This window comes from Nocardioides sp. WJ219, from assembly GCF_058559815.1.
Genome location: NZ_JBZUJV010000003.1, coordinates 1 through 57,671 on the forward strand (window position 1 = coordinate 1; position 57,671 = coordinate 57,671).

A 57,671-nucleotide genomic window follows, 5' to 3' on the forward strand; every position below is an offset into this window, starting at 1 on the left:
CCGGTGGCCGAGGACGACGCGGCGAGCACGCCGTTCGACACCCCGGTGACGTTGCCGGCGGTGACCGATGACGCGGCGGGGGCGCCCTCGGCGCCGTTGGTGCCGTCGGCGACGGTGTTCACGAGCGGGCAGGCGGCTGCGGGTGGCAAGACGTTGGTCACCGCTCAGGGCACCTGGCAGGTCAACGGTGACGGCACGGTGACGTTCACCCCGGTGGCGGGCTACGTCGGTACGACGCCGGCGGTGGAGTACCGGATCGTCGATGACAACGGCACGACCGACACGGCGTTGCTGACGGTGACGGTGCGTCCGGGTCCGTCGGCGACGCCGGATGAGGACGAGACGCCGCAGGACGTCGAGGTGACGGTGGACCCGTTGACCAACGACACCCCGGGTCTGCTGGCCGACGGTACGGCGGGCAGCTGGGACGAGACCTCGGTGCGGTTCCTGGCCGCGGGCAACCCGGGCACGGTCTCCGACGGCGGCCGGACGTTGACGGTGCCGGGCGAGGGCTTCTACACCGTCGACCCGGTCTCCGGTGAGGTCACCTTCGATCCCGAGCCGCAGTTCACCGACGTCGCGACGCCGGTGACCTACACGGTCACCGACGCCAACGGCAACGACGTGTCCTCGACGATCACGATCACGGTGGCGCCGATCAGCCCGGTGGCCAACGACGACACCGCGAGCACGCCGTTCGAGACCCCGGTGACGCTGCCGGCGGTGACCGACGACGATGCCGGTGACCCGACGGCGCCGCTGGTGCCGTCGGCGACGGTGTTCACCAGTGGGCAGGCCACCAACGGCGGCAAGACCCTGGCCACCACTGAGGGCACCTGGCAGATCAACACCGACGGCACGGTCACCTTCACCCCGGCCCCCGGCTACACCGGCATGACGGCCCCCGTCGGGTACCGGATCGCCGACGACAACGGCACCACCGACACCGCGTTCCTCAGCGTGCGCGTCGCCGCGGGCCCGCTCGCCGAGCCGAACGTGGACGAGACGCCGCAGGACGTCGACATCACCGTCGACGTCGTCGACGACGACACCCCGGGAGACGGCGAGACCTTCGACCTCACGTCGGTCGTCTTCCCCGCAGGACCCAACCCCGGCACGGTGTCCGACGGCGGCAAGACGCTGACGGTGCCCGGGCAGGGCGTCTACACGATCGACCCGGTCACCGGTGAGATCACCTTCGACCCCGAGCCGCAGTTCACCACCCAGGCCACCTCGGTGACCTACACGGTCACCGACACGGCGGGCAACGACGCGACCTCGACCGTGACGATCACGGTGACGCCGGTCAGCCCGGTGGCCGAGGACGACGCGGCGAGCACGCCGTTCGACACCCCGGTGACGTTGCCGGCGGTGACCGATGACGCGGCGGGGGCGCCCTCGGCGCCGTTGGTGCCGTCGGCGACGGTGTTCACGAGCGGGCAGGCGGCTGCGGGTGGCAAGACGTTGGTCACCGCTCAGGGCACCTGGCAGGTCAACGGTGACGGCACGGTGACGTTCACCCCGGTGGCGGGCTACGTCGGTACGACGCCGGCGGTGGAGTACCGGATCGTCGATGACAACGGCACGACCGACACGGCGTTGCTGACGGTGACGGTGCGTCCGGGTCCGTCGGCGACGCCGGATGAGGACGAGACGCCGCAGGACGTCGAGGTGACGGTGGACCCGTTGACCAACGACACCCCGGGTCTGCTGGCCGACGGTACGGCGGGCAGCTGGGACGAGACCTCGGTGCGGTTCCTGGCCGCGGGCAACCCGGGCACGGTCTCCGACGGCGGCCGGACGTTGACGGTGCCGGGCGAGGGCTTCTACACCGTCGACCCGGTCTCCGGTGAGGTCACCTTCGATCCCGAGCCGCAGTTCACCGACGTCGCGACGCCGGTGACCTACACGGTCACCGACGCCAACGGCAACGACGTGTCCTCGACGATCACGATCACGGTGGCGCCGATCAGCCCGGTGGCCAACGACGACACCGCGAGCACGCCGTTCGAGACCCCGGTGACGCTGCCGGCGGTGACCGACGACGATGCCGGTGACCCGACGGCGCCGCTGGTGCCGTCGGCGACGGTGTTCACCAGTGGGCAGGCCACCAACGGCGGCAAGACCCTGGCCACCACTGAGGGCACCTGGCAGATCAACACCGACGGCACGGTCACCTTCACCCCGGCCCCCGGCTACACCGGGACCACGGCTCCCGTGACCTACGAGATCACCGACGACAACGGCACCACCGACACGGCCACCCTGGTCGTCACGGTGCGGCCCGGCCCGCAGGCCGAGCCCGACGACGGCGAGACCCCGCAGAACACCGACGTCACCGTGCCGCTGCTGCCCAACGACACCCCCGGCCCGCTGGCCGACGGGACGCCCGGCAGCTTCGACCCTGCGACCGTCGTGTTCACCTCGCCCGACGCCACCGCCGGCGGCAAGACGCTGACGGTGCCCGGGCAGGGCACCTACACGATCGACCCGGTCACCGGCGCCGTCACCTTCGACCCCGAGCCGCGGTTCACCGGCCCGGCGACCCCGGTCGACTACGAGGTCACCGACAGCAACGGCAACACCACGGGCTCGACGCTGACGATCACGGTCACGCCGATCGACCCCGACGCCGTCGACGACCGGGGGACCACGCCGTACGAGACTCCCGTGACCGTCGACGTGCTCGGCAACGACACCCCCGGCGACCCGTCGGTGCCGCTCGACCCGACCACCCTGCGACTCGTCGACCCGGCGACCGGCGACCCGGTCACCGAGGTCGTGGTGCCCGGCGAGGGCACCTGGAAGGTCGTCGCCGGCGGCAAGGTCCGGTTCGTGCCCGAGGACGGCTTCGTCGGTCGGGCGACCCCGCTCGACTACGTCGTGGCCGATGCCAACGGCACCGAGGTCACCGCGACGGTCAAGGTCACCGTCGGACCTCCGGGCGAGGCCCTGCCCGACAAGGCGGTCACCACCCCGGGCGACCCGGTCACCGTGCCGGTGCTCGACGACGACGTCGCCGCCCCGGGCGAGGAGCTGGTGCCGGGCTCCGTCTGCCTGGTGCCGGGATCGGCGTCCGGCAAGGTCCGTCCCGGGAGCGAGGCCAGGGCGCGGTGCGTGAAGGAGCACACCCGCCCCGGCGTCGGCACCTGGGTCGTCAACGACGACGGCACGATCACCTTCACCCCGGTGCTGGGCTACACCGGCACCGCGTCGATCGACTACACCGTGCGCGACACGGGCGGCAACACCTACCGCTCGACGCTCGACATCAAGGTCGAGGGCGACGACCCGGTCGTGACGGACCCCGCCGACGAGGACCCCGACGACAACGCCGGCGGCCTCCCCGACACCGGCGGCCCCGCACGGGTGTGGCTGCCGGTGGCCCTCGGGCTGCTGCTGGTCGGGGCCGTGCTCACCGGCGTCGGTCGCCGCCGTCGTCCCGTCGCCGGCCGGTCGTGACCCGAGCGTGAGCCCGCGTGCGCTCGTCGCCGTCGCCGTCCTCCTGGGGACGGCGACGGCGGCCTGCTCCGCGGACGACCGCGACGGCGGACCCACCCCCGCCCCCTCCTCGCCGAGCACGTCCGCCGTCGCTGACCCCGGCGGCACCGAGGCGCCCGTGCTCGGTCCTGGCGACCTGCCCGAGCCGCCCGCGCTCGACCGCTCGGCGGCGGCCGTCGACGACGTCGTCATCGAGCGGTGCACGCGGCCCCGCGCCGGCGGTCGCCACCTCGTCCGCGGCCACGTCGACAGCTCCACGGCCGAGCGGGCCTGGGACTACGTCGTCACCGCGTCCTGGCTCACCGAGTCGGGCTCGATCGTCGCGCGCAAGGTGGTCACCATCGACGACGTACGACCAGGTCGGCAGCAGGCCTGGCAGGCCCGGGTCGACCTGCCCGAGGGCAGCTACTCCTGCACCGCGACCGCACGCCGCGGCCTGCTCGAGCGCGGCTGACGGCGAGACCAGACCCATGACCCCGTCGCCCATCGCCTGCGAGCGGCCGGGCACGTCCCGTCCCCCCGCCCCACCGTCACAGCCGCTGCCCCCCGGCACGCGTGCTGCCGCCCCGCCCGCGTGCTCCCACGCAACAGGGCGCATGGGAGAGCAGGAACCAGCACATGCGTGATCACCGACAGCTGCTCAGGACCGGCCTCCCCGCTGCCCTGGCCGCGACCTTGGTCCTCAGCGTCCTGACCTTCTCGGCCCACGCCGACGACCTCGCGCCTGCGCCGACCTCCGACGCTCCCACGTCCGAGAGCGTCTCCGACCCGGTCGTCCCCGACGGGGCAGCGCCTGCAGACGAGCCGGCGCCCGAGACCGAGACCGAGACCGAGACGGGGCCGGCGGCCCCCACGACACCCGGCGAGCGCGGTCCGACGAGGTCCGGCTCCGTTGCCCGCGCCGATGCCACGGGGTGCAGCTACGCGACGAGCGGGGACTTCGCCGACTCCATCTGCTGGCTCGACATGGCGGGCTACAGCGACGCGACGGCGCGCACCGACGCCGGCCAGCAGATGACCGCGACCCTGCCCGGCGGTTACACGATCTCCTACACGATCACCACCCGCCCGGTCCCCGGACGGGCGGACGTCGCGGTCGAGACCCGCGCCACCCCGATCGAGACCCGCTTCGCCTTCGGCACCGAGGGCTACGCCGGGATCGAGGGCAGGCCGTCCCTCTACAGCCTCAGCCGGGCCGCCGCTGGGCTCGACGTCACCCTCAGCGACATCACGGTGCGGGACGCGGCCGGGGCGGCCCTCTCGTCCTACTCCTTCGTCGCCACCGATACCGAGGACAACGTCGCGGCGGCGGCGGAGTCGCTGCGCTGGACCTCCGACAAGCCGCTCAGCCTGCTCGACGTCCTGTACGACCAGGGCGCGAAGGGCTGCAAGCCCGCCTCGATGACCGGGCTCGGCACCACCACCGTCTCCTGTGTCGGATCGGGCACCGCGAGCACGCAGGGAGCCAAGTCCACCTCCGTCCTGGTCTCGGCCGATGCGCCGACGACCTTCTCGCTCCGCTGGCTGACCAACGCCCGCTCAGGCATCGCCTTCGGCATCCAGACCTCGTCGATCGAGGTGGTCAAGCGCGTCGAGGGCCGTACCCGGCCCGTCGACTCGTTCGACGTCTCGGTGACCTCGCCGTCCGGAGCGGTCCTCGGCAGCGCCAGCACCGGCAGCACCGACTCGGCCACGACAGGCCCGGTCGTCGTGGCCTCGAGCAACGCCGGCGCGTCGTTCACCCTCGCGGAGCAGCCGACGCCGGGGTCCGGTGCCTCCCTGGCCGACTACGACAACACCTGGTCCTGCCTGCGCAACGGCGTCCCCGACCCGTCCGTGCCCGGCGACGATCGCGCCTCGGTGACGATCGCGCCCGGCGTCAGCGACCAGATCCGGTGCACGGTCACCAACCGTGCCCTCCTCGACCTCGGCGACGCGCCGGCGTCGTACGGGACGACGGTGGCCGGGAACGGCGCCCGCCACGCCACGCCCGGCCGCAACCCCGCCACCCACGTGGCGAGCCCGATGCTCGGTGCCCGGGTCGACGTCGAGCCCGACGGACCCGCGTCCGCCACCGCCGACGGTGACGACGTCGCCGGCGTCGACGACGAGGACGGCGTCACCTTCAGCGCCGACGTCTCCGTGCCGGGTCGCCTGGAGACGGTCTTCGTGACGGTCGCCGGGAGCGGGTTCCTCAACGGCTGGATCGACTTCGACCGCGACGGGGTGTTCGAGCCGACGGAGCAGGTCCTCGCCGACACCGCGGTGACCAACGGCGTCAACCGGCTCACCTACAGCGTGCCCACCGGGGCGGCGTTCGTGCCCGGCAGCAGCCACGCCCGGTTCCGGCTGACGAGCGCCGCCGGCCAGGCCACGACACCGTCGGGCGCCGCTCCGGACGGCGAGGTCGAGGACCACGCCCGCGAGCTGTTCGACGCCCGCGGTGCGGCCCTCGACCAGTGCCCGCCGGGCTCGGTCCCGGAGCCGGTGACGACGATCCAGAACCCGTCCTTCGAGTCCCGGACCGGCGAGTTCCAGAACAGCTCGGCCAACAGCATCAACTTCGCCCGCAGCTGGTACGACGCGCACCCGACCGGCGGGCAGTACCACGTCTTCGCACCGACCTTCGACTCCGGACCGGTCCAGGGGACGATGCCGTTCCGGTCCGGCGCCGACGGCTACGGGTTCCTCGGCGGCCACACCTCCAGGGGCTTCGGCAACAACCCCGACGCCGGCGAGGGTGCCACCAACACCCTGGTCTCGGCCCTCGACCCCGGCACCCGCTACGTCGGCTTCTTCTCGATGGGCGCAGGCGGGTACTCCCGACTCGGCTCCGGCTACCTGCAGCTGCTCGGGGTCGGCGACCGCAACGTCGGTTCCATCGCCGGCGGCACCGCAGTCGCACCCACCCCCGACAACACCGAGGCCCTGGCCGTCACCCCCACCGTGGCGCCCGCGGCCGCCGGCACGCGGGCGCAGTGGCGGATCGCGACCTTCGCGTTCACCCCGGCCCGCTCCTGGCCCTACCTCCGGGTCGAGGCCCGCAACGCCGCCCCGGCCGGCAACGGCGCCACCGCGACCCAGGCCTGGATGAGCTTCGACGACTTCCAGCTCTTCGCCTGCGCCCCGGTGCCCCGTGACTCCGGCGACGCCCCGGAGTCCTTCGGCACGAGCCTGGCCGGCGACGGTCCGCGGCACCGCATCGCCGACCACGACGCGGACGCCGACACGTCCTCGCTGATGCTCGGCAGTCGCGTGGACGACGAGGCCGACGGCCTGCCGAGCGCCGCCGCCGACGGCGACGACACCGCGGGGGTCGACGACGAGGACGCGCTGCCGTCGGTGGTGGTCACCCCCGGCGCGTCGACCGCCTCGGTCGACGTGCCGCTGCGCAACGCCACGGGCAGTGCGGCCACCCTCCTCGGCTGGATCGACACCAACGCCAACGGCACGTTCCAGGCAGCCGAGGCGGCCAGTGTCGCGGTGCCCGCGGGCGCGACGAGTGCCACGCTCGGCTGGACCGGGCTCCCGCCGGCCGCCGACGGTGCCCGCCCGGTGGTCCGGCTGCGGCTCACCACGGCCGCCCTCGCCGACACGGCCGCCACCACCGTCGACGAACGCGCGCAGGGCCCCGCCCCCGACGGCGAGGTCGAGGACTCGCTCGCCACGGTGGCCGTGGCGCCGCCGACCTCCTGCACCGACCCGTTCCTCGAGGACTTCGGCACCGGCACCGGCTACGGTCCGCCGCTGCCGGCCGGCCAGACGACGTACCTCTACGAGGGCTCGGCCGCCGTGAACGACGGCGACTACGGCCTGCTCGCCCAGCTGCCGGGGGCTGCCGGCAGCTGGTGGCACACCACCCAGGACCACACCCCGGGCGACACCAACGGCCGGATGATGGTCATCAACGCGGCGTTCGAGCCGGGCCGGTTCTTCGCCAAGACCTTCACCGGACTGGCTCCGGGCACCCGCTACGACTTCTCCGCGTGGATCCTGAACGCGCTCAACCGGACGACGGGGATCCTGCCCAACGTCACCTTCCGGGTCGTCGACCCCGAGACCGGCGCCGCGCTCTCCGAGGTGTCGACCGGCGGCCTCCCGTCGACCACCATCCCGCAGTGGAAGAAGTTCAGCCTCGCATTCACCGCGACGCGACCGACCGTGCGGCTCGAGCTGGCGAACAACGCGCCGGGTGGCAGCGGCAACGACCTCGCCATCGACGACATCGCCCTCGGGGCGGTCTGCGACTTCGGTGACGCACCCGACACCTACGGCACCGTGCTCGCGTCCGACGGGCCGGTCCACGGGCGGGGCGCGGCGCGTCTCGGTGCGACGGTCGACTACGAGGGCGACGGCCGACCCTCGGTCGCGGCCGACGGCGACGACACCACCGGCGCGCCGGACGACGAGGACGGCGTCGCGGTCAACCCGGCGCTCGGCTACCCCAGCGCCACGATCCGCACCGGCATCGACCCGGTCACCCTGCAGCCGGTCGGCAACACGGTCCGGGTCGACGCGTCTGCCGCCGGGTTCGCCAGTGTGTGGGTCGACTGGAACCAGGACGGCGACTTCGCCGACCCGGGGGAGCGGGTGGCCGACGCGCGCCCGGTCACCACCGGCAGCAACGACCTCACCTTCCCCGGCGCCGCCAACCCTCCGGGCATCCGGACCTACCTCCGGGTCCGCTACGCCACCGACGCCGCGGCGCTGCACACCCCGACCGGTCCCGCGGTGGACGGCGAGGTCGAGGACCACCGGGTGCTGGTGGAGCGCCTGGTCACGCCGGCTGCGTGCAGCGCGGTCACCGAGCCGTACTACGCGATGACCTTCCAGGACTTCGGGCCCGTCACCGGCGGCACCGACACCGCGCCCGCGCAACGGCTCTACCGCGACGTGACCGTCGTCCGCGGTCGTCCGGTCGACATGCGCCTCGAGGTGACCGGCGGACGGGTGACCCTCGGCGGCCTGGCGATCGGCACGACCGACGACGCCGGCTGGAACCTGCCGGGCGGCGGCGGCACGCTGCGCTACTCGTTCTTCGAGGCCGGGACGTCCACGCCGATCGCGGTCAACGGCGTGTGGACGTTCAGCGACCTGGACACGGGCGAGCGCGCGGCCATCCGACCGGCCTACCTCACCGGTCACGCCGTCACGCCGGGCAGCCGGGTGACGGTCACCCAGGACGCGTCGTACGTGCGGTTCGCCGGCACCGTGTCCGGCAACTTCGAGCCGACCCAGCGCTTCCAGGTCTGGTTCCGCGACCAGACCGCCCCGGAGATCGCCTGGAACGGCTTCGCCAACTCGGGCTTCGGGGTGGACGGCGACGGCGACGTCGCCGTCGAGTCGTCGTGCGACGACTACGGCGACGCCCCCGACAGCTACGCGACCACGCTCGCCGCCGGCGGCCCGCGCCACACCGTGACCCCCGACCTGCGCCTCGGCGCCTCCTCGGAGTTCGACGGCGACGGCCAGCCGACGCCGGCGGCCGACGGTGACGACACCAACCGCACCGACGACGAGGACGGCGTCGCGCCGCTCACCCTCACCACCGGTGTGGCCGCCGCTGCGAGCGTGACCGTCACCAACGCCACCGCCAGCGCCGCCACCCTCGCCGGGTGGGTCGACCTCGACCGGTCGGGCACGTTCGACGCCGACGAGCGGGTCACCGTCCCGGTCCCCGCCGGCGCCGCCGGTCAGACGTTCGACCTCACCTTCGGCAGGGTCACCACCACCCAGCCGACCGTGGCGCGCTTCCGGCTCTACCCCGGCACGGTCGCCGCACCGTCGCCCGACGGCGCCGCTGCCGGCGGGGAGGTCGAGGACCACCACGCCCCGGTCCGCACCCCCCGGCTCGCCGTGGCCAAGACGTCGACCGCGACCGTCGCCACCCGGGTCGGCGACACCGTGTCCTACACGGTCACCCTGACCAACACCGGCACCGGCGACTTCACCGCCGACAACCCCGCCCGCCTGGTCGACGACCTGACCGGCGTCCTCGACGACGCGGAGTACGGCGGCGACGCCTCCGTCACGGTCGACGGGGCGCCCGCCGGCGCGGCGGCGTACGACGAGCCGCGGATCACCTGGAGCGGCCCGCTCCCGGCCGGCGCCGCGGCCGTGCTCACCTACACCGTGGAGGTCTCCGGCGGCGGCGACGGCGTCGTGCGCAACACGGCCTTCGCGCCGCCCCAGGGCGGCACCGGCACGACACCCCCGTGCGACGCCGACGCCGGTGTGCCCTGTGACACCGAGACGTTCCGGCTGCCGCGGTTGCAGGTCTCGAAGACCGCCGACCGCACCCAGCTCCCGGCGGTCGGTCAGGCCCTCACCTACACGGTGACCGTGACCAACGCCGGCCCCGGCGACTACACCGTCGCCCGCCCCGCCACCTTCGTCGACGACCTCTCCGCGGTCCTGGACGACACCCAGGCGCCCACCGCCGTCACCGCCACCCGTGGGCAGGCGGCGTTCACCGCACCGGAGCTCCGGTGGAGCGGGGCGCTGGCCGCCGGCCAGTCGGCGACCGTCACCTACCGGCTGGCCTACACCGGCCTGGGCGACCGCCAGCTCGACAACCGTGTGTGCGTGCCGACGACCGAGGCCCTCGACCCCACCGACGCCTGCCGCACCGTCGCCGTCCCCGGCTCGGGCCTGCGCCACGCCAAGGACGTCGACCCCGCGTCGGGGACGCCGGTCGAGGTCGACCAGGTGCTCACCTACACCCTGACCTTCGAGAACGTCGGCGGCGTCACGGCCGACGTCGACACCAGCGACGACCTCGCCGACGTCCTCGACGACGCCGTGCTCGAGGGCCCCGTCGAGGCGGACGACGGCCTCACCGCGACCGTCGTCGGTGACCGCCTCGAGATCAGCGGCCAGGTGCCGGCCGGTGCGTCGCGGACGGTCACCTACCGCGTCCGGGTGCGCGAGTGGGCGGCCCAGGGCGACCACGAGCTGACCAACGTCCTGGCCTGCGCCCCTGGCGAGCCGGCCGGCTGCGCACCCGAGACGACCCGCAACCCGGTGCGCCACCTCGACCTCACCAAGACCTCCGACGCCTCCGTCGACGCCGGTCCCGGCGACGAGGTGACCTACACCGTCACCGCCCGCAACGACGGGACCGGCGACTGGACGGCACTCGACCCGGCCCGCCTGGTCGACGACCTCGGCGGCGTCCTGGACGACGCGACCTTCGACGGCACGGCCACCGCGTCGTCGGGCACCACGTCGTACGCCGCCCCGCGGCTGCGGTGGTCCGGCGCGCTGGCTGCCGGCGACGAGGTCACCCTCACCTACACCGTGCGCCTGACCGGTGGGGGCGACGGCCACGTCGACAACGTCGTCTGGCAACCCGGACCGGGCACCCCCGGGCCCACGCCAGACTGCGCGACGGCGGTCGTGCCGTGCGACTCGGTGTCCACCGACCTGCCCAAGCTCACGCTGCGCAAGGTCTCCGACCGGGCGCAGCTGCCGGCGGCGGGCAACAAGATCACCTACACCGTGACCGTCAGCAACGTGGGCCCCGGCGACCACACCGCCGGCCACCCGGCGACGTTCAGCGACGACCTCGCCGACGTCCTCGACGACGCGTCCTTCGACGCCGGGTCGATCACCACGACCACCGGCACGGCCGTCCTCACCAGCACGACGCTCGACTGGAGCGGCGTGCTCGCGTCCGGTGAGTCCGCCACCGTCACCTACACCCTGACCTACGAGGACAACGCGACCGGCGACCACGTCGTCGACAACCGGGCCTGCGTCCCGGCCGCCGAGGCGCTCGACCCGGCCGACGCGTGCCGTGTCGTGCGCACGCCCGGCGCGGGCCTGCGTCAGGCCAAGCAGGTCGACCCGCGCAACGGGACGGCGGTCCGGGAGGGTCAGGTCCTCACCTACACGCTGACCTTCGAGAACGTCGGGCCCGCCGACGCGGACGTCGACACGGTCGACGACCTCGCCGACGTCGTCGACGACGCCGACCTCGACCTCGGCTCCGTCACCGCCGACCCCGGCCTGACGGTCGTCCCCGACGCCGGGGGCGAGCGGCTCGCGGTCACGGGCACCGTCCCGACGGGCGCCACGCTCACGGTGCGCTACCAGGTGCGGGTGCGGACGTTCGCCCAGCAGGGCGACCACCTGGTCACCAACGCGCTGGCCTGCCAGCCGGGTGACCCGGACCCGTGCGACCCGACGGTCACCACCAACCCGGTCCGCCACCTGAGCCTGACCAAGACCTCCAGCGCGACCGCCGACGCCGCGCCCGGTGACACCGTCACCTACACGCTCCGGCTGACCAACGACGGCACCGGCGACTACACGGGCGCCGCACCCGCCGCCCTGGTCGACGACCTCACGGCGGTCCTCGACGACGCCGCCTTTGCCGGCGTCGCCCGGGCGAGCCAGGGCCCCGCCCCCACCTACGAGCGGCCGCGGATCCGGTGGAGCGGCCCACTCGCCGCCGGCGAGACCGTCCGGATCACCTACGAGGTCGTGCTCCGCGGCGGGGGCGACGGCAGGGTCACCAACGTCGCGTGGGCCCCGGTCGACCCCGGGACGCCCGGCCCCACCCCCGACTGCGCCGCGACCACCGACCCGTGCGCGACGGTCGACGACGAGCTCGGCAAGCTGGCCGTGGCCAAGTCGGCCGACCGGACCGAGGTCACCGCCACCGGCCAGGTGGTCACCTACACCGTCGCGGTCGACAACGTCGGACCCGGCGACTTCACCGCGGCACACCCGGCGACGCTCCTCGACGACCTGTCCGGCGTGCTCGACGACGCCGACCTCGTCCCCGGTTCGGTCACCGGGGGCGCGACGGTGAGCGGCGACACCCTCGGCTGGAGCGGACCTCTGGCCGCGGGTGACACCGCCACCATCACCTACGCCGTGCGCTACCTCGCCTCCGGCGACCGCGAGCTCGACAACACGGCGTGCGTGCCCGCGGACGACGCGCTCGACCCCGGTGCCGCCTGCGACGCGGTGACCCTCGCCGGCTCCGACCTGACGCACGCCAAGACGGTCGCCCCGTCCTCGGGGACGGCGGTCGGGGTCGGTGACCAGGTCGGCTACACCTTGACGTTCACCAACACCGGCACCGCGCCGGCCCGGGTCGAGACCTCCGACGACCTCGCCGACGTGCTCGACGACGCCACGCTCGTCGCTCCGCCGGTCGCCGAGACCGGCCTGACCGCGACGGTGGACGGCACGACGCTCCGGGTCGAGGGCGCCGTCCCGGCCGGCGGGACGCTCACCGTGACCTACCGGGTCGCGGTGCGGGCGCTGGCACAGCAGGGCGACCACGTGCTGACCAACGCCCTGGCCTGCGAGCCGGGCGACGCCGACCCCTGCGAGCCCGAGGTCACCACCAACCCGGTGCGGCACCTGACGCTGAGCAAGGCTTCGAACGCCACGCCCGAGACGCGCGTGGGCGACGACGTCACCTACACCGTCACCCTGGTCAACGACGGCGGCCTGGCGTTCACCTCGGGCGACCCCGCCCGGATCGCCGACGACCTGAGCGGCGTCCTCGACGACGCGGAGCTCGACCTCACCTCGGTCACCGCCAGCCGAGGGCCTGACCCCGTCCTCACCACCCCGCTGCTCACCTGGAGCGGTCCGTTGGGCGTCGGCGAGACGGTGACGGTCCGCTACACCGTCACCGTGACGGGCAGCGGCGACGGCGTCGTCCGCAACGTCGCGTGGTCGCCCGACGGGGTCCCCGGCTCAGCCCCCGACTGCGCCGGCACCACCGACCCGTGCGCCACCACCGAGGTGCGGCTGCCACGCACGACGATCACCAAGACGGCGAGCCGCACGACCCTGCCGCGGCGGGGGGAGACGGTCACCTACACCGTCACCGTCGCCAACCCGGGGCCCGGCGACTGGACCGCGACGGCACCGGCGACCTTCGTCGACGACCTCGGCGACGTGCTCGACGACGCGACGCTCGTGCCCGGCTCCGTCGCCGCCACCCGCGGGCGGGCCCGGCTCGCCGCGGAGACCCTGACGTGGGACGGCGCCCTCGCCGCGGGCCAGGACGCCGTGGTCACCTACACCGTGCGCTACACCGGCGACGGCGACCGGGACGTCGACAACGCCGCGTGCGTCCCGGCGGCCGACGTCGCCCCGGGCACCACGGCGTGTGCCGCGGTGAGCGTGCCCGGCTCCGGCCTGAGCCAGACCAAGACCGTCGACCCGGCCACGGGCAGTCCCGTCTCACCGGGCCAGGTGCTGACGTACACGCTGGCGTTCACCAACGTCGGCGGCGTCCCGGCCGAGGTCGGGACCAGCGACGACCTCAGCGGGCTCCTCGACGACGCCGTGCTGGAGGGTGCCCCCGAGGCCGACCCCGGTCTCGTGGTGACGCGGGCCGGCGACCGTCTCGACGTGACCGGCACCGTGCCCGTCGGTGCGACCTCACAGGTGGTTTACCGGGTGCGGGTGAGGCCGATCGGGGAGCAGGGCGACCACGTCCTGGAGAACGCGCTGGCCTGTCAGCCCGGCGACCCGGTCGACTGCGAGCCGTCGAGGACGACCAACCCGGTGCGCCACCTCAGCGTCACCAAGGCCGCCGTCACCGATCCCACCCCCGACACCGGCGACCGGATCACCTACGAGGTCACCGTCACCAACGACGGGGCCGTCGACTACCCGGCCGCGACACCCGCCGGCTTCGTCGACGACCTCGACGACGTCCTCGACGACGCCGTCCTCGACGGTGCACCCGTCGTGACCAGTGGGGCCGCCTCCGTCTCGGGGACGCTGCTCACCTGGAGCGGCGCGCTGGCCCCGGGCGCCTCGGCGACCGTCACCTACCACGTCGTGGTCACCAACCTCGGCGACCACCGTCTCGTCAACGCCGCGGGCGTCCCCGGTTGCACCGACGACGACTGCGCCGACGGCGTCACCACGCTGCTGCCGCACGTCGTGCCCCGCAAGCTGGTCGACCCGCCGAGCGGCACCCCGGTGCAGCCCGGTGACGTCCTCACCTACATCTTGGTCTGGGCCAACGACGGGCCGGCGGCGGGCCGCATCGACGGCGGCGACGACCTGTCCGACGTCCTCGACGACGCCGACCTGACCCGCGCGCCGACCAGCACCGACCCGGCGGTCTCCGCCGTCGTCACCGGCGACCGGCTCCGGGTGACCGGGCCCGTCGGTCCCGGCGGCCGGGTCAGCGTCAGCTACCAGGTGACGGTCCGCGCAGCGGACGGTGGCAACAGGTCACTGACCAACCGGCTCACCCCCGACGTCCCCCAGGTCACCTGCGAACCGGCCGGCCCCTGCGTGCCGGTCGCGCCGCCGCAGACCGCCAACGCGGTCGGGGACCTCGACGACTGGAAGTCCGCCGACCCGCCGTCGGGCTCGCCGGTCGCGCCCTTCAGCCGGGTCACCTACACCCTGCACTTCGCGAACGACGGCACGGGACCCGTCGTGGTCGACCGTCTCGACGACCTCACCGGCGTCCTCGACGACGCCGAGCTGGTCGGGCCGCCGCGCTCGAGCAGCCCCGACCTCACGGTCATCGACCCGGGCGCCACCGGCACGCTGCGGGTGGGCGGCACGCTGGCGCCGGGTGCGGACGCCACGGTCCGCTACGTCGTCCGCCTGCTCGCCCCCGGGAGCGGCGACGGCGTGCTCGGCAACCACCTCCTCGAGCCGGGGCAGACGTCGCCCAGCCGGTGCCGCCCGGCCGACCCGCTCCGACCCGACTGCACGGCCAACCCGGTCTCGCGGGTCGACCTGGACAAGACGGCCGACCCGGGTGACGGTGCCACGGTCAGCCCCGGTGACGTCGTCACCTACACGGTGACGCTGCGCAACCGCACGCGCGCCGCCGCCGCGGCTCCCGCTCCCGTCGACGCCGTCGACCGGATGGCCGACGTCCTCGACGACGCCGACCTCGTCTCGGGTCCGACGTCCGACAGCCCGCGGGTCCGGGCGCGGCGGGCCGGGGACCTGCTCCGCTTCTCGGGCACGCTGCGACCCCGCGAGGTCGTCCACGTCACCTACGCGGTGCGGGTGCACGGCGACGGCGACGGCGACGTGACCAACACGGTCGGCCTGGTCGGCGCGGCCGGCGCCTCTGGTGCCGGCTGCGTGCCCGGGACCGACCAGTGCACGCAGCACGCCGTCACCGACCCCCCGGCCCCCGATCCGGACGACGACGCCCAGGACGGCGTCGTGCTGCCCGGTACGGGCACCCGCGTCGCGTGGTGGGTCCCGCTGCTCGGCGGCGGCCTGCTCCTGGCCGGCCTGCTGCTCCTGCTTCTCCGCCGCCGTCGCGTGGACGGTCGGTAGGTCCCGCGGTCGGCTCGTCCTGGTCCTGGTCCTGGTCCTGGTCCCGGCCTGTGCGGCCCGACCCACCCTCGACGAGGGAGCGGTGGGGTCAGGGCAGGATGGACAGGGACCGGGCGTGCGCCAGGACGGCCTTGCCGTCCAGGCTCCGATGGACGAGGTCGTGGGCGACGTCGCTCAGCTTGCGACCTCGGTCCCTGGCGTAGCGGCGCAGCACCGTGAAGGCGTCGCCCATCTCGAGGTCACCCGTGTGCGCCAGGACGCCCTTGGCCTGCTCGATCACGATGCGGCTGCTCAGGGCGTGCTGGAGCTGGGCGCTGACGGTCGCCTGGTCGGCGGCGGCTGCCTCGTTGACGATGGCCACCCCGGCGACGTGCACCAGGGCCTGGGCCAGCGCCAGGTCGGCGTCGTCGAGGCGACCGGCGCTGGTGCCGAACAACCCGAACGCTCCGATGGTCTGCTCGCGCAGCTTCATCGGCAGGGCGTGCACGGACACGAACCCGGCCTTGCGTGCAGCCCCGGAGAACCCGGGCCAGCTGGTCGAGGCCGCGAGGTCGGGGACCACGATCGTCTTCCCGTCCCGATGGGCGTCGAGGCACGGCCCCTCGTTGCGCTGGATCTGGAAGGTCTCCAGGTCGTGGGTCCGTTCGGAGGACGACGCCGCCAGGTGCAGGACGCCGTCGCCGTCGGCCAGCAGCAGGCCGGCGGAGGCGATGTCGAGCAGGTCGGCGCACTGGGCGGTGAGCGTGGTGAGCATCTCGATGATGTCGTAGCCACCGGCCAGCTCGTTCGAGAGGTTGACGAAGGCCCCGATGATGTCGTGTTCCCTGGTCCTGTTCACGTGCCTGTCCCTCCGGTCCAGCGCTGGTCGTCTCGCTCGAGGTCGAGGCGTCGTTCGACGATGCTCCACGCCACCTGGCTGGCGGTCTGGCCCGTGGCGACGGCGTGCGCGCGAAGACGCACGAGGGCCTCCGCTGCGTCGACGTCGAGCTGCGCGATCAACATGCCGGTGGCCTGGTAGACCTCGATCCGGTCGATCTCGGCCAGCCGCCCCCACGCGTCCTCGCCGTCGGTCATGAGCCTGCTGTCGAGGTCACCCGCCTTGTTGCGGTCGACGGCCAGGGCGTCCAGCAGCGTCAGGGACGCGAGCCTGGCAGCCATCGCCGCCCCGGCGAGTTCCTCCTCGCCCAGGGGCCCGGGTCCCCACCGGAAGAGGTCGAGTGCGCCCACGCACACCGAGGTGACCATCATCGGCATCGCGAAGACGCCTCGGACGCCGTCGCCGAGCGCCGCGTCGGTGAAGCCCGGCCACCGTGACTCCTGGGGGGAGTCGAGATCGGGTGCCAGGACCGCCTTACGGGTGGCCACGGCGTCGAGGCACGGGCCCACGCCGTAGGTGAACTGGTACTCGTCGATGCGCCGGCTGATCTCGTTGCTCGACCCGAAAGTCCCTCGCGAAGAACCCTCGTGGACGATCGACACGGCTGCGCCGTCGACCTCGAACAGCTCCACGCACGCCAGGCACAGCTCGTTGGCGGCGTCGATCCCGGGTTCGACGCCCGCGACCGCGGCGTTCAGCTCAGCGCGCATGACTGCCAGGGATGGCGTCATCTGTCCCCTGCCCTCGTTCGGTCGGTCGGTCGTGGCGAGTTCTGCCCGGTACCCACCTGGAGCCCCGACCCGCGGTCGATCGGGCTGGCACTCACGACTCGTCGGTGGTCGGGCGGTCTGGCGCCGTCCTCGGAAGGCCCCGTCATGTTCGTCGCACAGCACCCATCATCGATCCGTTCGATCCACGCCGGATCCGCGAACGAGTGGTGAGCGGGCAGCCGCTCCGCTAGCCCGCGCCTGCCACAGCGGCCTTGGCCTCGCTGAGGCTCTGGCCGGTCTCGGCGCGCTGGAGCCGGATGGCCTCGGCCATGTTGCCGCCGCGGGCGGCCTCGCGCACGGCCTCGGAGACCCCGGAGCCCGCGTTCGCCATCGGGGGGATGACGGTGTGGATGTCACCCTGGCCGGTCAGCTGCCGGTACATGTGGTCGACTTTCGCCTCGAGCCCGGCGATGCGGTCCAGCGTGTACTTGTCGGTCGTCATGGCGTCACCCTAATCCCGTTCGCGCGCCGGTCATCGGCGCATCAATCCGGCCTCGTAGGCGCGGATGGTGAGCTGTACCCGGTCGCGGGCGTCCAGCTTGGTCAGCAGGCTCCCGACGTGGGTCTTGGTCGTGGACAGCGAGATGTGGTGGGCCACCGAGATCTCGGCGTTGGTCAGACCTTGGGCGACGGCCAGCAACAGCTCGAGCTCGCGTGGGGTGAGCTGGTCGATGCGTTGCCGGCTCTCCTGGTCGACGGGCGCCTGCTGGCTGAAGTGGTCGATCAACCGCCGGGTGACCCGGGGCGAGAGCAGGGCGTCGCCTGCTGCGACCACCTTGACCGCGTGGAGGAGGTCGGCCGCGCGCACGTCCTTCTGCAGGAACCCGCTGGCGCCGGCACGCAGGGCGGCGTGGACGTGCTGGTCGGTGTCGAAGGTGGTCAGGATCAACACCTTGACGTCGGTGGTGACCGGGTCGCTGGTCAGGCGGGACGTCGCGGCCACCCCGTCGAGCCCGGGCATCCCGATGTCCATCAGCACGACGTCGGGTCGGGCCGTGCGGGCGACCTCGAGCGCGGCCAGCCCGTCCTCGGCCTCACCCACGACCTCCAGGTCGGCGTCGGAGGCCATCAGGGCGACGATGCCGCTGCGCACCAACGCCTGGTCCTCGGCCACGGCGACCCGGATGGGTCGCTCGGCGGTGGTCACCGCTCGCCCTCCGTCAGGTCGGCGCCGTAGGGGATGGAAGCACTGACGGTGAAGCCGCCGCCGGCTGACGGGCCGGCCGTGAGCCGCCCGCCGAGGAGTCCCGTGCGCTCGGCCATCCCGGTGAGGCCGTGACCGCCGGAGGCGGGCGCATGACCTCGCCCGTCGTCCTCGACGAGAACTGTGAGCTCGGTGTCGCCGTACTCGAGCCGCACGTCGGCGGCCGTCGCCTGCGCGTGCTTGAGCGTGTTGGTGAGGGCCTCCTGGACGACGCGGTAGGCGCAGAGCCCCTCGGTGGTCGACAGCTCCCGGGCCACGCCGACGGTGGTGCTGGAGACCCTGAGGCCAGCTCCCCGGTAGGTCTCGAGGAGGGGGTCGAGGTCGGCCAACCCGCGAGCCGGCTGGTTGGCCTCCTCGGTCGAGCCCCCCGACGGTGAGTCGTCGCGCAGCAGCGTCAGCATCTGCCGCAGGTCCTGCATGGAGGAGCGGCTCACGTCGCTGATCGTCAGGAGCGCCTGGCGCGCTGCCTCCGGGTCGTCGGCCGCCAGGTGGGCGCCCACGGTCGCCTGGACCGAGACGATGCCGGCCGAGTGGGCCAGTACGTCGTGCACGTCACGGGCGATCCGCAGGCGCTCGTCGATCACGGCGAGGCGGTGCCGGTCGCGCTCGGCGGCGGCCAGCTCCCGCTCGGCCGTGGCCCGCTGCTCCGCCTCCGAGACCAGCGCGTGCAGGGTCGTACGTCGCCCACGGACCAGTCGGCCGAGCCCCCACGCCCCGATGAAGATCACGACCGTCTGCGCCAGGGCGTCCAGGCCGAGGTCGGCCGGGTCGGTGGTCGACAGGAAGGCCAGGAAGACGGCCGTGATCCCCAGGCCCATCGCGGCCTCGCGCCGCGGCCGGTAGCTGGCGACGACGTAGAGCAAGCCGGTGATGACGAAGGGGAACAGGTCGATCTGGTGGTCGCGAGCGGTCAGCACGGTCGTCACGGCGCCGACGGCGCCGAGTGCCACCAGTGGTGCTCGCCGCCACCAGGCGACCGCGGCACACCCTGCCGCGGTCAGGGCGTACGCCGTCGCGTCCGCGGTGCGGTAACCCTCCCGGGCGGGAGCCTCGGCCAGGAGCCAGAGGCCCACGACGGCTACGGCGAGCGCCAGGCACCAGTCCCACACCTGCGGGGGCCGCGCCCACTGCGTGGGCTCCTCCGCGTCGGTCACGGCCCCAGATTAGGGGCTCTGGCGCCGGGGCGTATCGGTCTGCAGGAGGAGGCGCGGAGGGCGATCACTCGGTCGCGAGGACCGCCGGCGGGGCACCTGCGCCCGATGTGGCGCCGGTCCTCCGCGCCCAAGACTCCAGGGCATGACAACTCAGCGAACCATCCCCGATCCCGCCCTGGTGGCCGACCAGCACCGACCCGATCCGGCGGATCGCCCGGTCCGAGAAGCCGCCACCTTCGTCGGGCTCGTGACCGCGATGGTCGTCGGCATCGCCGTGGCGCTGCCCCACGCGAACGCCACCCCGCTGCTCACCTTGGTCACCCCACTCGTCGCCGTCCTGCTGATCACCGTCCTGGCCACACCGCGCGGCGCCCGACGACGGCTGTGGTCGTCGCTGGGTCTGCAGACCTCCGGCCGGCGCAGCTGGCCGGTCGCCGTCGCGGTCTCCTTCGTCGTCATCTTCGTCATCCCGTTCGGCGCGGCCGACCTCCTCGGCAGCGCGCGGTTCATGGAGCCCTCCTCGATCGACGTTCCCGACGCGCTCCTCGACGTCATGGCCGGGCTCGCGATGTTGACGGTGCTGTGCATGGCCGAGGAGATCGGGTGGCGCGGCTACCTGCTGCCCCGCGTGCAGATGGTGCTCGACCGCCCCCGAGCGGCGGTCGCGGTCGGGTTCGTCCACGGGCTCTTCCACCTCCCGCTGATCCTGCTGACCGACACCTACGACAGCGTGGGGAGCCGATGGGTCGTGGCTCCGACCGTCGTCCTCGCCCTGACCGGTGCCGGCGTCTTCTACGCCTGGCTCCGGGATCGGTCCGGCAGCACCTGGCCGGTCGCGGTCGCCCACGGCGCCGTGAACCTCTTCATCGACGGCGCCGGCCTGGTCGTCATCGTGACCCCGGTGGCGCTGGCCCACACGGCCACCGAGAGCGGCGTCGTCACCCTCGCCGCGATCACCAGCGTCGCCGTGCTGCTCCTGGTGCGTCCACGCACCGGGGGGCTGTCCCCCGCGCGCCCCGGCTCCGACCCGACCGGGTCCTGACCGTGCCCTCGACCTGCCACCCCACCAGACCCCGAAAGGGCTCGATCCTCATGCGCACCCTCCTCCCCGCCCTCGCCGGCGCCGCCGTCGTGCTCGGCGGCATCGCGATCCCCTCACCCGCATCGGCCACGGACTTCTCGCCGAGGCCCCACCTCGTCCGTGAGACGGTCCTCGGCCCTCATGGGGACGAGCCGTCGAGCATCACGGTGCTCGGTTCGAGGATCCTGTTCGCCTTGACGACCCCGAAGCTCGGGCACGAGGTGTGGGTCAGCGACGGTTCCACCGCCGGCACCAAGGTCCTCAGGGACATCGGCCCCGGCGCCGACGACGGCTACCCGGGTCAGTTCGCGCTGCTCGGAGGCAAGGCCTACTTCGCCGCCGAGGACGCGACCCGTGGCCGCGAGCTCTGGGTCACCGACGGCACCGCGTCCGGCACGCGGATCGTCGCCGACATCGTCAAGGGCGTCGGCTCCGCGTCACCCAGCGAGCTCGTCGCCACGAGGTCCGCCTTGTTCTTCATGGCCGAGGACGCCGCGGGGCATCCTGCCCTGTGGAAGACCACCGGCAGCGCCTCGACCACGACGAGGGTCGAGGACATCCGGCCCGGCGACGAGCCGCACGTCCACACCCTCACCGCCCTGGGCGACCGAGTCGTGTTCCAGGCCACCGACGACTTCCACGGCAGTGAACCGTGGATCAGCGACGGCACCGCGGCAGGCACCCATCTGCTGAAGGACATCAACCCCGGCGGCGACTCCGACGCGGAGGAGTTCACGGTGCTCGGGAACAGGCTGGTCTTCCGGGCCGCCGGCACGGCCGGCAACGACGAGCTGTGGCGTACCGACGGCACCACGACCGAGCAGGTCGCCGAGTTGAGGGCGGGCAGCCTGGGGAGCCACCCGAGCGGGTTCACCCGACTCGGCGGGCGGCTCTTCTTCCACGCCTACGAGAACACCACGGGCACCGAGCTGTGGAGCACCGATGGCAAGATCGGTGGAGCGCCCCACACGGTGCTTGTCGACGACATCGTGTACGCGGCCAACAGCAGCGCTCCGCACGACCTCACCGCGATGAACGGCCGGATGTACTTCGGCGCGAGGAGCCCCAGCGGCGACAACGAGCTGTGGCGCACCGATGCCGACGGCGCGGGTGCCTCCCTGGTCAAGACGTTCGACGACCCGTCCGGCGTCCTCGGCTACTTCACGGTCGCCGGCGGGCGCCTGTTCTTCAGCACGCGGTCCCTGACGCACGGGCGTGAGCTCTGGCAGACCAACGGCACGACGGGCGGCACGGTGCTCGTCAAGGACGTGAGACCCGGCACCGGCAGCTCCTACGCCGAATCCCTCGCTGGAATCGCCAACACGATCTTCTTCACCGCCGACGACGGCGTGCACGGTCCGGAGCTGTGGGCCTGGACGTTCCGGTCGTCCAGGACCTACGCCGCCGGACGCACCGTCGGCCGATCGGCCGACCGCGGGCACCGCGTCCGGATGAGCGTCCGCGTCCGCGCCACCGGCACCACGCCCACCGGCAGGGTCGTCCTCAAGGAGGGCACGAAGGTCATCGGGACCGCGACCCTGTCCGGTGGCCGCGCCCGGGTCCGCATCACCAAGACCCTCGGCAAGGGCACCCACCGCGTGCGCGCCACCTACTCCGGCAGCCTCCGCGCCAGCTCGTCGCACTCCTCCTCCATCAAGATCAAGGTCACCTGACATGAAGAAGCTCAGCACCGCTACCGCAACCGCCACCACCACAGCCGTCGCCGGCGCCGTGGTCCTCGGCCTGCTCGCAGCCCCGGCCCCGGCCACCGCGACCTCCGCCGACTTCGGTGCGGCACCGCACCTGGTCAAGGACGTCCTGCTGGGCAGCGGCTCCTCCGAGATCGGGGAGTCCGCCACCCTCGGGTCCCGCGTCGTCCTCGTCGGTGAAGCGACCGGCGTGGGTCGCGAGCTGCTCATCAGCGACGGCTCCACGGCCGGCACCCACGTGCTGCGAGACATCTACCCCGGCACGGGGTGGTCCTCGCCGCACGACCTCGTCACCTTCCGGGGCAAGGTCTACTTCGTCGCTTCCGACGGAGTGCACGGCGACGAGCTCTGGAGGACCGACGGCACGGCCCAGGGCACCGCGCTGGTCGCCGACATCGATCCCGGCACCAACGCCTCGAGCCCCGACCACCTCACGGTGGCCGGCGCCCAGCTGTTCCTCGTCGCCGACGGCCCCGGCTCGGCCGGCCGCGAGCTGTGGCGCAGCGACGGCTCTACCAGTGGGACCGCCCTGGTCGAGGACATCAACACGACGGGCCCGGGGGCCTCGTCAGGCATCGAGGAGATCGCGGCGCTCGGCGACAGGGTCGTCTTCGGTGCCCTGGCCAACGCCACCCTGGGCAACGAGCCGTGGATCAGCGACGGCACCGAGGCCGGCACCCAGCTGATCGCCAACGTGAACAGCAAGCCGCTGGAACACTCGCTGCCTCGGGAGCTGACCCAGGCCGGGGACAAGCTGTTCTTCAACGCCTACGATCCCGACACCGGCAACGAGCTCTGGGTCACCGGCGGCAGCATCGTCAACACCCACCGCGTCATCGACCTCAACCCCGGCGACCAGGGCAGCAACCCCGTCGAGCTGGTCCCGTTCGGTGACCGCGTCGTCTTCCAGGCCAGGCGGGCGGGCGAGGGCGCCGAGCCGTGGATCTCCGACGGAGAGCCCGACGGTACGAAGTCGCTCGGCGACCTCCACGGCGGTGCCGCCAGCAGCACGCCGACCGGGTTCACCCGGTACGGGGGCGCGCTCTACTTCCAGGCCGAGGACGCCGCGCACGGCGCGGAGCTCTGGCGCACGCAGGGCACCCAGGGCACGACCTCGCTCGTCCGAGACATGTGCGCCGGTGCCTGCGACTCCGATCCGGCGCACCTGGCCGCGACCGGGTCGGTACTCCTGCTCCAGGCGTACTCCGACGGCCAGGGCGCCGAGCTCTGGTCGAGCAACGGCACCCAGACCGGGACCACGCGACTCAGGGACATCTACGCCGGGCCCGCCGGCTCACAAGCCCAGCCGTTCCACGTCGTCGCCAGCACCGTGTTCTTCCGTGCCGTCGAGAACACCCACGGCCAAGAGCTCTGGGCCCACACGACCCGTTCCTCGACGGTCACGGGCCGCAGCCGCTCGGTCACCCGGCGGGCCGACCGCAAGCGCCGCGTCCACGTCACCGTCAGGGCGCGGGCCGCAGGTGCGATCCCCACGGGCACGGTCACGCTCAGGAAGGGGACCAAGGTGATCGGCAGCGGCACGCTCCGTCACGGCACCGTGAGGATCAGGGTCACCAAGAAGCTCGGCGCCGGCACCACGAGGGTCCGTGCCTCCTACTCCGGGAGCGTGGTCGCCAGGTCGTCGCGCTCGGCTCTCTTCGAGATCCGAGTGAGGTAGCCGACCTACCCGGACGGACAGCCGGGGCACACGGCTCCTCGAGGACATCCGCCCCAGGCACCGGATCGCCGAGCCCTGCGACCCAGCCCCGTCGGCCCGCCCGGGTGCGGGGACGCCACCTGGGGTCGCCCCCGCCTGCCACGACCCGAGCCGCCCGCGCCCCGAGCTGCCCCGCCCTACCCACCCATTCCCCGCACACCAACCACCACGAAAGAAGACCCATCATGTCCAGCCTGACCATCCCGATCATCCTGATCAGCCTCCTGATCCCCGTCGTCGCCTTCGTCGTCATCTCCAGGGCCGCCGGCAGCACCGGCCCCAAGAACAAGATCCTGCGCACTGGCCTCCTCGGCGAGGCCACGGTCCTGGCGATCGCGCCGACCGGCACCATCGTCAACGGCGTCAACTACATGTGCCGCCTGCAGCTGCGGGTCTCGGTCTCGGGCCACCAGCCCTACGACGTCGAGATCAAGGAGCTCCTGCCGATCACCGCCATGGCCGTCTACCCGGCCGGCGCTCGTGTCGCGGTCAGGGTCGACCCGACCAAGCCTGAGCGTGTCGTCCTCGACCGCACGATCGCCCCGGTCCACCCGGCCGCCGGCGCGCACGCCGTGCCGCCCACCCGTCCCGTGCGCTGACCGTCACCACCCGTCCGTCACCACCCGTCCGACCCCCGCCGACGACACCGGCCGGGGTCGTGGCGAGTGCAGCCGGCCGGGTGCGACCGGCGGGCGTCCCGGGCGGCCGTCGTGTCCCGCTGTGGCGCGGTGACGCGTTGCGCCGACGAGCACCGGACCGACGCGGCCCGGCGAACCGTCACGAGGGAGCCATGGCGCCCGCTCTGGCTGAGCAGGCGCTCACTCGGCCGCGCTTCGCCAGCCCGCCCGTCCTCGACCCGACCACCAGGTTCCTCGAGCCGGGCGGATCAACCGCGGGCCACCGCCAGGACCTGCCCGCGGAAGAAGTCGAGCGACGGTCCCCGAGCGTGGACGCTGAAGTCGAGCCCCTCGGGGTCGCCCGGGCGTCTCGCGTGCCAGTCGTGGACGAAGGTGATGCTCAGACCGGGCGCAGTGGGGCGGTAGAGCACCCGTAGCACCGCCCCGGCGACGACCTCAGCCCCCACCACCGCCGCGACGGGGAGGTAGGTGATGCCGTTGCGGCTGCTGGTGAACACCACCTGCTCGGCGCTCACGTGCAGCAGGCCGACGTCGGTGGGGCGCGTGATGCCCGCCCGGAGCACGGCGAGCACCGGGGTGGAGGTCGGCAGGTCGTGGCACATCCGGGCCAGGTCGTCGTCACGAGCGATGCGCTCGGCGTCGGCCGGGTCGAGCGCGGCGAGAGCCCGGCGCACGTCGTCGCGGTCGGGGGCGGGTGAGGACCGCGGCGTCGCCGCGGTGCGTCCGGAGAAGATCCCCACGTCAGTCGGCCTGGGCCATCGCGCGCACCTGCGCGCAGAAGAAGTCGAGCGAGGCCTGCTGGGCCCGGACGGAGAAGTCCAGCCCCTCTGGGTCACCCGGGCGACGGGCGATCCTGTCGTGCTTGAAGGTGATGCTCACCCCCGGCGTCGTCGGCCGGTAGAGGATGCGCAGGGTGGCCGTGGACGGCACCTCGGCACCGACGACGGCGGCCGCCGGCAGGTAGGTGACGCCGCTGTGCCCGCCGGTGAAGACCACCTGCTCCCGGCTGGCGTGCAGCAGTCCGCTGTCGGCAGGGGAGTCGATGATGGCCTCGAGGACCGCGGCGACCGGGACGCTCGTCGACAGGTCGTGGCACATCTCGACCAGCCGACGGTTGCCGGTGATGCGCTGCGCGTCGCGGGGGTCGAGTCCGGAGAGTGCCTGGTGGAGGTCACCGCGGTCGGGCAGCGGCGGCGGCGGCTTGCGGGAGAAGAGGCCCATGCCGCTGACCCTAGGTGCGGCCGGCGGGCCGCGCGAGCACTTCCGCGTGCCGGGTGCGGCCGTGGCCGCCACGTGCCACCAGCGCTCCGTCGAGACGTGCGCGGGTCGATCGACGTACCGGGCACGAGGGTCTCGTCGCGGACAGGCCGGACCGACCAGGCAGGTCGCACGCACGCCGCCTGCCGCAGGTGGCAGGAGGCGGACAAGTCACCAGGCGGCCACGCGCAACCCTGGAGCAGCGGGTTCCCTCGGACCTACCTTCGGGGCCATGCGAACCATCTCGAAGCTCCTGCTGCCACTCGTCCTGCTGGCCCTCGTCCTCACCGGCACCACCGTGCCCGCCCACGCAGCGGTCCCCGACGTGTGGGGCAAGTGGAACCGGGGTGACGTCTGGATCCGTTCGCTCGACTACGTCACCCCGTTCCAGCTCGTGGCCGGCTCGGAGACCGACGGGGTCTACACGGCCGCGACGGCGGCCGGGCCGTGGACCGACATCACGGGCAACCTCCCGGCCCTCGGCCGGCAGGTGCACCAGGCCGCCGGCAAGTCCGGCCAGGTCTTCCTCGCCACGAGCGGGGGCCTCTACCGGGGTCCCGCCACGGGCCTCACCTGGACCAGGCTCGGCGTCGACGACGGCACGCCCCAGCCGCAGCGGCTCGACCAGGGCGGCGTCCAGTCGGTCTACTTCCCGGCCGGCGACGCCACCTCGATGGTCGTCGCGACCGCGGGCTCCGGCGACGACGGCGTGTTCTTCTCCGGCGACGGCGGCAAGAGGTGGAACGAGGCTGCCGGTCTCACCTCCGGCACGTACTACCTCACCGGTGTCGGGCCGCTGATGTACGCCGCGGCGTCGACGGGCTTCTACCGCTCCACCGACGGCGGCAAGTCCTGGACCCTCAGCTCCGACGGCATCCCGCCCGGCGAGACCCCGAAGCGCGTCGCGATCGTGGGCACCCAGCTGATGGCAGCCACCACGAGCAGCGTCTACCGCTCCGACAACGGCGGCCTCACCTGGTACGACGCCGGCGGCTCCGGCGACGGGGCCCTCAACGGCGGCGAGGTCCGCGCGTTCCAGGTCGTGCCCGCGTCGTACTGGAGCGACGGCGTGCCGAAGATGATCGCCGGGACGGCCAACGGCGTCTGGGCCACCCTCGACGGCGGCGAGAGCTGGTCCCGGATGTCCGGCACCAAGATCAACGCACCCGGCGAGGTCCCGATGGGCAACGAGTCGGTCTACAGCCTCAACGTCGGGTTCGGCACCCCAGGTGCCCTCATGGCCGGCACCCAGGGCCACGGCGTGTTCAGCCTGCCGCTGTCACTCGTCGAGGCACCGGCCACGATCCCCGCCCCGAGCGGCACCCCGACCCAAGGTCACACGCTGACGGCCAACGCCGGGGCATGGGCCGGTACGGCTCCGTTCCGTCACCGCTACCAGTGGAAGCGCTGCACCACCACCTCGCCGAACACCTGCAGCCCCATCGCCGGCGCGACCGGCAGGACCTACCACGTCACCAGTGCCGACGTCGACACGTGGCTGCGGGTCGGCGTCAGGACCATCAACATCGTGCAGCCGACGTACTCGGGCGAGGCCCTGTCGGGGCCGCTGGGCAAGATCACCGTCCCGCCCGGCTACGAGCCGACGCCGCCGTCCGGCTACCCCAAGCTGCTCAACGGCGCATCCGCGCCGTGGGGATCGACGATGACGATCGACCCCAGCGACCACCCGACCGAGCAGTGGAAGTCCAACGGCTTCTTCGCGGCGACGACGTTCGACTACCGCTGGTACCGCTGCGAGGCCGACCTCGACCCGTGCGTGCAGATCCCCGGTGCGACGGGGCTGTCCTACACCACGACGGTCGACGACGTCGGCCAGGTCATCAAGGCCACGGTGGTCGGCACCATCGGCGCGTCGAAGTCGGACGAGCGGTTCGCCGGCAGCTCGCTGTCGGTCTACGAGCGCAAGCCGGTCAACACCGCCGCCCCGCGCGTGGTCGGCCCCGCCCACGTCGGCACCAAGCTGCAGTCCACGGCCGGGGCGTGGACGGGCACGAAGCCGTCGTACGCCCGTCGCTGGTTGCGCTGCGACGCCGCCGGGCTCCAGTGCAACGTGACCAACCCCCTGGTCACCACCCCGACCTACACCGTCAGGGCGGTCGACAAGGGCTACACGTTCCGGGTCGAGGTCACCGCCACCGTGGTCGACCAGTTCCAGGCGCGTACGGCGACCGCGACGTCTCCCCGCTCGGCCAAGGCCGCACCCCCGCCGCCCAGCTGCGCGCAGCTGGCTGCGGCGGTCGCCAAGGCCAAGCAGGCGGTGACCGCGGCCAAGAAGGCCCTGGCCCAGGCCAAGAAGACCGGCAAGGCGGCCAAGGTGAAGGCCGCCAAGAAGAAGCTCGGGACCGCCCAGTCGGCCCTGGCCAAGGCCAAGGCCGCGCTCGCGAAGCGGGCCGACTGCTGAGGGGAGCCGCGCCTGGCACGTCGGTGCCGTGGCAGCAGCTGCCCACCGGAGCGCATGGCCTCCGGGCCCACGGTCGACCAGAGTCCGTGGCACACCAGCACGAGGGACGAGGGACGAGGTCAGGATGTCGACGGACGAGCACGGCGCAGCGGGCGGGGTGACCCCGCACCGGCGTACAGCTCCTCGGGTCCCGGGCGAGGCGTCGCCCGCGGCGGTGGACACCCGTGCCCTGCGCACGGTGCTGAGCCGCTTCGCCACCGGCGTCACCGTGGTCACCTGCGCCACCGACCAGGGCACGCCGCACGGCGCGACCGTCACGGCGTTCACCCCCGTCTCGCTCGACCCGCCGCTGGTGCAGGTCGCGCTCAACCGCAGCACCCGGGCCGGTTCCCTGCTCGACGGCCGTGCGTTCGCGGTCAACGTCCTGGCCCACGACCAGGTCGGCCTGGCGATGCACTTCGCCGGCCGCCCCGGTCGCGACCCGGTCCGCTGGGACGACGGCGCGACGGCGCCCGTGCTCGCCGACGCGGCCGCCACGCTGTCGTGCCTGCCGTGGCGCACCGACGACGGGGGAGACCACCTGCTGTTCCTCGGCGAGGTCGTCGTGGCGACGTACACCGACCAGGCGCCGCTGATCTTCCACGCCAGCACCTTCCACCGCCTGGGGATCCCGGACGCCGACGCCACCTGGTCCGGGTCCGCCGACGACCCGAGCGCCGGCTGGTTCGCCGCCGGCGCCCCTTTCCCGACCATCCCGTCCACCACCCACTTCTGAACCCACCGAACCCGAAGGAAATCGCGATGACCGAGCTCGCCGAGCGCCCCACCCCCGCCACCCCGCCGTACGCCGACGGGCCCCCGACGACCAACCCGGCCGCGGACCACCCGGCCAACACGCAGGCCAACTTCGCCTCGCGACCGATGACCGGTGACGAGTACATCGAGTCGCTGCGCGACGGCCGCGAGATCTACCTCGGCGGGGAGCGCGTCGACGACGTCACGACGCACCCCGCCTTCCGCAACCCCGTCCGGATGACGGCGCGCCTCTACGACGCCCTGCACACCGGCCCGTACGTCGACGAGCTGACGGTGCCCACCGACACCGGCAACGGCGGTGTGACCATGCCGTTCTTCCGGACGCCGACGTCGGCCGCCGACCTGCTCAAGGAGCGCGACGCCATCGCGCGCTGGGCGAAGATGACGTGGGGCTGGATGGGGCGCTCACCCGACTACAAGGCCAGCTTCCTCGGCACCCTGCACGCCAACAAGGAGCTCTACGCGCCGTTCCAGGACAACGCCGAGCGGTGGTACCGGGAGTCGCAGGAGAAGGTCCTCTACTGGAACCACGCGATCATCAACCCGCCGGTCGACCGGCAGCTGCCGCCCGACGAGGTCGGCGACGTCTACATGAAGGTCGAGAAGGAGACCGACGCCGGCCTGGTCGTGTCCGGCGCCAAGGTCGTCGCGACCGGGAGCGCGATCACCAACTACAACTTCATCGCCCACTACGGCCTGCCGATCCGCAAGAAGCAGTACGCGCTGATCTGCACCGTGCCGATGGACGCCCCGGGCGTGAAGCTGATCTGCCGCACCTCCTACACCCAGCAGGCGGCGCAGAACGGCACGCCGTTCGACTACCCGCTCTCGAGCCGGATGGACGAGAACGACACCATCTTCGTCTTCGACAAGGTGCTGGTGCCCTGGGAGAACGTCTTCATGTACGGCGACGTCGACCGCATCAACGCCTTCTTCCCGCAGTCCGGCTTCCTGCCCCGCTTCACCTTCCAGGGCTGCACCCGCCTCGCGGTCAAGCTCGACTTCCTGGCCGGCCTGCTGCTCAAGGCGCTCGACTGCACCGGCTCCGGCGGCTTCCGCGGCGTGCAGACCCGGGTCGGTGAGGTGATCGGCTGGCGCAACCTGTTCTGGTCGCTGAGCGAGTCGATGGCCCGCGACCCCGAGCAGTGGGTGGGTGACGCCGTGATCCCCAAGCTCGAGTACGGCCTGACCTACCGGATGTTCATGATCCAGGGCTACCCGCGGGTCAAGGAGATCATCGAGCAGGACGTCGCCTCGGGCCTGATCTACCTGCCCTCGGGCGCGGCCGACTTCAAGAGCCCGGAGGTGCGTCCCTACCTCGACAAGTACGTTCGCGGCTCGGACGGCATCACCGCCGTCGAGCGGGTCAAGGTGATGAAGGCGCTGTGGGACTCCATCGGCACCGAGTTCGGCGGCCGCCACGAGCTCTACGAGCGCAACTACTCCGGCAACCACGAGAACGTGCACGCGGAGCTGCTCCACGCGGCCCAGGCCCGCGGCGGCGTCGACGCGATGAAGGGCTTCGCCGACTCCTTCCTCAGCGAGTACGACCTCGACGGCTGGACCGTCCCGGACCTGTTCTGACCGGCCACGTCGGTCGAGGGGGTGCGTCCGTGCCCCCCGCGGCTCGGTTCGCGCCGGTGACGCTCCTCGCGAGCGTCACCGCCCTCGGGGCCGGGACGGCCTCGGCCCTCCTCGCCCTGCGGGACGTCGGCGCCGCGGGCGGGTCCTGCGGCGCGTACGCCGGCGTCCCCTGCCCGGCCGGCGTCGGTCCCTCGGTGATCGCCGGCGCCTGCCTGGTGCTGCTCGCCGTGGCCGCCGGCGTGCCTGCGGCCCGGCGCCTGGCAGCGCCTCCCCTCGCCGCCGTGCTCTGGGTGCTCGGCGCCGCGGGCGGCGCCTGCGTCTTCCTCGAGGCCGGGCTGCGTGCCGGGGGGTCGCCGTGGTCGGACGTCGCGCTCGGGGTGCTGCTCCTCGCCGTCGGCGCACCGGCGGTGGGGGTCCTGTGGCTGGCTCCGACGGTCCGGCAGCCCCCGGCCTCGTCGGGGGAGGCGCGGCGCTGGCGGCGGTGGCTGGCGGCGTACGCCGCGACGGTCTGCGTCGGGGTCGTCGCCGCCTGGTGGCTATGGTGATGGCCGCGACCGCCGCCGTCGACGCCCACGCCTTCGTCGCCGCCTGGTGGCCCTGGATCGTGGCCGGTTGCGCGGTCGCCCTCACCGCCCTCGCGCTGCGCGGGGAGCGCCGCGAGCTCCGCCGCCTCCGGGCGCAGGTCCTCCGGCACGTCGACGCCCTGCGCGCCGCCCACGGCGTCGCCCCGCTGGTCCCCGACCCCGAGCTCCAGGCCGTGGCCTCGGCCCGTGCCCGACGTGTCGCGACCGGAGGGACGACCGGCTCGGTCGGCACCGAGGTCGTCCACCGCGGTGCGCGCGGGCACGTCGACGGCGTCGCCGCCCGGGTGGTCCGCGACTGGGCGGCAGCACCCGACGTCCTCCAGGTCCTCACCACCCCTGACGCCCACGCCGGCCTCGGTCTCCTCCACCTCCAGGAGGACGCGGGCTGGACGCTGGTCCTGCTCCTCAGCGGCCCGGACCCGCTGGTCGAGTGAGTGCGGGTAGCGCGCCCTTCCCGAGACCACGCCCGGGCACACGCCCGGGCACACGACCGCTGCACGGTGCGTGACGGCGGCTGAGGTGCGACGAAGAAGCCTCGAAGCCCCGCCCCCCTGCACGCAGGGGACGGGGCTTCGAGGCTCGTCGCTCGGGCTCCTCGCCGCCTGGCCGCCTACCCGCGGCGGTGGAGGTCGACGGTGAAGACCGGGAGCAGGGCTTGGGTGACCGGCCCGATGGTGAGCGCGAAGACGACGGTGCCGAGGCCGATCACGCCGCCCATCAGGAGGCCGATGACGACGACGGTGACCTCGAGGCCGGTGCGCACCAGGCGCAGCGACAGGCCGGTGCGCCGGGCCAGTCCGGTCATCAGCCCGTCGCGCGGGCCGCGCCCGAGCTGCGCGCCGATGTAGAGGGCGGTGGCGAGCCCGCACAGGGCCACGCCGAGCAGCATCAGGGCCAGCCGGACGACGAGGGCGTCCGGCGGGTGGAGCAACGGCATGGTCAGGTCGCAGGAGACGCCGACCACGATCGCGTTGGAGAACGTGCCGAGCCCCGGCTTCTCCCGCAGGGGGATCCACAGCAGCAGGACCACGAAGCTGACGAGGACCACCGACTGGCCCAGGGTGATCGGCACGTAGCGGGTCAGGCCGGACTGCAGCACGTCCCACGGGGAGAGGCCGAGGTCCGCGCGGACCATCATCGTCAGCGACGCGCCGTAGAGCACGAGGCCGGCGTACAGCAGCGGGAGGCGGACGCCGAGGCGACCGGCGCGCAGCTGCGCGATCGGTCCCAGGTCGACCAGCGGCGCGGTCGTGGTGATCTCGGCGTGACCGTCGGCAGGGACGCAGGTCGTCCCGCAGGGCTCATCGGTCATCGGTCGTGCTTCGGACACCGGGTCCTCCATCGTCGTCGGTCGGCCGGCGGGACCGCCGGCACGTCGATCGTGACCGCCGCGAAGACCCCGCGCGAGCGGCAAAGACTGCCGTGGCCGACACCTGCCGCAGGCCGTCGCGGGCGGCGCCGTGGCAGGTCGGGGCCGTGGCACCGAGTGCCGTAGCGGGCTCGGCTGGCGCCTGCACAGGATGACCGGCGTCCGCCCCGCCCGACGCAGTCCGAACGAAGGAACCGCGATGTCCCCACGTCCATGCACCCCCGCTCCCCGCCGGGGACCGACCCTCACCGGGGTCCTCGCGATCGTCGCGATCGTCCTCACCACGGGCGGGTCCGCCCTCGCCCTGGGCCAGGCCCCGACCAGCTCGCTCCAGGGTGCCCACGGCCAGGCCGCACCGGCCGCTCCGGCTGCGCCGGCTGCCACCCACCTGGCGCGGCGCTTCACGACCCCGAGGCTGAAGCTCCCTGCCCAGGATGCCGCCGTCACCTACCAGTGGACGCAGCCCGCCCGCACGGTCGACGACCTCTCCGGCACCTTCACCATGTTCTGGCCGGCTGCGTGTGTCCACCACGGCAACGCCGAGGCGCTGGTGCAGATGACGGCCGGGACCCGGGTGGTCTCGAGCGACCACGCCACCGGCACCCACCACGGCAACGGACCTCGGACCAGCGAGGAGGACCGCTACGTCCCGTTCGAGCCGCCCTACGTCCCGCTCTACCAAGGTGAGACCCCGCGGGCCGCCACCGACCAGATGATCCTGCCCCTCGAGGTCTTCCGCTTCGTGAGTGGCGGCAAGCCGGTGAAGCGGTCGATCACGCTGCGCGGTCGCAGCAGCGGCTGCACCGCCGTACCGGGTGCGCCGGCCGCGCCCGCCGAGATGCGCAAGATCGACCTGTTCGTCACCCGGCACGGAGCGCCGTGATGGGGCGCCTGCTGCCGCGCGTCAGGAGCGGGCGCCGACGCCGCCCGACCGGTCGGGTCCCGGCCGGGGGCCGGCGGACCACCACGGCGCGCGAGCAGGCCGTGCTGACCGCACTGGCACACCAGGACCGCCGGTGGATGGTCTAGCGGCACCCCTCGGGGCGGCGCACCACTCCGGTGTCGTGCCCCGCTTCGCGTCGACCAGTCCTGTCCCGCCTCGCCCGAAGGAGTCCACCGTGCGCACCACCCACCGCCCGCGTCGTCGATCGGCCCGCCCGGCCGAGATCGGCCAGGACCTGACCGAGTGGCGCGCCCGGCAGGCCCGGGAGATCGAGTCCGACCTGCGTCGACTCGTGCACCAACCCCGCGGCGGCCGTTCCGGCACTCCGTACGGCGTCGGTCTCGACGACGCCCGGTAGCACCTCGCGGTCCTGAGCGACCGTTCCCGACCGCTCCAGTGCGCGAATCCGCGCGCATCGGAAGTCCCCCACACCAGATCCACGGAGGCACCCATGTCCGACCACGCCCGTACGACGCGCAGACGGCTCCGCCATGCCGGCGCGACCGCGCTGCTCAGCGCGGTCCTCGCCGTGCCCACCACCGCCGCCCCCACCACCGCCGCCCCCACCGCCGTCCGCCCCGACGCCGTGCGGTCCGCGCTCGCCGAGGCCGAAGCCGCGGCCGCGCAGCGACAGCGGACCTCGACCACTCTCGCCGCCTCGGCGGGCACGGCGGTGTCCGGCACGCCCGTGACGCTCGAGGGTCGGATCCGCCCGATGTCCCCCCGACGACGCGTGCAGGTGCAGGTGCGGCTCGGGACGAGGTGGACGACGGTCGCCCCGACGCGCACCGGTGCCGCGGGCATCTTCCGGGTCACCGTCCCGGCCGCCCTGGGTCGCAACACCTATCGCGCTGCCGCCGCGCACGGCCCGGCCCGGACGTCGACGTCTGCGCCGGTCCGGGTCACCGGCCGGCCCGCCGTCGCGCCGACGACCCGCCCCGCCGGGTCGCTGCTCACGGTGCGCGGGGTCCTGGCCTCCCGGGTCGCGCGGCCGGTCCAGCTGCAGGGTGCCGGGCCCCAGGGCGGGTGGGTGCGGTTGTCGACGACCGCCTCGAGACCGGACGGACGGGTGGTGCTCACCACGACGAGTGCCTTCCCGCGGGTACGCGTGGTCGCCCCCGCCACGCGCCGCCAGGGTCGCGCCTACCCCGCGATCGTGAGCCCCGCGGTCGCCACGACCGTCACCGGCACAACGCCCGGCGGGGGCACACCCGGCGCGCCGGTGCTCGACCTCGTCGTGGCTCCGACCGCGGTCGAGATCGGTGCCCCGGTCACCGTCAAGGGGACCCTGGCCCCGGCTGGCGCCGGGCGGGTCGTCACGCTGCAGCGCGAGCAGGCAGGTGGGTGGGTCGACACGACGTACAGCCAGGTCGCCGACGCCGCGGGCAAGGTCGCCTTCACCTTGCTGGCCCCTGCCCCGGCGGGCGTCCACACCTACCGGCTCGCGGTGCCGCCGTCCGCCGGTCTCGACGCAGCCACCTCGGTGCCCCGGACCCTGACGACGGCCGAGTCGACCCACCGGGTCTCCGAGGGTGGCGGCTCGCCGGCCGACGAGGGCTCGGGCGCTCCAGCGGTCTCGGGCGACGGACGGTTCGTGGTCTTCGAGTCCCGGGCGTCCAACCTGGTCGACGGTGACGTCAACGAGGCCAGCGACGTCTTCCTGCACGACCGGCTCACCGGCACCGTCGTCCTGGTCACGCGCGACACCGGCGGGGGCCCCGCCTCCGACGGCAGCCACGAGCCCGACATCTCTGCCGACGGCCGGTTCGTCGCCTTCCAGTCCGATGCGACCGACCTCGTCCTCGGTGACACCAACGAGTCCACCGACGTCTTCGTCTGGGACCGCCTGAACCCCACTGCCACCGTGCGCATCTCCACGGCCTCCAAGCCGGACCAGGGGTCGGTGACGCCGTCGATCTCCGACGACGGCGGGCGGGTCGCCTTCGCGTCCCTCGCCGGCCAGGTCGCCGGCGACAGCAACGGCACCTACGACGTCTACCTCTGGGACCGCGTCGCCGGTCGGCGCCTGGTCTCCCACGCGGGTGGGACCGCCGTCTCCGCCGACTCGGCAAGCCAGCGTCCGGCGCTGAGCGCGGACGGCCGGTACGTCGCGTTCCAGTCGTCGGCGACCAACCTGACGACCGGTGCCACCGACAGCTCCGGCCACACGCAGGTCTACGTCTGGAGCCTCGGCAGTGACGAGACCGTCCTGGTGTCGCGGACCCCGCAGGCCGCCGCACCGTCCGGTTCCGGCGGTGTGGGCGGCGACGGCGCCAGTGCGGCGCCGTCGATCTCGGGGGACGGGTCGCGGATCGCCTTCCAGTCCTCGGCGCCCGACCTCGTCGTGCCCGGCGACGACGACCTCCGCAGCGACGTCCTCCTCTGGTCCCGCGACGCCGGCGGCACCTCCGGGACCCTGTCCGTTGCCTCGCTCGACGCCGCGGCCCAGCCGGCCGACGGTGACAGCGCCGCGCCCGCCGTCTCCGACGACGGCGCGTGGATCGCCTTCGCCTCCGACGCCCCGGACCTGGTCACCGACGACAACAAGTCGACCGTCGACGTGTTCATCACCCCCACCGGGGCCGGGATCGGACGGCTGGTCTCCCGCGGTCGCGCCGGGGTGGCCGACGGCAGCAGCTCGGCTCCTGCCCTGTCCGCAGACGGCCGGTTCGTCGTCTACGAGTCCGACGCGCTCAACCTCGTCACGACCGACGGCAACGCCTTCCGGGACGTCTTCGCCTGGGACCGGCTGCCGTTCCAGCCCTGAGCACGACGCCCATCCACCACCCCCACCCGTGAACGGACCCCCGATGACCCCGAACATCCAGATCCTGCCCCTCGACGCCGCCACCCTGACCGCACTGGCCGAGTGCGACCTCGCTGCCGCCGACCGCACGGCGCCCGTGCCGCTGACGCCCTACCTGGCGTCGGCGGAGTGGGCGGGGATGTGGGACTACCGAGCGCGCCAGGTCGCCGCCGACCCGGACGCCGGGTCGTGGATCACCGGTGCGCTGTGGGACGTCGACCGCGCGCAGGTGGTCGGCCTGGCCGGCTTCCACGCACCACCCTCGGCGGAGGGGACGCTCGAGCTCGGCTACGCCGTCGACCCGGCCCTGCGCCGTCGGGGCTACGCCCGGGCGGCGTTCCGGGCCCTGCTCGACCAGGCGGCGACGGCGCCAGAGGTCCGCGTGCTCCGGGCCACCGTGGCGCCCGACAACGTGGCCTCGCTCCCGCTCGTCGAGGAGCACGGCCTGGTCCACGTCGGTGAGCAGGTCGACGAGGAGGACGGGCTCGAGCTCGTCTACGAGATCGTCCTGCACTGACAGGAAGACGGGTCGTACGCGGCCCGGTCGGCCCCGCGCCGGGGGAACCCCACCACGGTGTGCCCGCGCCGCTCCTCCCTCCCCCCCCCCCCCCCCCCCCCCCCCCCTCCTCCCCCCCCCCGCCGCTGCGTCCGAGGACCGATCGTGGACGTGCCCGCCGGGCGGCCTGCGACCACGGACTTCTGGCACTGCGCTGCCATGGCACCTCGTGCTCTGTCGAGGCCGCGCCGGTCGGGTGAGACTGCTGTCTCCACCACCAGTCAGCAACGGGAGCACGAGATGGGCCTCAACACCGACAGCGAGTTCCTCCTTCCGCACGGCGTCCTGCAGCGGTTCCTGCAGCTGCTCGCCGAGCCCTGGCCCGGTTGGACCGCGGTGCTCGGCGACGGCGGCACGATGGTCGCCGCCGACGCGGACGACGTCCTGCCGGCCGCCACCGAGCTCGGCTTCACCGTCACGCCGGCCGGCACGCACCACGGTCGACCGGGCGACCACCGCGACCCGTGCCTCGACGTCCGCATCCGCGGGTGGGACCTCGCCTGGGTCCAGGTGAGCCTCCTGGCCCACTCCGACTGCCTCGGGCTGGTCGTCGAGGACCTGGTCGCCCGGGCACTCGTCGACACCGCGACCCAGGTGCACCGCAGCTCGCGCTGGTCCTGGTACGTCGTGCCGGTCGAGGCCGCCTGGCTGCGCGCCAACTGGTCGGTGGCGGTCGCCCTCGACGACGCGGGCGCCGTTGTGAGCAGTGCTCTCCCAGCGCCGCGGGTCGCGAGCCTCGACGACGGCACCACCGTCGTGCAGGTGCCGTCGGCACGAGTCGTCGGCGGGGCTGCCGCCCGGCACCTCGACCGTGTGGTCCGCCGCCTCGTCGGCGGCTGGCACCGGGTGGACGGCTTCGCCGGGAGCGGCGCCGTGCACACGATGCCCCCGGGCGACCTCGTCGACGCGGGGGAGGGCCAGACCGGGTTCACCGGTATCGGCCGCGCCCTGGCCTGGCAGCCGCGGCACAGGCCGGCGCCCGCCGACCACGACGCCGCCGCCGCCCCGTCGGGCGTCCAGCTCGCCCCGGCGTCACTACCGACGGCGGTGCCCGCCTGACGCGCCGGTCCACCTGCGGTGACGACCCGCGGTGCGTGTCCCCCGGGGCGCGCGCCGCGGGCTTTCCGTGCGCCACCACGATTCCACCGAATGCGCCGGGGTGAATTCGCACAACCCCTTCTTGGCCGCTTCGTGCCGTGGCAGCGAGGAACTCTGGCGCAGTGGTCAGGAATGCAATCACCATGAGTGAGGACAAGAAGTCCTGAACCCCATCGAAATCCAACTCGAGGAATTCCATCACCATGTCTCAGTATTCCCCCGTGACCACTCCCGCGGCCCAGCACGGGCAGGCCGGACCTCAGCGCCACGCCTACGCCGCGTGGCAGACCCGCGCCCTCGGCGCCCTGATCGACAACGCCCTGCTGATCCCCGCCGTGGTCCTCTACTACGTCGGCGCGGCCCTGAGCGCCCCGTCGGTCTCGACCCGTCCCGACGGCACGCTCGAGGCGACCGGCGGCAGCCCCCTCGGGCTGCCGCTGATCCTGCTCGGCGCCGTCGCAGGCCTTGCGGTCGTCGTCTGGAACGCCGTCCTCCGACAGGGCCGCACCGGCTGCACCATCGGCAAGGCCTTCGTCGGCATCCGCCTGGTCGCGGAGAGCGACGGCCTGCCCGTGGGGCCGCGGAACGCCCTGGTCCGCCAGCTCGCCCACGCCCTCGACAGCATCGGCTACGTCGGCTACCTGTGGCCGCTCTGGGACGAGAAGCGGCAGACCTTCGCCGACAAGGCGATGAGGACCGTCGTGGTCGTCGACCACCCCGGCACCCCGCAGCACTGAGTGACCCGCGACGCCGCGTCGCGGGCCACCGGCTCGCCACACCACGACGTGGTGGCCACCGCACTGCGGCGGCCACCACTCGTGCGCGTGGCGGCACTTCCCGACGGTGTCCGGACGGATTTCTCGTCGAGTACCAGGACCCTGCGAGGAAGTGCGCCCGAATCGCTTCAGGAATTCGCTGGCACCGTATTGCCGTGGCACCTCCTGCGGTGGCGGTCAGGACATTTCGAGGAAAGCATGAGCGTGCGGCCAACCGGTCGCACCCAACAATTCCAGACGTGAGCTCCGGCGTCGTCCGACGTCGTTCCACGTCCACCAGCAAGGAGAAATATCGTGCACATCCGCACCCAGGGCTCGGCGGTCATCGCCGGCCTCGTCCTGCTCGGCACCTTCGGCCCGTGGGGCCCCGACTTCGGGGACATCTCGGTCGAGGTCCCCGGTGGGGGCACCGTCAGCGCGGGCACCTCCCAGGAGTCCGTGACCGACGACGTCGAGGGCATCACCGACGACGGCGTCGCGAAGGCCCTCGACACGATCATCGCCGAGGTCGGCAGCGACGACCCGCAGCTCCTCGACGTCGTCCTCGCCGAGGCCAACGGCCTGGTCGTCACCGTCCAGGCGGTCGACCCCGACGCGCCCGACGAGCTCAACCAGTGGGTCTACAGCCCCCAGGGCACGATCGGCGCCGCGGTCCCGATCGACTACGGCGGCGACCCAGCAGCCCTGGAGCAGAGCGTGTTCCCGGCTACCGAGATCGACACGGTGGCGGTGGAGGACTTCGCCGCCGCGGCCCTCGACGAGAGCGGGATCGAGGACGCGACCGTCGCCTCGCTCACCATCAAGCGGGGCATCGACCCCGAGTCGAACGACGCGGGGATGCTGGCGGCCGTGCGCAGCGACCGCACCAGCGCCGTCGTCTACGGCGACCTGACAGGCGAGGTCACCCGGGTCGTCGCGGGCTGAGGTCCGTCGTGCGCAGCCACCCGGCGCGGGGCGCTCCGGTGCCACCGCCCCGCGTCACGGCCTCTGCCATCATCGAAGGCAACGGCACCGGCGTCGCTCCGTGTGACCAGACCGCGAACCCCGAGGAAGAGCACGTGTCCCCTTCACCATCGCCCCCCCTCGCCGGTCTCGCCTGCCGTGAGCTGCGGCTGAGCGACGAGGAGGGGACGGCCGCGCTGATCGCTGCCTCCGAGCGGCACTTCCTCGGCCGGACGATCACCAGCGCCGTCGACCTGATGGCCCGCTGGCGACGTCCCGGGTTCGAGCTCGGCAGCAACAGCCTGGGCTACTTCGACGGCGAGACCCCGGTCGCCATGGGTGAGCTGGGGTCGTCGGCCGACCTCCTGATCTACGTCTCGCCCGACCGCTTCGGCGAGGGGATGGCCAGCGACCTGGCCGAGTGGGGCGAGGCGCTCGCCCGCCGACACGGCTTCTCCGCGCTGCGCCAGCTGACTCCTGCCGCCGACTCCGTCGGCGCCGCGGCCCTCCGCGAGCGCCGCTACGCGCGCGGCAACACCACCTGGCTGCTCGGCTACGACAGCGGCACTGCTTCGGCGCTCGAGCCCGTCGACGGCATCGTCGTGCGGGCCCAGCGCACCGATGAGCGCGCAGCCACCGACCGGTTCCTCGAGCTGTACTCCGGCGACCTCGGCGTGCGCAAGCCGCCCGACCTCGGCGGCCGGCTCCTGCCGCCGGTCCACGACCCGTGGGAGGCCTCGTCGGAGGAGGTGCAGGTGGCCGTGGCGGACGGACAGGTCGTCGGTGCGTGCGTCGCCGACGACGCCGGCAGCGGCTGCTGGGTCCGCCAGCTCGCGGTCGAGCCCGGACGACAAGGTCGCGGCATCGCCGCGATGCTCCTGGCAGCGACGCTGCGCTCCGCCGATCATCGAGGCCGCGAGCGGGTCAGCTTGACCGTCCCCGCCGGACCCCACATGCCGTCGCTGGTCGGCCGGCCGGCGCTCGACGTCATCGCCGAGCTCTGGGCGTGGGAGCGACCGCTCTTCCTCCGCTAGACCCGGCCCCGCCGGTAACCTGCCTGGCGTGCCGGGCCCCAGCGAGGAAAGCGCGACCGACCGCGACCCGTGGCTCGACGACCGCCACCACGAGCTCCTGCTCCGCATCCTGCGGACACGTCCGTCGTCGGCCCACGGCCTCGCCGGGCTCGCACCCGAGGAGGACGTCCCCGACAGCCTGCGCGCGTTGCGTGACGCAGGTTTCGTGAGCGCGGACGGCGATCGGTTGTCGGCGATCCCGCCCGAGCAGGCCCTGGCACGGCTCGCGAGCGCCGCGTTGGCCCGCGAGCGCGCGTCGCTGGACGCACTGGACGAGCTCGTCCGGCTGCTCCCGTCGCTGTCCGAGACGTGGCGCGCGGGCAGCGTCCGCGAGGCCGGACGGCTCCAGGGCGAGGTGCTGCACGGCAGCGCCGAGTCGTTGATGGAGCGCTGGTTCGAGGTGACGCGGGAGCGCCCACCGATGAGCCCCTGCACCGCCTACGGCGACATCGCCTTCGTGCGGGCCCAGTTCATGCACAACCTCGACGGCATGCAGGCCGCGTTCGAGGAGGGGGGCTACCAGTTCAGGCTGCTCCTGCCGGCCGACCAGGTCGGCGAGGCGGTCAACCGCGAGGCGTGCGACCTGCTGGTCGGGATCGGCGTCGACGTCCGCCTGGCTGCGACGGTGCCCTCCTACCTGTACGTCGACGCAGGGGTGATGGCGGGCGTGCCCCTGACCTGGGGCACCCGGCAGCCTGCCGACGGGATCGTGCTGCTGTTCGATCCCGTCCTGGTCGAGCCCGCCACCTGGATCTTCGAGCGGTGGTGGGCGGCCGCGACGCCGTGGCCGCTGCGGGGGACCGGCTGGGCCCCGGTGCTGCAGCTGCTCGCGAGCGGACTCAGCGACGAGCAGATCGCCGCCACCCTCGACCTGGGGGTGCGCACGGTGCGTCGCCGGATCTCGATGGCGATGGAGCACCACGGGGTCTACTCGCGCTTCGAGCTCGGCATGCGCCACGCCCTCGAGCAGGACACCGCACGCGCCGACGCCTGACCTCGGTGTACCGGGGACCGGGCGTCGGCGGCCCGCTGGTCAGGCCCGCGCCAGCTCGTCGACCGCGCGCTTGGACTCGGACAGGCCGGCGCCGGTGAGCTCCTGGTAGCGCTGGACGGCCTGCATCATCCGGCCCTCGCGCACCAGCACCTGCAGCTGCTCGTCCTGCTGCGCCGGCGGGGCGCCGCGGCCGCCGTCGAGGGCGTCGAGGCGCCGCTCGAGGTCGGTCACGCGGCGCCGGAGTGCGTAGAGCTCTGAGTCGGTCATGTCGTCGTCCGTCCGTGTCGCGGGTGGGCCCGCCTGGGTGGTCGGCGGGCGCTCCCACGATGGGGCCGAGGACGACCGGTCGTCCCGGTCCGACGGGGTCGCCTCGCTGCCGCGGCAACGACCTGCCACGAGGTCCCGAGCGCAGCGCGCTGGCCGGTCCTGGCCGTGGCAGCTTCTGACGTGGCGAGGGAGCGGGTGCGTCCTCCACGGTCGAGGCATTCGCCGCCAGGAGAGGCCTGGGGCGCAGGTCCAGCGGAGGTACGTGATGGTGATCGAGATGTCCGAGTCGTCAGCCGGGACGACGACGAGAGGTGCGCCGTGGCGGGGCGGGAGGATGGCGGCCGGCGTCCTCGCCCTGGCGCTGGCGGTGCCCACCGCGGTCGGGGCTGCCTCGCTTCCCGTCGCCGGTGCCGTCGCCGCGCCGTCCGCCTCGGCGGGCATGGCCGCCGCGCAGGGGACGGGGACGAAGACCACCGTGGCGGTCTCCGCCAAGACGCTGGTCTCGCCGGCGAAGGTCAAGGTCACCGGCTCGGTCCGCCACGGCGTGCAAGGTCAGCCGGTCGCGCTGCAGGTGCGGATCGGAACCCGGTGGGTCGACGTCGCGAAGAAGACGACCAACGCCAAGCGGTCCTACTCCTTCTCGGTCCCCGCTGCGCTCGGCCTGAACCGCTACCGCGTGCGCACCGCCGCCAAGGGTGCGGCGAAGGCGTCCGTCTCCCGCGTGGTGCAGGTGCGCGGCAAGGCGCGGACCACCCCCGCCGGAGCCCGGCCGCACGGGTCGGTGCTCGTCGTCAGCGGTGTGCTGGCGACCCGGGTGGCTCGGCCCGTCGTGCTCCAGGCCTACGCGGATGGCAGCTGGACCCAGGTCGGCAGCGCCGCCTCGAACAAGGCCGGCAAGGTGCAGGTGTCCACGAAGGGCGGCGCGACCGAGGTGCGTCTGGTCGCCCCGGCCGTCGCGCTCAAGGGGAAGTCCTACCCCGCAGTCATCACTGGGCCCGCCGCCGCGCCGGTGCAGCCGGTCGACGCCGAGCTGGTCTCGCGCCCGGCCGCGGGCGGTTCGGGCCAGGCCGGCAAGTTCAGCGCCTCCGCCGACGTGTCCGCCTCCGGTCGCTACGTCGTCTTCGAGTCCGTCGCGTCCGACCTCGTGGCCGGTGACACCAACAACAAGCGCGACATCTTCGTGCGCGATCGCCTTCTCGGGACCACCAGGCTGGTCAGCCGGCGGCTCGGTGGGGAGCCGGCCGACAACGAGTCGCTCGCTCCCTCGATCTCCGACTCGGGCGCCTTCGTGGCCTTCACCTCGACCGCCACCAACCTCACGAGCGTCTCCGACGCCAACGGTCGTTCCGACGTCTACCTGTGGCGCGCCGACACCGGCGAGATCGTGCTGGTCTCGACCGCCCTGCCGAAGATCGGCGAGCTGCCCCGGCCCGGCGACGGAGCCAGCTCGAGCCCGCACGTCTCGGGGGACGGGTCGCACGTGGTCTTCACCACCGTGGCCAACGACCTCGCCGAGGGAGACAACCTCGGTCACAGCAACGTGATGCTCTGGGAGCGGGCGAGCCGGCTCAACACCCGGGTCTCGCGGTCCAACGACAAGCTCGGTTTCCCGCACGGCGAGAGCGGCTCCCCGTCGGTCGCCTCCACCCCCGACGGGATCTACGTCGCCTACGACTCGACCGCGGACGACGTCAACGAGAACGGCAACCCCGGTGCAGCCGACATCGACACCGATACCCAGTCCGACGTCTTCGTGTGGAGCAAGACGACCGGGAAGACGACCCTGGTCAGCACCGACGGGGCGCTCGGTGAGGCCGACGACGACAGCTACGAGCCGACCATCGCCCCCAACGGTCGGTACATCACCTTCGTCTCCGAGGCCGGCGACCTGGAGTCCTGGCTCTCCACCTCGGGCACGTCCAACGTGTTCCGCTGGGACGCGCTCGACACGGGGGGCAAGTCGACGCTCGTGTCCCGGCTCCCCGACGCCGGCAAGAGCAACGGCGCGAGCTGGGGCCCGGACATCTCCGCCGACGGCCGCTACATCAGCTACACCACCGACGCGAGCGACCTCACCGTCCCCGGCTCGGGTCCGCGGCAGAAGGTCGTGGTCTGGGACGCCGTCGCAGCGCTCGACAGCGACTCCGGGACCCGACGGACCGCCCTGGTCTCCGGCGCTCCGGGCACCGTCCCGGACGCCGACAGCAACGCGTCGGCCATCTCCTCGGACGGCCGGTCCATCGTCTACGACTCGCTGCTCGACGACCTGGTCCCGCTGGACTCCAACGGCGCCCGTGACGTCTTCCTGCACCACCGTCCCGGCGCCTAGATCGGGCGCATCACGCCACACCCGCAACAACCCGGCACCCGCAACCCGTGCGGTGATCCCGCCGGTCGACCGAGAGGACAGCACCACCATGAACAAGCTCACCGGGGTCGTCACGGCCCTTGCCGCGTCAGCCGTCGTCAGCCTCGCCGGCCCGAGCCTCGCCCAGGCCCACGACGCCGGGCGTCAGGTCCCGCTCGGGACCGTCGGCGTCACGACAGCCAAGCCGGTCGTCAACAAGCCGGTGGTCACGAAGGCCGAGTACCGCAAGATCACGAAGAAGATGAAGATGAGCCGGGTCCACCAGATCTTCGGCACTGCCGGCAAGCAGGACCTGTTCCTACCGGGTGACCCGGCCGCCGGCGTGCCGGCGACCCAGAACCGCGAGTACCGCACCGGGTCGAAGTACGGCTTCGTCAGCGTGAACTACGTGCAGGTCGGCGGCACCTGGCTGGTCACCCGGAAGGCGGCCTACTGGGGCTGATCTCCGCTCCACGGAGGGACGTCGAGGGCCCAGGTCCTCGACGTCCCTCCTCTCGAGCACGTGCACCCCCACTCCGAACCGGACTACGTCCGGACGTCGCGACGCTCCCTTGGGCCGACCTGCCCCGCGGGTGGGTACCCGGACACGTCGGCCCGCCCCGGGTCGGCCGTGTGACTTGCCGGTCGCGCCGTGCCGACACCAGAATGCGGCAAGCCAACCCGAGCGAGGACCGACTGTGACCCGACCCGACGACACGTCGTGGCTCGATGAGCGCGGCCAGGAGCTCCTGCTCCAGATCCTGCGCACGCGGCCCGCGTCCACCGCCGACCTCATGGCCTCGGTAGGAGCGGGCGACGACGTCGACGCGAGCGTGCGTCTGCTGCGAGAGGCCGGCTTCCTGGACGCCGACGGTTCCGACCTCGCACCCATCCCGCCCGAGGCCGCTGTCGCGACCATCGCCACCGCCGCCCTCGGCCGGCGCCGAGACTCGCTCGATGCCCTGACCCGGTTGGTCCGTCAGCTGCCGTCGATGGCCCGTGCGTGGGACATGGGCGAGACCCCCGACAACTACGAGGTCCGCGGCGAGGTGGTCGAGAGCGGTGATCGCGCGATGGAGCGCTGGTTCAGCCTGACCCAGCAGCGTCCCCCGCTCGACCCCGGCAGTGTCTACGGCGACTTCACCTACATCCACGAGCAGGTGCTGCCGCACCTCGATGCGACCCGCACGGCGATCGAGGAAGGTGGCTACCGGTTGCGGCTGATCCTCCCCGCCGAGCAGCTCGGGGTCGACGCCAACCGGGACGCCGCCGACGCCCTGGTCGCGATCGGCGCCGACGTCCGGGTCGCCACCGCCGTCCCCACCTGGCTCTACGTCGACTCCGGGGTGATGGCGGCGGTGCCGCTGCAGTGGGGATCCCCCACCCCCGACGGGTTCGCGCTGGTCTACGACCCGGCACTGATCGAGCCTCTTGTCTGGTTGTACGAGCGGTGGTGGCAGTCGGCCACCCCCTGGCCGCTCGAGGGCGCGGGCTGGCTCCCGGTGATGCGGCTCCTGGCCCGCGGCCGCACCGATGAGCAGATCGCCGCGATCCTCGGGATGGGCGTCCGCACCGTCCGCCGGCGGATCGCCGAGGCGATGGTCCACTTCGGCGTCTCCTCGCGCTTCGAGCTCGGCGTGCACTGGGCCGGGCGCGCCCAGCCGCACAACCACCTCGCGCTCGACCTCGACATGGGCCAGCTGCCCGCACCGTCGACCCCCGCCCCCGAGTCGACCGACACCGACGCCGGGGCAGTCGCTGCTACGACGGGCTGACCCCGCGTCGATCCGTCGATCGCCGCCCGGGCCGTGGTCGTCACCCGCTCGAGGGGTCCGGTGACTGCCGGCTCGGGAATGGTCTCTGGCAGGCATGTGCCGTGGCATCGAGAGCGCTGGCCCTCGAACGTCAGGCGTCGCAAGATGGAGGCACAGGCACACCGCCCCGAGCCGAGACATGGCACAGAGGTCCCAGACCTTCGCCGACCCAGCGATGAGCACCACGCCGTCGACGGCCCGGAGCTCACCGACGCCGATCTGCCTCGGCCTGCCGCCGGACACGGCGACGGGTCCAGCACGTTCCCCCACCAGCACGAGGGTCTCGTCCCGAGACCCTCGCCTCACAGAAAGGCGAGACGATGAGTCCCGCTTCCAGCACCGCCACGCCCCGCCGCTGGCGCACCCCCGGCGGGGCACTCGTCGCGGCGATCGCCATCGCCGCCACGAGCCTCGCGGGCCCCTCGGCCGGACCGGTCGGTGCGGCCGCTGCCACCCACCCCACCCGCACCACCATCGCGACGTCCTCGACCGCCCCCGCCCCGGGCGGGAAGGTCGTCGTCAAGGGCATCGTGAAGCGCGGCCTCCAGGGTCAACCGGTCCGCCTCCAGGTCAGGTCCGGTGCCACCTGGTCCCCCCTGGTGTCCGGCAAGACCGGTGCCGGCCGCGCGTACCGCTTCACCCTTCCCGCCGCCCCGCTGGGGACCCATCGCTACCGGGTGAAGGCGGGGAAGAAGGGGAGCGCCAGGGGCTCGACCTCACGCGTCGTGACCGTCACCGGACGGCTGAAGGTCACCCCGACCACGCGCGGTGCGGACACCACGCTCGTGGCGTCCGGGGCCCTCGTCACACGCACCGTCCGGCCGGTGGTGCTGCAGGGCCTCGTCGAGGGCCTGTGGACGACGATCGGACAGTCCTCGACGACGGCCGACGGCCGCTTCACCGTGCCGAGCTCGGCCAACGTGGAGGCGGTGCGGCTGGTGGCCCCACCTGTCAGCGGCGCCCCGATCGTCGTCACGCCGCCGGTCGTCACGACGGTGCAGCACCAGGCCCGCAGCCTCGTCTCGCGATCGTCCGACGAGACCCCCGCCAACGTGGAGAGTGAGTACCCCGCCGCCGTCTCGGAGGACGGGCGCTACGTCGCCTTCGCCTCCGGCGCCACGACGTTGAGCGCGCCGGGCGTCGACGACGAGTACCCGGATGCGCTCGACGTCTTCCTGCGGGACCGGTTGCTCGGCACGACCAGCCTGATCAGCGTGGGGCCCGGTGGGACGGGGACGATCGGTTCGAGCACCGACCCGTCCATCTCGGCCGACGGCCGCTTCGTGGTGTTCGCCTCAGAAGCCCGGCTGGTCGCCGACGACCTGGACGACGCCGCCGACGTCTACGAGTGGGACCGCATGACCGAGAAGCTCGCCATGCGGAGCCGCAAGGACAACGACCAGCCGTTCGCGGCGCCGGCCGTCGAGCCGCACATCTCGGGCGACGGCAGCACCATCGTCTTCGCCTCCACCGCGACCGACATCGGGCCGCAGGCCAAGGGCGAGGTGGGCGAGTACAACGTCTACCGGTGGTCCCGCACCCCCACGCCGAGCCGGCTGATCAGCACCCACTACACCAACCCGCTCGCCACGGCGACGGGTCACAGTCATCAGCCTGTCGTGTCCTACGACGGCACGGTCGTCGCCTTCCGGTCGGTGGCCACGAACCTCATCGACCCGGCCACCGGTCCCGGCGCCGACACCAAGGGCAACGTCGACGTCTTCGTCTGGAGCGAGGCCGACGGCATCCGGCTGGCGACCGCGACCACGACCGGGGGTTGGGCCGACGACGACAGCGGTGCGCCTTCCATCTCCGACGACGGCCGGTTCGTGGTGTTCTCCTCCGATGCCTCCACGCTGGTCGGCCCGGGTGTCGACGCGAACAACACCTCGGACGTCTTCCTCTGGGACCGACAGGGCGACACCCGGCTGCTGTCCTACAAGGCCGATGACTCCGCTGCCGGAGGCCCCAGTCGCGAGCCGGTGATCTCGGGCGACGGCCAGCACGTCGCCTTCGTCTCCGCGGCCACCGACCTTCCCGGCTTCGACACCGACCACGTCACCAACCTCTACGTCTGGGACCGGTCCGACGCGTCCCATCGCTCGATATCGACGACTGACGACGGCGGCGGCGGTGGGGTGCACGCCCCAGCCATCAGCCGCACGGGACGCTACGTGGCCTTCGAGTCCACCATCCCCGGCCTCGTGGCCGGTGACGCCAACGGCCACGCCGACCTGTTCGCGTGGGACGGCGCGCTCTGACCGGCCCCGCGGAGGCCCCGTCGTCTGCACGTCCTCGGCGGTACCCTGCGGCGGTGCCTGCACCAAGGCCCAGGCCGGGCACGAGGAGCGCCGGGCAACAGGGTTCGCACGGCGCACCAGGGAGGCAGGCATGACCGACAGCGAGATCGCCGCGGACGACAGGGACGGCGGCCACGACCCGTGGCTCGATGATCGCCGCAGCGAGCTCCTGCAGCGGATCCTGCGAACGCGCGTGTCGTCGGTCGACAGCCTCACCGGGCTCGCCTCCGAGCAGGACGTCGCCGAGGACCTGCAGGCGTTGTGCGCCCTCGGGTTCCTGCGCGTGGACGGGGACCGGTTGACGGCGGTCCCACCGGAGCAGGCCCTCGCGCGGGTCGCGAGGGCCTCGCTGGCCCGCGAGCGCGAGTCGCTGGACGCACTGGAGCAGCTGGTCCAGACGTTGCCCTCGCTGTCCGAGGCCTGGCGCGTGGGGAAGACCCGCGACGTCGGACGGCTCCAGGGCGAGGTGCTCCACGGCAGCGCCGAGGCCCTGATGCAGCGCTGGTTCGAGCTGTCCCAGGAGCGGCCGCCAGTGCGGCCGTGCGCCGCCTACGGCGACATCGCGTTCGCGCGGGCACAGTTCGAGGGCAACGTCGAAGGCATGCGCGCCTCGTCCGAGGAAGGGGGCTTCCAGTTCACCCTCCTCCTTCCCGCGCAGCAGATGAGCGAGGTGATCAACCGAGACGCCGTCGACGTGTGGGTCGGGATCGGCGTCGACGTCCGCCTGGCCGCGACGGTGCCCTCCTACCTCTACGCCGACCCTGGGGTGATGGGGGGCGTGCCCGTGACCTGGGGGGATCCCCGGCCCGCCGAGGGGATAGTCCTGGTGTGGGACCCCGTCCTGGTGGCGCCCACGACCTGGCTCTTCGAGAAGTGGTGGGCCGCCGCGACGCCCTGGCCGCTGAAGGGGACCGGGTGGGAGCCGGTGATGCAGCTGCTCGCGCTGGGACTCAGTGACGAGCAGATCGCCGCGACGCTGGAGCTGGGGGTCCGCACCGTGCGACGGCGGATCTCGATGGCGATGGAGCACCACGGCGTCTTCTCGCGGTTCGAGCTCGGCATGCGCCACGCCGCCGAGCAGGCGCGAGCGGCGTCGGCTCCCGACGCCGGGTGAGCCCGGCGGGCGTCAACGTCGCTGCTGACGACGCTGGGCACCGCGTTCCCTGAACTCCGCCGCGCCGGGTCAAGTCGCGCGCGCGTGGACGCCAGACGGGCCGGCTGATCCGGCGCCCGGGGTGGCCGGCCGGTCGTTGTCACGGCACCGATTGCCGGTTGAAGGGTGCCGGCCCCGCGGCCAGGCTCGTGAGGTCAGCACGATCCGAGACCTGCTCAGAGGTGGATTACCCATGGTCCTGCGTTTCACCAGCCTCATCTTCGCCGTCACGACGTTTCCGGTCGGGGTCGTGTTCCTGGGCGTCTGGGCCCTCAGCGGCAGCTCCGGCGTCTTCTTCTACGTCGGGGCACCACTCGCCGTCGTGGGCGTCTCCTTGGCGGTGGTGTCCGTCGTGACGCACCGCCGCGAGACCGCCCGACGGCGCCGACGACGGACGGGCCTGCGGGTGCTCGCCGACGTCGTCCACGTCCGTCTCGACTCTCGGGTGACGGTCACCAACAACTGGGCGCCAGAGCGCACCAGGGTGAAGCTCGACCTCACGGTCCGCTTTGCCGGGGCCGGTACGCCGGACGGCACGGTGAGCGGGTCGTTCCTCGTCTACCCGCTCAACTGGCCCCAGGCAGGAGTCCAGCTGGAGATCCTCTACGACCCCGCGGATCCTGCGAACTTCGAGCCGGCACCCGGCGCCCTGGCTCGCACCTGGCCCCAGCCCGGCATCGCCCCCGACGGAAGTCGAGAACGCGTGGTCCTGAAGAGGTTCGGGACCGGGCGCTGACCTTCCTCCGCGTGCCGTCTCGTCGGCAGTCACGAGTGGGTGGAGAGATCCGCGTGCTCGGCTTCCCGATGTGGCGTACGCCCCCGCTGGCGCCACGCAGCAGATCAGCTTGCGACCGTCAATGCACGGAACCGGGGCTCGCCGGCGGCGCGCTGAGCACCGTCGTGCCCTGGCGCACGAGCTCGGCGACGACGGGGTGGTCGGTCGCGGCGTCGGTGATGATCCCGCTGACGCTGGTGAGGGGCAGGACCGTGTACGGCGAGGCGGCCCCGACCTTCTCGCTGCTTGCCAGGACGTAGGTCTCGGCTGCCCGGCTCGCGAGGGTTCGCTTCATCGCGGCCTCGTCCGGGTCTCCGGTGGTCAGGCCGGCCTGAGGGTGAACACCGGTGACACCGAGCAGGAAGATGTCAGCCTGTACCCCCTGCGCTGCCTCGGCCGCCGCAGCACCGCAGGTGACCGCCGAGTGCTTGAACAAGCGACCACCCAGCACGTACACCTCGACGGTCGGGTGCTCGACGAGGGCGGCGGCAACGGTGGGGCTGTGCGTGACTACCGTGGCGCCCAGATCTCGGGGGAGGGCGCGCGCGACAGCGAGAGCGGTCGTGCCCCCGTCCAGCAGGACGGTGCCGCCAGGGCGGATGAGCTGCGCGGCCGCGGCCGCCACCCGATCCTTGCTCTCGACGGCGACGCCACCGCGCGTCGCGTAGTCGGCCAGAGCCGGGGATACCGGCAGCGCGCCCCCGTACACCCGTTGGCACAACCCCGCTGCGGCCAGTTCTCGCAGGTCCCTCCTGACGCTGTCCTCGGCGACGCCGAGCTCGAGCGCGAAGTCCTTGGCGATCAGGCGACCGTCACGCTCGAGCCGCGACAGCAGGAGGTCGCGCCGCTGGGCAGGCAACATTTCTACATTTCTCCTTGGTCTTGCGTGTTTGTGCGTATTTGGCTCTAGAGTAGCGCCATGACCAACCCACTGTTGATCCTGATCGCCGGTCCCTACCGCTCGGGCACTGGCGACGACCCCGCCTCGATGGCAGCGAACCTCGCCCGGTTGGAAGAGGCCGCCTGGCCGTTGTTCCGGGCAGGGCACCTTCCCATGATCGGGGAGTGGGTCGCGCTGCCGGTGCTCTCCAGTGCCGGTGCATCCGGACCGCTCGACCCGCTCGCGGAGCAGGTCATGTATCCCACCGCTCAGCGACTCCTCGCCCACTGCGACGCCGTGCTGCGCCTACCGGGGGAGTCCACGGGGGCCGACCAGGACGTAGCCATCGCCGAAGAGCGTGGGCTGCCGGTCTACTACCGGCTCGACGACGTGCCGAGCTGCGCAGCAGTCGCCGAGCAAGCCGCTGTCTCGTGACCACCGCCAGCGATCCTGCACGACCCCGAAGGCGTGGCGTCGGACTGGACGTGCCCGATGCCCGCGGCCGCACAGGCCTGGACCAGGTCGGGCTCGGCCTCACCGGCAACCCCCGCGTGGTGGTGCGTGACGTCGAGCTGCTCGCCACTGCGTGGCACGTCCTGCGGCGCACCGTCTTCGACTACGAGCGTGGAGACGGAAGCTGGACGACCGAACAGCGCGAGACCTACGACCGCGGCAACGGCGCCACCATCTTGTTGTACGACGTGGGGCGTCGGACCGTTCTCCTCACCCGCCAGTTCCGCTTCCCCGCCTACGTCAACGGCCACCCTGACGGGATGCTGGTCGAGACGGCCGCCGGCCTGCTCGACGACGACGACCCGGCCACCGCGATCCGCCGGGAGACCGCGGAGGAGCTGGGCGTCGAGATAGGCCTGCTCGAGCATGTCTTCGACGTGTGGATGAGTCCCGGCTCGGTCACCGAGCAGGTGTACTTCTACGCCGCCCCCTACACCCCGGCCGACCGCACCGGCGCCGGGGGCGGCGTCGCCGAGGACGGCGAGGACATCGAGGTCATCGAGGTCGGCTTCGACCAGGCGTTGCAGGACGTCCGGACCGGACGCATCGCCGACGCCAAGACGATCCTGCTCCTGCAATGGGCCGCTCTGGACGGGCCCTTCCGCTGATCCACGCCCGCAGGGCGCGCGGTCCGGTTGTCCGGGGGCCACGTGCAGAGCGCTCGACGAGGGCCGCAAGCCGTCCTGGCACGCAGTGGGAGCTACCTCGTGATCGTGCGGACGTGGCAGGTGCTGGCCACGTCACCGAGCGGCCGCACCGAACTCTGGAGCAGGGGGTGCCGCTGTACCTACCCCTCTGTGACCGGGCGCCGGACGGAGCCCGACCCACGATGCCGGGAACCCAGGCCGCCACCGCGCGCCCGGGGTGATCGGTGACGCCTGACCTGGGTGGCTACCCGGGGTTGGGACGACCGAGCTGCACGACGCCGGCAGTCGGCCTCGGGTCCGGGAGGTCGCGAGGCACGGGCGGCGCTCCCCTGTCGCGCGGTCCGCCCCGCTCCTAGGGTGGGATCGCGTCGGGGGGAGCAGCTGACGGGTCCGCAGCCGCGGCCCCGTTGCCCGAGCAGGAGGACGCCGTGGCCGACGGGGACGAAGGGCATGGGGCGGGAGGTCGGTCGTGAGCCCCCATCGGACGGCGGACGGTCCATCCCCCGCGTCGCGCCGGGCGTTGCGGGCGGCATGCGCCGGCAACGCGGTCGAGTGGTACGACTTCGCGGTCGTCGGGGCCCTGAGCATCGTCCTGACGCACGTCTTCTTCCCGGCCGGCGCCGACTCCGGTGTGTTGCTGGGGGCCTTCGCGGTCTATGCCACGGCCTTCCTCGCCCGCCCGGTCGGGGCGCTGTTCTTCGGGAGGAGGGGTGACCTGCGGGGCAGGCAGGGGACGCTCGTGGCCGTCATGCTGCTGATGACCGGTGCGACGGCGGCCATCGGGCTCCTGCCGGGGCACGCCGAGATCGGCGTCGCCGCCTCGATCGGTCTCGTCGGGCTGCGGCTGCTCCAGGGGTTCGCCGCAGGCGGCGAGATCGGGCTGGCCGCTGTGTTCATCTCAGAGCACGCCCCGACGACTCGGCGTGGAGCCTTCGCCGCCTGGCACACCACGACCCTGGCCCTGGGCGTCGCGGGCGGCCTCGCCGTCGCGGCGCTCCTGGTCGCCCTCGCGCCCACGAACCCGGGTCCGGACGCCTGGCGCCTCGCGTTCCTCCTCGCCGTTCCGCTCGGTGCCTGCGGGCTGCTCGTCCGGCGACGGGCCGTCGAGAGCCTGGCGTTCCTCGAGGTCCGGCGTGACGGTGCGGTCGGGCCGGTCCGGCTCGTGTGGCACGACCACCGCCGGGGGGTGCTGACGGGGTTCGCCCTCACCGCCGCCGGCTCGCTGTCCTTCAACACGTTCTTCGTCTACCTGCCGAACCACCTGGCGGCCACGACGTCGCGGAGCCTCCCGGCGGCCCTGGTGACCGCCGTCGTCGGGCTGCTCGCGGCGGCGGGCAGCTCACTCGTGCTGGGACGGGTCTCGGACCGGGTCGGCCGTCGACCCGTGGTGCTGTCCTGCCTCACGCTGCTGGTCCTGGCCGTCGTGCCGCTCCTCCTCGCCGCCGTCCACGGGCCGGTGCTGCTGCTGGTGGCCGCGCAGGTGGGGGCGGGGGTCGCGATCGGCGGCACGCTGTCCGTGGCGATGCTCGCCGAGATGTTCCCGACCGACGTGCGCTCCACCGGCCTGGCCGTCAGCGTCGGTCTGGCCACCGCGCTCCTGGGTGGTACGGCGCCCCTGGTCGACCAGGTCCTCTTCACCGCCACCGGGGCCGAGGTGGCGCCCGCGGTGTACGTCATCGCGGTGTGCCTCGCTGCTGTCGGGTTCGTGAGCACGTGGCCGGAGACCGCGTTCGAGCCCCTGCGGGACCGCACGGGCGCGAGGTCCGCCGCCGGCGGGTGACCGCCGCCCACCCCCGGGTCACCCCGCCCGGGTGACGCGGCCGCGGGCCGTGCCAAGCACGGTGACCACCATGAGCAGCGCGGACAGCGAGCTCCTCAGGCTCCGTGAGGAGGTCGCCCGGTTGAGGGCGCAGGAGCACGGCGAGCGTGGCGAGCCCCGGGAGCGCCGGGAGCGCCGGGGCTGGTGGCGGCCGGTGGTGGCGGGAGCCCTCGTGGGACTGGCTGCCCTGCTCGCCCCGTTGTCGGTGCTCGCCACCTGGGCGAACGGGCAGGTCCAGGAGACCGACAGGTACGTCGCCACGATCGGCCCGCTCGCCAGCGACCCCGCCGTGCAGGAGGCCATCGCCGCCCGGGTGGAGGACATCGTGCTCGGCTACCTCGACCTCGACGGCCTCACCGATCGGCTGGTGACGGCGGTCAGCGCCCAGGGACTCCCCGAGGAGGCGGCCGCCACCCTGGAAGCGGCGTCGGGTCCCCTCGCGGCCGGGATCCGTGGCTACGTGTCCGAGCGGATCCTGGCCCTGGTGCGGTCGGAGACGTTCGAGAACGCCTGGATCGAGGCCAACCGCCTCGCTCACGCCGGCCTCGTCGCGGCGCTCACCGGCAGCGGCGGCGAGACCGTCGCGATCAACCGAGGCACCGTCGAGATCGAGCTCGCCGCCCTCATCGCCACGCTCAAGCAGCAGCTGACCGACGCCGGTTTCGGGATCGCCGAGCGCATCCCCGAGGTCAGCGCGACGTTCGTGATCATCGAGTCGTCCGAGCTGGGCACGGTCCAGAGCCTGCTGGGGGTCCTCGATGGACTCGCCACCTGGCTGCCCCTCGTCGCGCTCGGGCTGGTGGCGGGTGCCGTCGCTGTCGCCCGTGACCGTCGCCGGGTCCTCCTGGTCACCGGGTTCGCCGTGGCAGCAGCCATGCTGCTCCTCGGACTGGCGCTCGACGTCGCCCGCCCGATCTATCTCGAGGCACTGCCGTCGAGCGCGTCGCCGGCAGCAGCCGGGGCCGTCTACGACCAGCTGGTGTCGTTCATCCGGCTGGCCCTGCGAGGCGTCCTGGTCGTGGCGCTGACCGTGGTGGTGGCTGCGTGGCTCTGTGCTCGCTCCGGCTCCGGTGCGCGCGCCCGGCGCGGTCTCACGCGCCTGCTGGACCGCCTCCGCGCGGGGACGCACGCGGTCGGCGTCGACACCGGCGGGTTCGGCGTCGCGCTGGGCGAGAACCGGGTGGTGGTCCGCACCGCCGTCGCGGCGGCCGCGGCGGTCCTCTACCTCTCCCTCGACCACCCGACCGGGGGCACCGCGCTCGGGTTCGTCCTCACGGTCGTCGGGGTGCTGTTGGTCGTCGAGGTCCTCTCCCGCTCACCTGGCGCGGGTGATCCGTCCCGACCGACCGCTGACGACACTGCTGCTCGGGAGGGCTCGGGAGGGCTCGGGAGGCCACGGCCGGACCCGCAACGCTCGGTGGAGGAGAGAACATGACACGGTCAGGTGCAGGCTTGCGGGGTCCGGTGGACCTCGCGCTCATCGAGTTCGAGGGCGACGGTCCGTCCGGCGACGTGGCCGACGCCCCCGGTGCGGGTCCTGCTCCGCGAACCGGGCCGCCTGGCTGCGCGGTCCCCGCAGCCGCCGTCTGCACGACGTCGTCGTCGAGCATCCCGGACTCGGCGCGCCACCCGTCCCTGGGCCGCCTCACGGCGCCGAGCGGCCCGAGCGGCCCGAGCGGCCCGAGCGGCCCAAGCGTCGAGCAGCTCGAGGAGCTGGCGGAGCTGTGGAGCCAGGGCGTGCTCGCCGACGCCGAGCTCGAGGCCCGGAAGGCGAGGGTCCTCAGATGAGCAAGGGTGAGCGCGACGTCGAGCGCTTCTACCGGACCGAGGACGTCGTCGCGAAGCTCCGGCGCCTCGCCGACGCGCTCGAGCACGGGACGACGTTCCGGATCATGATCGCGGGCGAGCGGATCCGGGTCCCGGTCCGGGCGGAGTTCTCGGTCGAGCACGAGCGCGACGACACCGAGGAGGAGATCGAGTTCCAGCTCCGCTGGACCCACGAGCCCGTCGACGACGAAGCGGCGGACGACGACGGCGCGGTCGTCTGACCGACGAAGAGCGACCCGCCCAGCACCTGAAGGAGATCAACGATGTGGAAGCCCCTGCTCGTCGCCTGGCTGGTCATCGCCGCCGCCGTCGCCGTGGCGGCCCTCGTCGTCCCGTCGGTCGACGTCGACGGCGGGGTGCTGTCGCTGCTCGGCATCGCCCTGGTCTTCGGGCTGGTGAACGCGCTCGCGCTCCCGGTCCTCCAGCGCCTCTCGCTGCCGTCGAGTCCCCTCGCGCACGGACTCTTCGCGCTGGCCGTCAACGGGGTCCTGCTCGCCGTCACCGCCGGCCTGACCGAGGCGTTGGAGGTCGGCGGCTTCCTGGCCGCGGTCGTGGCGGCGATGGTCATCTCGGCGGTCTCGGCGGCGCTGTCGTTCGCCCTGCTGCGGCTGGTCACCAGGGCCGCGGTCGCCCAGCCGTGACACCCACGAGCCTCGCCGTCGCCACGGACTGGCACCCCCTCACGGTGGCCCTCGTCGCCCTCGCGGTCGCCGCTGCGGGCATCGGGGTGCGTCTCGTGGCCCTGGGCGTCATCCCGGCCGACCGCAAGCCGTCGACCGGCATGGCCTGGCTGCTCGCGATCCTGCTCAACCCCCTCCTCGGGCTCGCTGCCTTCGGCCTGTTCGGGCGCACGCGCCTCGAGCCCCGCCGTCACGCGCGTCAGCGCGAGGCGCACGACCGGATCCTGGTCGCCGCCGGGAACGCGCCCGGGGTCGTCGCCGCGGACGACCGGCCGCCCTACGTGGCGTCGGTGACCCACCTCAACCACCAGCTCGGGGCCCTGCCCCTGCTGTCCGGCAACGACGTCGAGATGATCGAGGACTACGAGGCGTCGATCGCCTCGATGACCGCCGCGATCGAGGCCGCCGAGAGCCACGTCCACGTCGAGTTCTACATCGTGGCCTGGGACGACGTCACCGACGCCTTCTTCTCCGCCATGGT

The 57,671-nt window shown here is 73.2% G+C and carries 45 protein-coding genes (1 of these 45 running past the window's edge); 35 read left to right on the top strand and 10 right to left on the bottom strand.

Going from position 1 to position 57,671, the window contains the following annotated elements:
* Positions 1-3: 3 nt before the first annotated feature.
* The 3 genes from AC4MBH_RS07885 (at position 4) to AC4MBH_RS07895 (ending at position 15,798) form a co-directional block, all read left to right on the top strand.
* Positions 4-3,462 (top strand): Ig-like domain-containing protein, encoded by a 3,459-nt coding sequence (locus AC4MBH_RS07885; protein WP_491794875.1) that lies wholly within the window; start codon positions 4-6, stop codon positions 3,460-3,462.
* 7 nt (positions 3,463-3,469) lie between these two features.
* Positions 3,470-3,955: a hypothetical protein gene (locus tag AC4MBH_RS07890; RefSeq protein WP_491794150.1), complete on the top strand. Its 486-nt coding sequence runs from the start codon at positions 3,470-3,472 to the stop codon at positions 3,953-3,955.
* Positions 3,956-4,119: 164 nt separating this feature from the next.
* Entirely contained in the window at positions 4,120-15,798 is an 11,679-nt protein-coding gene (locus AC4MBH_RS07895; protein WP_491794152.1) for a DUF7927 domain-containing protein, read from the top strand.
* Positions 15,799-15,886: 88 nt separating this feature from the next.
* Here AC4MBH_RS07895 and AC4MBH_RS07900 read toward each other — a convergent pair whose 3' ends face one another.
* The 5 genes from AC4MBH_RS07900 to AC4MBH_RS07920 all read right to left on the bottom strand — a co-directional run bounded on the left by AC4MBH_RS07900 (position 15,887) and on the right by AC4MBH_RS07920 (position 19,803).
* Positions 15,887-16,636 (bottom strand): GAF and ANTAR domain-containing protein, encoded by a 750-nt coding sequence (locus AC4MBH_RS07900; RefSeq protein WP_491794153.1) that lies wholly within the window; start codon positions 16,634-16,636, stop codon positions 15,887-15,889.
* Complete coding sequence (locus AC4MBH_RS07905) at positions 16,633-17,385, bottom strand: ANTAR domain-containing protein (RefSeq protein ID WP_491794155.1); 753 nt, start codon at positions 17,383-17,385, stop codon at positions 16,633-16,635. The genes AC4MBH_RS07900 and AC4MBH_RS07905 overlap by 4 nt, the downstream gene beginning before the upstream one ends.
* A gap of 247 nt (positions 17,386-17,632) precedes the next feature.
* Positions 17,633-17,887: a hypothetical protein gene (locus AC4MBH_RS07910; protein WP_491794157.1), complete on the bottom strand. Its 255-nt coding sequence runs from the start codon at positions 17,885-17,887 to the stop codon at positions 17,633-17,635.
* A gap of 30 nt (positions 17,888-17,917) precedes the next feature.
* The gene (locus AC4MBH_RS07915) at positions 17,918-18,592 is read right to left on the bottom strand and encodes a response regulator transcription factor (RefSeq protein ID WP_491794158.1); all 675 of its coding nucleotides are present in this window, start codon (positions 18,590-18,592) and stop codon (positions 17,918-17,920) included.
* Complete coding sequence (locus AC4MBH_RS07920) at positions 18,589-19,803, bottom strand: sensor histidine kinase (RefSeq protein ID WP_491794160.1); 1,215 nt, start codon at positions 19,801-19,803, stop codon at positions 18,589-18,591. Before AC4MBH_RS07920 ends, AC4MBH_RS07915 begins: the two co-directional genes overlap by 4 nt.
* Before the next feature lie 142 nt (positions 19,804-19,945).
* Between AC4MBH_RS07920 and AC4MBH_RS07925 the strand changes: the two genes are divergently transcribed.
* From AC4MBH_RS07925 to AC4MBH_RS07940, 4 genes are all read left to right on the top strand, one after another.
* Positions 19,946-20,845 (top strand): CPBP family intramembrane glutamic endopeptidase, encoded by a 900-nt coding sequence (locus AC4MBH_RS07925; protein WP_491794162.1) that lies wholly within the window; start codon positions 19,946-19,948, stop codon positions 20,843-20,845.
* Positions 20,846-20,895: 50 nt separating this feature from the next.
* Positions 20,896-22,557 (top strand): ELWxxDGT repeat protein, encoded by a 1,662-nt coding sequence (locus AC4MBH_RS07930; protein ID WP_491794164.1) that lies wholly within the window; start codon positions 20,896-20,898, stop codon positions 22,555-22,557.
* Position 22,558: 1 nt separating this feature from the next.
* Positions 22,559-24,271 (top strand): ELWxxDGT repeat protein, encoded by a 1,713-nt coding sequence (locus AC4MBH_RS07935; RefSeq protein WP_491794166.1) that lies wholly within the window; start codon positions 22,559-22,561, stop codon positions 24,269-24,271.
* A gap of 224 nt (positions 24,272-24,495) precedes the next feature.
* Positions 24,496-24,909 (top strand): DUF3592 domain-containing protein, encoded by a 414-nt coding sequence (locus tag AC4MBH_RS07940; RefSeq protein ID WP_491794167.1) that lies wholly within the window; start codon positions 24,496-24,498, stop codon positions 24,907-24,909.
* A gap of 287 nt (positions 24,910-25,196) precedes the next feature.
* Here the strand turns inward: AC4MBH_RS07940 and AC4MBH_RS07945 are convergent, their stop codons facing one another.
* Together AC4MBH_RS07945 and AC4MBH_RS07950 are read right to left on the bottom strand one after the other, a co-directional pair.
* Positions 25,197-25,688, bottom strand: coding sequence for a hypothetical protein (locus tag AC4MBH_RS07945; RefSeq protein WP_491794169.1), 492 nt, complete (start codon positions 25,686-25,688; stop codon positions 25,197-25,199).
* Position 25,689: 1 nt separating this feature from the next.
* Entirely contained in the window at positions 25,690-26,169 is a 480-nt protein-coding gene (locus AC4MBH_RS07950; protein ID WP_491794170.1) for a hypothetical protein, read from the bottom strand.
* Positions 26,170-26,437: 268 nt separating this feature from the next.
* On the opposite strand from AC4MBH_RS07950, the gene AC4MBH_RS07955 reads away from it, so the two are divergent.
* From AC4MBH_RS07955 to AC4MBH_RS07975, 5 genes are all read left to right on the top strand, one after another.
* Positions 26,438-28,627 carry a WD40/YVTN/BNR-like repeat-containing protein gene (locus AC4MBH_RS07955; RefSeq protein ID WP_491794171.1) on the top strand — a complete coding sequence of 730 codons (2,190 nt, stop codon included), beginning with the start codon at positions 26,438-26,440 and terminating at the stop codon, positions 28,625-28,627.
* A gap of 124 nt (positions 28,628-28,751) precedes the next feature.
* Positions 28,752-29,402, top strand: coding sequence for a flavin reductase family protein (locus AC4MBH_RS07960; RefSeq protein ID WP_491794173.1), 651 nt, complete (start codon positions 28,752-28,754; stop codon positions 29,400-29,402).
* A 26-nt stretch (positions 29,403-29,428) separates the two neighbouring features.
* Positions 29,429-31,027 (top strand): 4-hydroxyphenylacetate 3-hydroxylase family protein, encoded by a 1,599-nt coding sequence (locus tag AC4MBH_RS07965; protein WP_491794175.1) that lies wholly within the window; start codon positions 29,429-29,431, stop codon positions 31,025-31,027.
* A 29-nt stretch (positions 31,028-31,056) separates the two neighbouring features.
* Complete coding sequence (locus AC4MBH_RS07970) at positions 31,057-31,572, top strand: hypothetical protein (RefSeq protein ID WP_491794177.1); 516 nt, start codon at positions 31,057-31,059, stop codon at positions 31,570-31,572.
* Entirely contained in the window at positions 31,572-32,045 is a 474-nt protein-coding gene (locus AC4MBH_RS07975) for a CAP domain-containing protein (RefSeq protein WP_491794179.1), read from the top strand. The genes AC4MBH_RS07970 and AC4MBH_RS07975 overlap by 1 nt, the downstream gene beginning before the upstream one ends.
* Before the next feature lie 176 nt (positions 32,046-32,221).
* Here the strand turns inward: AC4MBH_RS07975 and yczE are convergent, their stop codons facing one another.
* Positions 32,222-32,923, bottom strand: a complete 702-nt coding sequence (yczE, locus tag AC4MBH_RS07980; protein WP_491794181.1) for a membrane protein YczE — start codon at positions 32,921-32,923, stop codon at positions 32,222-32,224.
* Between the two features lie 256 nt (positions 32,924-33,179).
* Here yczE and AC4MBH_RS07985 point away from each other — a divergent pair, with 256 nt between their 5' ends.
* The 9 genes from AC4MBH_RS07985 to AC4MBH_RS08025 all read left to right on the top strand — a co-directional run bounded on the left by AC4MBH_RS07985 (position 33,180) and on the right by AC4MBH_RS08025 (position 42,168).
* Complete coding sequence (locus AC4MBH_RS07985; protein ID WP_491794183.1) at positions 33,180-33,863, top strand: hypothetical protein; 684 nt, start codon at positions 33,180-33,182, stop codon at positions 33,861-33,863.
* A gap of 235 nt (positions 33,864-34,098) precedes the next feature.
* Positions 34,099-34,281: a hypothetical protein gene (locus AC4MBH_RS07990; RefSeq protein WP_491794185.1), complete on the top strand. Its 183-nt coding sequence runs from the start codon at positions 34,099-34,101 to the stop codon at positions 34,279-34,281.
* A gap of 93 nt (positions 34,282-34,374) precedes the next feature.
* Positions 34,375-36,690, top strand: coding sequence for a TolB family protein (locus AC4MBH_RS07995; protein WP_491794186.1), 2,316 nt, complete (start codon positions 34,375-34,377; stop codon positions 36,688-36,690).
* A gap of 43 nt (positions 36,691-36,733) precedes the next feature.
* Positions 36,734-37,246, top strand: coding sequence for a GNAT family N-acetyltransferase (locus AC4MBH_RS08000; RefSeq protein WP_491794188.1), 513 nt, complete (start codon positions 36,734-36,736; stop codon positions 37,244-37,246).
* A gap of 279 nt (positions 37,247-37,525) precedes the next feature.
* Positions 37,526-38,344: a hypothetical protein gene (locus tag AC4MBH_RS08005; protein WP_491794190.1), complete on the top strand. Its 819-nt coding sequence runs from the start codon at positions 37,526-37,528 to the stop codon at positions 38,342-38,344.
* A 260-nt stretch (positions 38,345-38,604) separates the two neighbouring features.
* Positions 38,605-39,120 (top strand): RDD family protein, encoded by a 516-nt coding sequence (locus AC4MBH_RS08010; protein ID WP_491794191.1) that lies wholly within the window; start codon positions 38,605-38,607, stop codon positions 39,118-39,120.
* Between the two features lie 333 nt (positions 39,121-39,453).
* Entirely contained in the window at positions 39,454-40,083 is a 630-nt protein-coding gene (locus AC4MBH_RS08015; RefSeq protein WP_491794192.1) for a hypothetical protein, read from the top strand.
* 134 nt (positions 40,084-40,217) lie between these two features.
* Positions 40,218-41,135, top strand: coding sequence for a GNAT family N-acetyltransferase (locus AC4MBH_RS08020; protein ID WP_491794194.1), 918 nt, complete (start codon positions 40,218-40,220; stop codon positions 41,133-41,135).
* A gap of 28 nt (positions 41,136-41,163) precedes the next feature.
* Complete coding sequence (locus tag AC4MBH_RS08025) at positions 41,164-42,168, top strand: helix-turn-helix domain-containing protein (protein ID WP_491794195.1); 1,005 nt, start codon at positions 41,164-41,166, stop codon at positions 42,166-42,168.
* Between the two features lie 39 nt (positions 42,169-42,207).
* Here AC4MBH_RS08025 and AC4MBH_RS08030 read toward each other — a convergent pair whose 3' ends face one another.
* Complete coding sequence (locus AC4MBH_RS08030; RefSeq protein WP_491794197.1) at positions 42,208-42,435, bottom strand: hypothetical protein; 228 nt, start codon at positions 42,433-42,435, stop codon at positions 42,208-42,210.
* A 277-nt stretch (positions 42,436-42,712) separates the two neighbouring features.
* Here AC4MBH_RS08030 and AC4MBH_RS08035 point away from each other — a divergent pair, with 277 nt between their 5' ends.
* The 6 genes from AC4MBH_RS08035 to AC4MBH_RS08060 all read left to right on the top strand — a co-directional run bounded on the left by AC4MBH_RS08035 (position 42,713) and on the right by AC4MBH_RS08060 (position 50,785).
* The gene (locus AC4MBH_RS08035) at positions 42,713-44,764 is read left to right on the top strand and encodes a TolB family protein (RefSeq protein ID WP_491794199.1); all 2,052 of its coding nucleotides are present in this window, start codon (positions 42,713-42,715) and stop codon (positions 44,762-44,764) included.
* An 88-nt stretch (positions 44,765-44,852) separates the two neighbouring features.
* On the top strand, positions 44,853-45,245 hold the full coding sequence (locus tag AC4MBH_RS08040) for a hypothetical protein (RefSeq protein WP_491794201.1): 393 nt from the start codon (positions 44,853-44,855) through the stop codon (positions 45,243-45,245).
* Positions 45,246-45,480: 235 nt separating this feature from the next.
* Positions 45,481-46,557, top strand: a complete 1,077-nt coding sequence (locus tag AC4MBH_RS08045) for a helix-turn-helix domain-containing protein (RefSeq protein ID WP_491794202.1) — start codon at positions 45,481-45,483, stop codon at positions 46,555-46,557.
* Positions 46,558-46,916: 359 nt separating this feature from the next.
* A complete protein-coding gene (locus AC4MBH_RS08050; RefSeq protein WP_491794204.1) occupies positions 46,917-48,857 on the top strand; it encodes a hypothetical protein in 1,941 nt (646 codons plus the stop codon).
* Positions 48,858-48,987: 130 nt separating this feature from the next.
* Positions 48,988-50,010, top strand: a complete 1,023-nt coding sequence (locus AC4MBH_RS08055) for a hypothetical protein (protein WP_491794206.1) — start codon at positions 48,988-48,990, stop codon at positions 50,008-50,010.
* A 232-nt stretch (positions 50,011-50,242) separates the two neighbouring features.
* The gene (locus tag AC4MBH_RS08060; protein WP_491794208.1) at positions 50,243-50,785 is read left to right on the top strand and encodes a hypothetical protein; all 543 of its coding nucleotides are present in this window, start codon (positions 50,243-50,245) and stop codon (positions 50,783-50,785) included.
* Between the two features lie 118 nt (positions 50,786-50,903).
* Here the strand turns inward: AC4MBH_RS08060 and AC4MBH_RS08065 are convergent, their stop codons facing one another.
* Positions 50,904-51,686, bottom strand: coding sequence for a DeoR/GlpR family DNA-binding transcription regulator (locus tag AC4MBH_RS08065; RefSeq protein ID WP_491794210.1), 783 nt, complete (start codon positions 51,684-51,686; stop codon positions 50,904-50,906).
* Between the two features lie 57 nt (positions 51,687-51,743).
* Between AC4MBH_RS08065 and AC4MBH_RS08070 the strand changes: the two genes are divergently transcribed.
* From AC4MBH_RS08070 to cls, 8 genes are all read left to right on the top strand, one after another.
* On the top strand, positions 51,744-52,139 hold the full coding sequence (locus AC4MBH_RS08070) for a DUF4406 domain-containing protein (RefSeq protein WP_491794211.1): 396 nt from the start codon (positions 51,744-51,746) through the stop codon (positions 52,137-52,139).
* A 50-nt stretch (positions 52,140-52,189) separates the two neighbouring features.
* Positions 52,190-52,825 carry an NUDIX domain-containing protein gene (locus tag AC4MBH_RS08075; protein ID WP_491794213.1) on the top strand — a complete coding sequence of 212 codons (636 nt, stop codon included), beginning with the start codon at positions 52,190-52,192 and terminating at the stop codon, positions 52,823-52,825.
* A gap of 559 nt (positions 52,826-53,384) precedes the next feature.
* Positions 53,385-54,644, top strand: coding sequence for an MFS transporter (locus AC4MBH_RS08080; protein WP_491794214.1), 1,260 nt, complete (start codon positions 53,385-53,387; stop codon positions 54,642-54,644).
* Positions 54,645-54,714: 70 nt separating this feature from the next.
* On the top strand, positions 54,715-56,118 hold the full coding sequence (locus AC4MBH_RS08085; protein ID WP_491794216.1) for a hypothetical protein: 1,404 nt from the start codon (positions 54,715-54,717) through the stop codon (positions 56,116-56,118).
* Between the two features lie 29 nt (positions 56,119-56,147).
* Positions 56,148-56,471: a hypothetical protein gene (locus tag AC4MBH_RS08090; protein WP_491794218.1), complete on the top strand. Its 324-nt coding sequence runs from the start codon at positions 56,148-56,150 to the stop codon at positions 56,469-56,471.
* A complete protein-coding gene (locus AC4MBH_RS08095; RefSeq protein WP_491794220.1) occupies positions 56,468-56,731 on the top strand; it encodes an amphi-Trp domain-containing protein in 264 nt (87 codons plus the stop codon). Before AC4MBH_RS08090 ends, AC4MBH_RS08095 begins: the two co-directional genes overlap by 4 nt.
* A gap of 42 nt (positions 56,732-56,773) precedes the next feature.
* The gene (locus AC4MBH_RS08100; RefSeq protein ID WP_491794222.1) at positions 56,774-57,151 is read left to right on the top strand and encodes a phage holin family protein; all 378 of its coding nucleotides are present in this window, start codon (positions 56,774-56,776) and stop codon (positions 57,149-57,151) included.
* A protein-coding gene (gene cls / locus AC4MBH_RS08105; RefSeq protein ID WP_491794224.1) for a cardiolipin synthase crosses the window boundary here: on the top strand, positions 57,148-57,671 show its start. The gene runs 979 nt beyond the window's last position; only the first 524 of its 1,503 coding nucleotides appear in the window; the start codon lies at positions 57,148-57,150; its stop codon lies off the right edge, out of view. Before AC4MBH_RS08100 ends, cls begins: the two co-directional genes overlap by 4 nt.

Bases quoted from the DNA above. Each gene is read 5' to 3' on its own strand.
- AC4MBH_RS07910 (WP_491794157.1), bottom strand. From the start codon at position 17,887: ATGACGACCGACAAGTACACGCTGGACCGCATCGCCGGGCTCGAGGCG.
- AC4MBH_RS07935 (WP_491794166.1), top strand. From the start codon at position 22,559: ATGAAGAAGCTCAGCACCGCTACCGCAACCGCCACCACCACAGCCGTC.
- AC4MBH_RS07965 (WP_491794175.1), top strand. From the start codon at position 29,429: ATGACCGAGCTCGCCGAGCGCCCCACCCCCGCCACCCCGCCGTACGCC.
- AC4MBH_RS08065 (WP_491794210.1), bottom strand. From the start codon at position 51,686: ATGTTGCCTGCCCAGCGGCGCGACCTCCTGCTGTCGCGGCTCGAGCGT.
- AC4MBH_RS08085 (WP_491794216.1), top strand. From the start codon at position 54,715: ATGAGCAGCGCGGACAGCGAGCTCCTCAGGCTCCGTGAGGAGGTCGCC.
- AC4MBH_RS08035 (WP_491794199.1), top strand. From the start codon at position 42,713: ATGTCCGAGTCGTCAGCCGGGACGACGACGAGAGGTGCGCCGTGGCGG.
- AC4MBH_RS07940 (WP_491794167.1), top strand. From the start codon at position 24,496: ATGTCCAGCCTGACCATCCCGATCATCCTGATCAGCCTCCTGATCCCC.
- AC4MBH_RS08050 (WP_491794204.1), top strand. From the start codon at position 46,917: ATGAGTCCCGCTTCCAGCACCGCCACGCCCCGCCGCTGGCGCACCCCC.
- AC4MBH_RS07960 (WP_491794173.1), top strand. From the start codon at position 28,752: ATGTCGACGGACGAGCACGGCGCAGCGGGCGGGGTGACCCCGCACCGG.
- AC4MBH_RS07905 (WP_491794155.1), bottom strand. From the start codon at position 17,385: ATGCGCGCTGAGCTGAACGCCGCGGTCGCGGGCGTCGAACCCGGGATC.
- AC4MBH_RS07985 (WP_491794183.1), top strand. From the start codon at position 33,180: ATGTCCCCACGTCCATGCACCCCCGCTCCCCGCCGGGGACCGACCCTC.
- AC4MBH_RS08060 (WP_491794208.1), top strand. From the start codon at position 50,243: ATGGTCCTGCGTTTCACCAGCCTCATCTTCGCCGTCACGACGTTTCCG.
- AC4MBH_RS07930 (WP_491794164.1), top strand. From the start codon at position 20,896: ATGCGCACCCTCCTCCCCGCCCTCGCCGGCGCCGCCGTCGTGCTCGGC.
- AC4MBH_RS08095 (WP_491794220.1), top strand. From the start codon at position 56,468: ATGAGCAAGGGTGAGCGCGACGTCGAGCGCTTCTACCGGACCGAGGAC.
- AC4MBH_RS08100 (WP_491794222.1), top strand. From the start codon at position 56,774: ATGTGGAAGCCCCTGCTCGTCGCCTGGCTGGTCATCGCCGCCGCCGTC.
- yczE (WP_491794181.1), bottom strand. From the start codon at position 32,923: ATGACCGATGAGCCCTGCGGGACGACCTGCGTCCCTGCCGACGGTCAC.
- AC4MBH_RS08030 (WP_491794197.1), bottom strand. From the start codon at position 42,435: ATGACCGACTCAGAGCTCTACGCACTCCGGCGCCGCGTGACCGACCTC.
- AC4MBH_RS07895 (WP_491794152.1), top strand. From the start codon at position 4,120: ATGCGTGATCACCGACAGCTGCTCAGGACCGGCCTCCCCGCTGCCCTG.
- AC4MBH_RS08040 (WP_491794201.1), top strand. From the start codon at position 44,853: ATGAACAAGCTCACCGGGGTCGTCACGGCCCTTGCCGCGTCAGCCGTC.
- AC4MBH_RS07955 (WP_491794171.1), top strand. From the start codon at position 26,438: ATGCGAACCATCTCGAAGCTCCTGCTGCCACTCGTCCTGCTGGCCCTC.
- AC4MBH_RS08005 (WP_491794190.1), top strand. From the start codon at position 37,526: ATGGGCCTCAACACCGACAGCGAGTTCCTCCTTCCGCACGGCGTCCTG.
- AC4MBH_RS08070 (WP_491794211.1), top strand. From the start codon at position 51,744: ATGACCAACCCACTGTTGATCCTGATCGCCGGTCCCTACCGCTCGGGC.
- AC4MBH_RS07950 (WP_491794170.1), bottom strand. From the start codon at position 26,169: ATGGGCCTCTTCTCCCGCAAGCCGCCGCCGCCGCTGCCCGACCGCGGT.
- AC4MBH_RS08055 (WP_491794206.1), top strand. From the start codon at position 48,988: ATGACCGACAGCGAGATCGCCGCGGACGACAGGGACGGCGGCCACGAC.
- AC4MBH_RS07925 (WP_491794162.1), top strand. From the start codon at position 19,946: ATGACAACTCAGCGAACCATCCCCGATCCCGCCCTGGTGGCCGACCAG.
- AC4MBH_RS08000 (WP_491794188.1), top strand. From the start codon at position 36,734: ATGACCCCGAACATCCAGATCCTGCCCCTCGACGCCGCCACCCTGACC.
- AC4MBH_RS07995 (WP_491794186.1), top strand. From the start codon at position 34,375: ATGTCCGACCACGCCCGTACGACGCGCAGACGGCTCCGCCATGCCGGC.
- AC4MBH_RS07975 (WP_491794179.1), top strand. From the start codon at position 31,572: ATGGCCGCGACCGCCGCCGTCGACGCCCACGCCTTCGTCGCCGCCTGG.